The organism is Vibrio penaeicida (assembly GCF_002933855.1).
In the GTDB taxonomy this organism is placed as follows: Bacteria; Pseudomonadota; Gammaproteobacteria; order Enterobacterales; family Vibrionaceae; genus Vibrio; species Vibrio penaeicida_A.
Genome location: NZ_BFAQ01000028.1, coordinates 1 through 57,671 on the forward strand (window position 1 = coordinate 1; position 57,671 = coordinate 57,671).

General features: G+C 46.1%; 41 protein-coding genes (1 of these 41 running past the window's edge). 33 read left to right on the top strand and 8 right to left on the bottom strand.

All coding sequences use genetic code 11. The features are described 5' to 3' along the window. Positions 1–56: 56 nt before the first annotated feature. From VPNCDNU1_RS15960 to VPNCDNU1_RS15975, 4 genes are all read right to left on the bottom strand, one after another. Positions 57–515, bottom strand: a complete 459-nt coding sequence (locus VPNCDNU1_RS15960; protein ID WP_104401249.1) for a hypothetical protein — start codon at positions 513–515, stop codon at positions 57–59. A gap of 1 nt (position 516) precedes the next feature. Beyond that, entirely contained in the window at positions 517–2,874 is a 2,358-nt protein-coding gene (arcB, locus tag VPNCDNU1_RS15965; RefSeq protein WP_104401250.1) for an aerobic respiration two-component sensor histidine kinase ArcB, read from the bottom strand. A 108-nt stretch (positions 2,875–2,982) separates the two neighbouring features. Beyond that, positions 2,983–4,716 (bottom strand): sensor domain-containing diguanylate cyclase, encoded by a 1,734-nt coding sequence (locus VPNCDNU1_RS15970; protein ID WP_104401251.1) that lies wholly within the window; start codon positions 4,714–4,716, stop codon positions 2,983–2,985. 66 nt (positions 4,717–4,782) lie between these two features. Then, positions 4,783–5,730, bottom strand: coding sequence for a TIGR01212 family radical SAM protein (locus VPNCDNU1_RS15975; RefSeq protein WP_104401252.1), 948 nt, complete (start codon positions 5,728–5,730; stop codon positions 4,783–4,785). Positions 5,731–6,311: 581 nt separating this feature from the next. Between VPNCDNU1_RS15975 and gltB (VPNCDNU1_RS15980) the strand changes: the two genes are divergently transcribed. The 32 genes from gltB (VPNCDNU1_RS15980) to VPNCDNU1_RS16135 all read left to right on the top strand — a co-directional run bounded on the left by gltB (VPNCDNU1_RS15980) (position 6,312) and on the right by VPNCDNU1_RS16135 (position 48,511). After that, on the top strand, positions 6,312–10,853 hold the full coding sequence (gene gltB, locus VPNCDNU1_RS15980; protein WP_104401253.1) for a glutamate synthase large subunit: 4,542 nt from the start codon (positions 6,312–6,314) through the stop codon (positions 10,851–10,853). Continuing rightward, the gene (locus VPNCDNU1_RS15985) at positions 10,853–12,322 is read left to right on the top strand and encodes a glutamate synthase subunit beta (protein ID WP_104401254.1); all 1,470 of its coding nucleotides are present in this window, start codon (positions 10,853–10,855) and stop codon (positions 12,320–12,322) included. The genes gltB (VPNCDNU1_RS15980) and VPNCDNU1_RS15985 overlap by 1 nt, the downstream gene beginning before the upstream one ends. A 368-nt stretch (positions 12,323–12,690) precedes the next feature. Further along, the gene (gene gltB / locus VPNCDNU1_RS15990; protein ID WP_104401255.1) at positions 12,691–17,154 is read left to right on the top strand and encodes a glutamate synthase large subunit; all 4,464 of its coding nucleotides are present in this window, start codon (positions 12,691–12,693) and stop codon (positions 17,152–17,154) included. A gap of 13 nt (positions 17,155–17,167) precedes the next feature. Continuing rightward, on the top strand, positions 17,168–18,580 hold the full coding sequence (locus tag VPNCDNU1_RS15995) for an FAD-dependent oxidoreductase (RefSeq protein WP_104401256.1): 1,413 nt from the start codon (positions 17,168–17,170) through the stop codon (positions 18,578–18,580). 85 nt (positions 18,581–18,665) lie between these two features. Beyond that, the gene (locus tag VPNCDNU1_RS16000) at positions 18,666–19,100 is read left to right on the top strand and encodes a DUF1499 domain-containing protein (protein WP_104401257.1); all 435 of its coding nucleotides are present in this window, start codon (positions 18,666–18,668) and stop codon (positions 19,098–19,100) included. 132 nt (positions 19,101–19,232) lie between these two features. Next, positions 19,233–20,096, top strand: coding sequence for a PKD domain-containing protein (locus VPNCDNU1_RS16005; protein ID WP_104401258.1), 864 nt, complete (start codon positions 19,233–19,235; stop codon positions 20,094–20,096). A 209-nt stretch (positions 20,097–20,305) separates the two neighbouring features. Beyond that, a complete protein-coding gene (gene mtnN / locus VPNCDNU1_RS16010) occupies positions 20,306–21,001 on the top strand; it encodes a 5'-methylthioadenosine/S-adenosylhomocysteine nucleosidase (protein WP_104401259.1) in 696 nt (231 codons plus the stop codon). 8 nt (positions 21,002–21,009) lie between these two features. Further along, positions 21,010–21,963 (top strand): cobalamin biosynthesis family protein, encoded by a 954-nt coding sequence (locus tag VPNCDNU1_RS16015; protein ID WP_104401260.1) that lies wholly within the window; start codon positions 21,010–21,012, stop codon positions 21,961–21,963. Position 21,964: 1 nt separating this feature from the next. Beyond that, entirely contained in the window at positions 21,965–22,801 is an 837-nt protein-coding gene (gene btuF / locus VPNCDNU1_RS16020) for a vitamin B12 ABC transporter substrate-binding protein BtuF (protein WP_104401261.1), read from the top strand. 78 nt (positions 22,802–22,879) lie between these two features. Then, entirely contained in the window at positions 22,880–23,500 is a 621-nt protein-coding gene (locus VPNCDNU1_RS16025; protein ID WP_104401262.1) for a trimeric intracellular cation channel family protein, read from the top strand. A gap of 260 nt (positions 23,501–23,760) precedes the next feature. Beyond that, positions 23,761–24,738, top strand: coding sequence for a questin oxidase family protein (locus tag VPNCDNU1_RS16030; protein ID WP_104401263.1), 978 nt, complete (start codon positions 23,761–23,763; stop codon positions 24,736–24,738). Continuing rightward, positions 24,735–25,148 (top strand): VOC family protein, encoded by a 414-nt coding sequence (locus VPNCDNU1_RS16035; protein ID WP_104401264.1) that lies wholly within the window; start codon positions 24,735–24,737, stop codon positions 25,146–25,148. The genes VPNCDNU1_RS16030 and VPNCDNU1_RS16035 overlap by 4 nt, the downstream gene beginning before the upstream one ends. 23 nt (positions 25,149–25,171) lie before the next feature. Further along, positions 25,172–25,738: a flavodoxin family protein gene (locus VPNCDNU1_RS16040; RefSeq protein WP_104401265.1), complete on the top strand. Its 567-nt coding sequence runs from the start codon at positions 25,172–25,174 to the stop codon at positions 25,736–25,738. 638 nt (positions 25,739–26,376) lie between these two features. Continuing rightward, entirely contained in the window at positions 26,377–27,837 is a 1,461-nt protein-coding gene (gene tnaA, locus VPNCDNU1_RS16045; RefSeq protein WP_104401266.1) for a tryptophanase, read from the top strand. A gap of 108 nt (positions 27,838–27,945) precedes the next feature. Next, a complete protein-coding gene (locus tag VPNCDNU1_RS16050) occupies positions 27,946–29,160 on the top strand; it encodes an aromatic amino acid transporter (RefSeq protein ID WP_104401267.1) in 1,215 nt (404 codons plus the stop codon). A 12-nt stretch (positions 29,161–29,172) separates the two neighbouring features. Then, positions 29,173–29,556: a Rid family detoxifying hydrolase gene (locus tag VPNCDNU1_RS16055; protein WP_104401268.1), complete on the top strand. Its 384-nt coding sequence runs from the start codon at positions 29,173–29,175 to the stop codon at positions 29,554–29,556. A gap of 221 nt (positions 29,557–29,777) precedes the next feature. Next, entirely contained in the window at positions 29,778–31,892 is a 2,115-nt protein-coding gene (gene ovoA / locus VPNCDNU1_RS16060) for a 5-histidylcysteine sulfoxide synthase (RefSeq protein ID WP_104401269.1), read from the top strand. 259 nt (positions 31,893–32,151) lie between these two features. Beyond that, positions 32,152–33,348: an ABC transporter substrate-binding protein gene (locus tag VPNCDNU1_RS16065; RefSeq protein ID WP_167404814.1), complete on the top strand. Its 1,197-nt coding sequence runs from the start codon at positions 32,152–32,154 to the stop codon at positions 33,346–33,348. A gap of 1 nt (position 33,349) precedes the next feature. Next, on the top strand, positions 33,350–34,570 hold the full coding sequence (locus tag VPNCDNU1_RS16070) for a CaiB/BaiF CoA transferase family protein (RefSeq protein WP_104401271.1): 1,221 nt from the start codon (positions 33,350–33,352) through the stop codon (positions 34,568–34,570). 92 nt (positions 34,571–34,662) lie between these two features. Next, positions 34,663–35,697 carry a sugar ABC transporter substrate-binding protein gene (locus VPNCDNU1_RS16075; RefSeq protein WP_104401272.1) on the top strand — a complete coding sequence of 345 codons (1,035 nt, stop codon included), beginning with the start codon at positions 34,663–34,665 and terminating at the stop codon, positions 35,695–35,697. A gap of 71 nt (positions 35,698–35,768) precedes the next feature. Continuing rightward, positions 35,769–36,737 carry an ABC transporter permease gene (locus tag VPNCDNU1_RS16080; protein ID WP_104401273.1) on the top strand — a complete coding sequence of 323 codons (969 nt, stop codon included), beginning with the start codon at positions 35,769–35,771 and terminating at the stop codon, positions 36,735–36,737. After that, positions 36,730–38,220, top strand: coding sequence for a sugar ABC transporter ATP-binding protein (locus VPNCDNU1_RS16085; RefSeq protein ID WP_104401274.1), 1,491 nt, complete (start codon positions 36,730–36,732; stop codon positions 38,218–38,220). The genes VPNCDNU1_RS16080 and VPNCDNU1_RS16085 overlap by 8 nt, the downstream gene beginning before the upstream one ends. Continuing rightward, positions 38,204–39,178, top strand: coding sequence for an ABC transporter permease (locus VPNCDNU1_RS16090; RefSeq protein ID WP_104401275.1), 975 nt, complete (start codon positions 38,204–38,206; stop codon positions 39,176–39,178). The genes VPNCDNU1_RS16085 and VPNCDNU1_RS16090 overlap by 17 nt, the downstream gene beginning before the upstream one ends. 8 nt (positions 39,179–39,186) lie before the next feature. After that, a complete protein-coding gene (locus VPNCDNU1_RS16095) occupies positions 39,187–39,981 on the top strand; it encodes an SDR family NAD(P)-dependent oxidoreductase (RefSeq protein ID WP_104401276.1) in 795 nt (264 codons plus the stop codon). 27 nt (positions 39,982–40,008) lie between these two features. After that, a complete protein-coding gene (locus VPNCDNU1_RS16100; RefSeq protein WP_104401277.1) occupies positions 40,009–41,766 on the top strand; it encodes a CoA-transferase in 1,758 nt (585 codons plus the stop codon). A 29-nt stretch (positions 41,767–41,795) separates the two neighbouring features. Continuing rightward, entirely contained in the window at positions 41,796–42,557 is a 762-nt protein-coding gene (locus VPNCDNU1_RS16105) for an IclR family transcriptional regulator (RefSeq protein WP_104401278.1), read from the top strand. A gap of 60 nt (positions 42,558–42,617) precedes the next feature. Further along, positions 42,618–43,301, top strand: coding sequence for an RraA family protein (locus VPNCDNU1_RS16110; RefSeq protein WP_104401279.1), 684 nt, complete (start codon positions 42,618–42,620; stop codon positions 43,299–43,301). Between the two features lie 109 nt (positions 43,302–43,410). Further along, positions 43,411–44,862, top strand: coding sequence for a molybdate ABC transporter ATP-binding protein ModF (gene modF, locus VPNCDNU1_RS16115; protein WP_104401280.1), 1,452 nt, complete (start codon positions 43,411–43,413; stop codon positions 44,860–44,862). 110 nt (positions 44,863–44,972) lie between these two features. Then, positions 44,973–46,064, top strand: a complete 1,092-nt coding sequence (locus VPNCDNU1_RS16120; protein WP_104401281.1) for a PfkB family carbohydrate kinase — start codon at positions 44,973–44,975, stop codon at positions 46,062–46,064. Positions 46,065–46,074: 10 nt separating this feature from the next. Further along, complete coding sequence (locus VPNCDNU1_RS16125; protein ID WP_104401282.1) at positions 46,075–46,983, top strand: pseudouridine-5'-phosphate glycosidase; 909 nt, start codon at positions 46,075–46,077, stop codon at positions 46,981–46,983. A 144-nt stretch (positions 46,984–47,127) separates the two neighbouring features. Continuing rightward, positions 47,128–48,045 (top strand): hypothetical protein, encoded by a 918-nt coding sequence (locus VPNCDNU1_RS16130; protein WP_174715148.1) that lies wholly within the window; start codon positions 47,128–47,130, stop codon positions 48,043–48,045. Beyond that, positions 48,038–48,511, top strand: coding sequence for a hypothetical protein (locus VPNCDNU1_RS16135; protein WP_237324157.1), 474 nt, complete (start codon positions 48,038–48,040; stop codon positions 48,509–48,511). The genes VPNCDNU1_RS16130 and VPNCDNU1_RS16135 overlap by 8 nt, the downstream gene beginning before the upstream one ends. 66 nt (positions 48,512–48,577) lie before the next feature. Here the strand turns inward: VPNCDNU1_RS16135 and carB are convergent, their stop codons facing one another. The 4 genes from carB to secA form a co-directional block, all read right to left on the bottom strand. Further along, the gene (gene carB, locus VPNCDNU1_RS16140; RefSeq protein ID WP_101112411.1) at positions 48,578–51,808 is read right to left on the bottom strand and encodes a carbamoyl-phosphate synthase large subunit; all 3,231 of its coding nucleotides are present in this window, start codon (positions 51,806–51,808) and stop codon (positions 48,578–48,580) included. 17 nt (positions 51,809–51,825) lie between these two features. Then, on the bottom strand, positions 51,826–52,980 hold the full coding sequence (gene carA / locus VPNCDNU1_RS16145) for a glutamine-hydrolyzing carbamoyl-phosphate synthase small subunit (RefSeq protein WP_104401283.1): 1,155 nt from the start codon (positions 52,978–52,980) through the stop codon (positions 51,826–51,828). A gap of 481 nt (positions 52,981–53,461) precedes the next feature. Next, positions 53,462–54,271, bottom strand: a complete 810-nt coding sequence (gene dapB, locus VPNCDNU1_RS16150; protein ID WP_104401284.1) for a 4-hydroxy-tetrahydrodipicolinate reductase — start codon at positions 54,269–54,271, stop codon at positions 53,462–53,464. Positions 54,272–54,425: 154 nt separating this feature from the next. After that, on the bottom strand, positions 54,426–57,149 hold the full coding sequence (gene secA / locus VPNCDNU1_RS16155) for a preprotein translocase subunit SecA (protein WP_104401285.1): 2,724 nt from the start codon (positions 57,147–57,149) through the stop codon (positions 54,426–54,428). A gap of 366 nt (positions 57,150–57,515) precedes the next feature. Here secA and VPNCDNU1_RS16160 point away from each other — a divergent pair, with 366 nt between their 5' ends. After that, positions 57,516–57,671, top strand: the start of a protein-coding gene (locus VPNCDNU1_RS16160) for a DUF721 domain-containing protein (protein WP_104401398.1). It continues 309 nt past the right edge of the window; the window shows 156 of its 465 coding nt (coding positions 1–156); it begins with the start codon at positions 57,516–57,518; its stop codon lies off the right edge, out of view.

The window sequence follows — 57,671 nt, forward strand, 5'->3', positions numbered from 1 at the left end:
ACTTTATGGGGTCAGTTCAAATTCCATCGGCTTTTTTTGTATGCACGTTCTATCTCTTAGTAAACGCTGTCCACTTTCACTTTTTCTTGCGTTAGCCAGTACGTGTTTTCTGTATCAGCCAGTTGCAATCCGACATCCACATCATCAGCTTCACTCAATGGCATATCTGTGCTAAATGCAACTTCCCAACGATTGCCGCTATGGTTACGTACGTCAATGCTTTCCAAAGCGACCCATTGTATTAAGTCGCCCTGTTTTATGATCAGAGCACTAGCATCCAAATCCGCTGGTAAATCTTCACGTCCTTCTAAATAAAGAGAACCGTGAAGTAATAGCCCTTGTTCACCATCAATACCAGGCATTTTGTTTAACCAGAGGTTCACCGTCATTCGCACAGTTGCACCAGCGATGCTCTCTTGCGCTGTGCTTTTATCCCAAGGCACTTGATTAGCATCTCTATCTTGTTGTGCACACCCAGCCACAGCCAATACCGCCATTAAGGCAAGCTTTTTCATTTTATTTTCCTTTTTCGTTTTCTAACCACGCTTTAAGAATATTGATATCAGGTTGATAACCATTGCGAATCTCTTCTACCCAATCGTGTATATTTTCCCACCATGCTGCCAGCTCTGGTGATTGTGCTTTTTGTGCCACACCTTGAATGTGCTTTAAACCAATGGAGCCCGCCGCTCCTTTGATTTTATGTGCTTCAGATACAATGCCAGCCTGATCCTTCGCCGTCATATTGGAATCCAATACATCCATGTAGCTAGGCATCATATCTTCAAACAATTTAATGCTGTCAAATACTGGACCTGTCCCCACTATCCCAACGTAGGATTCTAGCATTTCCAGGTCTAAGATTTGATTCGTTATCTGTGTTTCAGCAGAGGCACTAACTTCTTGTTCTTCTTTACATTCGCTTTCAACATTACTGGAAGAAAAATCAGAAAGTGACAGCGCTTTTTTGATGCCTTTCACTGACAATGGTTTGCTGATCACTTCATCCATTCCATTTTGGAAATACTCATCTTTATCCTTCAACACGTTGGCCGTGAGAGCAACGAGTGGAGGAAGTCGTTCATAATGATCTCTGAAGTATGCCGCGACATCAAACCCAGTCATGTCCGGTAGTTGAATGTCCAACAAAACCAAATCGAAGTCGCTTGGCTTAAACATAGCGATCGCTTCTTCACCCGTCATCGCGACTTCTACGCTGTGTCCAAGGCTTTCAAGTAATGAACGAGCGACGGTAACATTCAGCTCGATATCTTCGACCATGAAGATTCGTAAATGGCGGTCGGGACTTGGCGCAACAACTGACTCTTGAGGGTCTATCTCGACTAACGGTGCTTTTAACGTAACGGTAAAGGTGCTTCCAAACCCTTCTTCACTTGATGCAACAATATCGCCTCCCATCATGTTAATTAGTTGATGAGATACCGCTAAGCCAATGCCTGTTCCAACAGCGTGTAAGTTGTCTTTGCCCGATTTCACTTGGTAATACATCGCAAATATTTTCTCTAGTTCCGCTTCAGGAATGCCTATACCTGTATCTTCGATTTCGATAACAATATCAGCCTGATCAGTGAATGTTTCTGCACTCACACTCATCACCACGCCGCCTTCTTTCGTGAATTTCATGGCGTTGCTGATTAAGTTCCACAGTACTTGGCGAAGGCGAGTGGCATCCACATCAATGCCCGATGGTAAATCCGTTAACCTTTCTAAATCGAAACGAAGCCCTTTCTGTTCTGCCATCAGGCTCGACAGGCTTTCAATTTCTAAAACGAATTCGGTAAAGTCCAAAGGTTTAGGGAACAGCTCCAATTTGCGACGATCAAATTTATCCATATCAATGATGTCATTGAATATGTTGCCTAAACTGACTGCAGATACATTGATGGTTTGCATGTATTGGCGCTGCTCTTGAGATAGCTTGGTATCCAGTAACATTCGACTTAAACCAACAATACCGTTCAATGGGGTACGCAGTTCATGGCTTATTGTCGAAATAAACGTGGTTTTGTCCTGACTCGCTTTTTCTAACGCATCTTGGTATTTTTTCCGCTCAGTGATATCACGACCAAATCCAACCAAGCCGAGGTGTTTGCCCTCTTTGCTGTAAAACGGCACCTTTCGCAATTCAAAATACGCTTTTTTGCCATCGGGGTATTCCAGCCACTGCTCGTAAGTGAGTGAGTTGTTGTGCGAAAAAACTTGCTCGTCGGTTTCCACAACTTGCTGTGCGACTTCCTTGCTGTATACGTCCCAAGGTGTCAAACCAACCAGATCGTGTTCGCGCTTACCTGTTAGATCTTCCATTGCACGGTTACAACCAGAGAACTCCCCTTTGGCGTTGCGGTAGTAAATCAAGTCGGGAGACGCATCAATAAAGGAGCGAAGTAACGCGGTTCTTTCAGCCAATTCCACTTGCGCTTTTTCTCTTTGGAAGACTTCATTTTCCATATCGGTGAGCAATTGCTCGCGTGCGACTTCGACTTTTTGTCTTTCTTCTATTTCTAGGTTGAGCTGCAAGATGTTTTCTTGAAGCTGTTGATTCAGCTCCTGATCGCGCGAACGCATATCTTTGAGTTTGGATACTAGCTTGGAAAGGCGCTGCCGAGACTCTTCCAATTGATCCACCACCACAGAAAGGAAATAGACCGCCCATGGTGTGATCACCAAGCCAAAAAAAACGGAGCGAACAATATCGATATTATCGACGGTGCCTTGAAGGGCAAGTGTAATTCCTACCTGAACAAATACCGCGAGAGCAACTAGGGCTAATGCCAAAAGAATAGAGAAACGCACAATCCCTAATTTGACCAATAAGTCGACATAGTATTGCGCCAAGTTTTTCATCGGCTTCATGAAAGCTCCGTATAAAATGAGAGTGGCAGCGTGACAGAAGCTTGTATTGTAACGACAGCCAAAAAAAGATTCTTATTGATGCTTCACATCCACGCTAAAACAATGAATTCAAACAAATTGAGACTGATTTCGCCCCTTCTGCTTGGCTTTGTATAACGCTTGGTCTGCCATAGCCACCAATTGACTAGGTACTTCTGATATCGCTGGAATGTATGACACGATGCCGATACTTAAAGTAATGCGATCCGCTACACTGGAGTGTTCATGAACAATATTCAATTCATGAACGTAGTGATGAATGTTTTCTGCAACTCGCTTCGCCCCTTCCGAAGTTGTGTCTGGCAGAATAAATGCAAATTCTTCTCCACCATATCGCGCAACACAGTCAGAAGATCGAGAGAGTACCTTTTCGAAAGTAGAAGCTAGGGCAATTAAAGCAGAGTCGCCCTTTTGATGACCATAGTTGTCGTTATAGTCTTTAAAATGGTCTACGTCGCACAACATGACGGTCAGAGGCTTGTGCTGACGAACGTGTAAACGCCATAGCAGCTCTAGTTGTTCATCGAAACGTCGGCGGTTCGCTACTTTTGTTAGACCGTCAATGAAGCTCAGTTTTTCCAGTTCGCGATTCGCCTTTTCTAGTTGCTCTTCCACTATAAATCGTTCTGATACATCTCGCGCCATGACCAGAACACCGTTTGTACCCGATGCTGGGTTCCGATAGGGCGCTTTAACTACGTCGTACCATGTAACATCACCATTACTGTGTTCGATGCGATCGATATAGCGTAGTGATGTACCTTCCTGCATTACTCTGTCGTCGCTGTCTTTGTAGCGCATGTAAGCTTTGCGAGAAACGACCTCTTCCACTCGCTTGCCAATCAAATCATTAGGTGTTGCGACCCCAAGAGCTTCAACATAAGGCTGATTACAGGCTTCATAAATTCGATTTTGGTTGAATAAACCAATCGGATCGGGGCTGGCTTCTAATATCGATTGCAATATCGTGTCACGCTGTGCGAGGGCAATTTCAGTGTCTTTACTGCGCTCCATTTCATCGCGCAATATTTGCTGGCTGTTATGCCAGTCGGTCACATCAAGACTAATACCGATACTGCCTATCACATCGCCGTTTTCATCGGTTAGCATTTTTATATGAGTCTCTAACAGGCAGGCATGCCCATCTGAAGACGTTGTCCAGCGCTGCTGACCGTGCTTTTGCTGGCTCAGCTGTTTCGCACTTTTAGTGCCTTCACTTGACCTTCCTTTCCAAAAAAGATCGAACGCTCTATTGTTCCCGATCAGCTCCCCATTTTTATCTGTATAAAAAACTGGCTGCGAGATGGAATCCAAGACCCGCTTTGAAATCAGCAAATCTTGCTGCTTTTCATCAAGCTCACTTTCGGTCGATTGATAAGGTGTTAAGTACAAAATCCAAGCTTTCTTCCCTAAATAAGCTGTTTTTCGTCCCGATAAGGTGGTGTTCACTTCATGATGTTGTGAAACAGAAAATCGATAGGATAGATTCTTGCGCTGGTCATCAAACGCGTCATTCAATAGATGGAGCAAATCGGTTGAGGAAACCGAATTAGGGAAAAGGTATTGCTCCCCTACTCGCCTAATGGCCAAAAGTTGAAGAGCTTCCGTATTCGCATCAAGTAGCTTGCCACTATGTGCGTCGATGGCAATCATGGCCGTTGGGGTACTTTGAATCAGCTCATTGAGTTGCCTTTGAAAATACAACTTCGCACCAATTGCCAGGCTGGATCCCACCAATATCGCGAAAATATCGATACCAAACCCGTGGGTGTTATCCCAAAGCCAGTGAATAAATTCTTCCATCGTGATCGTCGCTCTTGATTGCCCGTCCAGATTGTACACAAATAGGGGAATGAGCGCTTAAATGAATTATTCAACTAACCGTTTGGGATCAACAAATTCATAAGGTTGGTTAAGTAAACTTCCTTGTGCGCCTAGTTTATCCAGATTGTGCCCAATTTCAGTCATCGCCAGCCAGCGCTGTTCACACCACATCGGAGCCAGTAAAGTTGGCCTTCTCGCGGTTGCTGACACTCTATGGTAGACAACCTCAGGTGGTGTACGGCGAATCATCTCAGACGCAATATCCACGTACCATTCAAGTTCTGGCGCTGCAAGCCTTCCAGCCTGCCAACTTTTAGCCATGATACTTCCGTCTACAATATGCAGAGGGTGAAGCTTAATACCGTCTGTGCCCACATCGACAACTTTTTCAATGGTCTCTATGCAATCCGATTGACCTTCTCCTGGCAGCCCGACAATAAGATGAGTACACACTTTGATACCCAGCTGACGTGCTTTTTGAGTAATACGCGAGTAGCACTCAAAATCATGCCCTCGGTTTATCCGTTTCAGCGTGTTGTTGTTTGCCGTCTGCAATCCAAGTTCCAGCCAGATTTCATAGCCTTTACTCAAGTATTCGGTTAATAATTCCAGCACGGCATCTGGTACGCAGTCCGGTCGGGTTCCCACACACAAACCCACAATATCCGCTTGTTCCAGCGCCTCTTCATACATACTGCGTAACACTTGTACTTCAGCATACGTGCTGGTGTACGCTTGGAAATAGGCCAAGTACTTTTTAGCGCGGCTTATTTCACCCGCTCTGTCTGCGAGTTGCTCTTTGATGCTCTTAACTTGAGCTTGCTCATCTGCAAACGAAGCCACATTGCAAAAAGTGCAGCCTCCTCGACCAATCGTTCCATCTCGGTTTGGGCAATTAAAACCACCATGCAATGTCAGTTTATGAACTTTCTCACTATATCTCCGCTGTAGATCTTGCCCCAACGTATTGACCGACTCGTGCAATTGTTTCATGGCTATTAGTTAATACCTCTACAAAAGAATCTTCTTTAAGATCGAAAAACCTGTGTCATATGAACGAAAAAACATCAAACGAGAATCATTCTCATTTATGTAATTTAATTACATATCACCGAAAATTATCACCAAATTGTAGAAGCACGAAAAAGATGAATTACGAACAAAAATCAATAAAGATGCAGAAAATACAGGATTTTTTGCAGATGTTATCGTTTTGTTAACCGAAAACTGCATAAATCAGCTGAAAAAACACACATTCTGCGTTAAGTTTGGATGGAATTTACTATTACAAAAATGTAGGATAGTTACACAAATCACGTTTTTTTGAGCAATGTCGGCCAATAAAAGAGCGCGAATAAATCGGAAGATATCCATTCCCTCCAACACAAATGCCTACAAATCAGGCAAACCATAATGGATATCACCAAGGATTAGTTATCTTCGCTAATTATATTTCCGCGAAGAACAGAAAGGATTCAGGCCATCAACATAGATGGTTTCGATTTCATAATTAAAAGGAACTGGTGCGTTTACGCGAGTAACCCGTGCCCGTAATAAACTGGAAGGAAGTATCTATGGTAGATAGAGAGCAAAAGACACAAGGTCTGTACACTCCTGAATTGGAGCACGACGCTTGTGGTATCGGTTTTGTTGCTCACCTAAAAAACCGTAAATCTCATGATGTAGTGACGCAGGCGCTTGATATGCTTGCTCGCATGGAACACCGCGGCGGTCAGGGTTGTGATCCGTGTTCGGGTGACGGTGCTGGTATTTTACTGCAGAAGCCACACGAATTCCTGTTGGAAGAAACGGTTAAGCTTGGCATTAAATTGCCTTCGTTTGAAAAATACGGTGCGGGTGTTGTCCTCTTCCCTAAAGATGAGCACAAACGTGCACAATGCCGAGATATCCTTGAACGTAATGCAAAGCGCTTAGATCTTGAAGTTCTAGGTTACCGTATTCTCCCTGTCGATAACTCCATGATTGGTGCCGATCCTCTTAGCACTGAACCTCAGTTTGAGCACGTCTTTGTTACTGGCGGCCCAGGCACTACGCCAGAAGAACTAGAGCGTAAGCTTTATGTTCTAAGAAACTACACCGTTCGTGTCTGCCTAGAAAGTGTGTCGAACATTGGAGATGATTTTTACATCAACTCCATGTCGTACAAAACCATTGTCTACAAAGGACAGCTAACCACAGAACAGGTACCTCAGTACTTCTTGGATCTGCAAAACCCAACAATGGTTACTGCGCTGGCATTGGTACACTCTCGCTTCTCTACCAATACTTTCCCAAGATGGCGACTGGCTCAACCTTTCCGTTACATTGCACACAATGGTGAGATCAACACCGTTCGTGGCAACCTTAACTGGATGAAAGCGCGTGAAGCCATTTTGGAATCTGACCTGTTTACTCAGGCAGAAATCGACATGCTGCTGCCTATCTGTCAAGAAGGTAGCTCAGATTCATCTAACTTTGATATGGCGCTTGAGCTCCTAGTTCTTTCTGGTCGTAGCTTGCCTCATGCTCTTATGATGATGATCCCAGAAGCTTGGCAAGAAAACAAAAATATGGACCCAACGCGCCGCGCGTTTTACCAGTACCATGCCAATATCATGGAACCTTGGGATGGTCCGGCTTCCGTTTGTTTCACCGATGGTGTCCAAGTTGGTGCAACACTTGACCGTAACGGCTTACGTCCTTCGCGCTACACAGTAACCAAAGACGACTTCCTAGTCATGGCATCAGAATCTGGTGTGGTTGAAATCGAACCAGAGAACGTCGAATTCCGTGGTCGCTTACAACCTGGTCGTATCTTCGTTGCCGATCTAGAACAAGGTCGCATCATTTCTGATGAAGAAGTGAAAGATGGCATTGCCAATGCACAGCCTTATGAGCAGTGGGTGGAAGACAACCTTCTGAGCCTAAAAGGACTACCAGAAGCGGGGAACAAACACCACCAGCCAAGTTCAGAGCGCTTGATGCATCATCAACAAGCGTTTGGAGTGAGCTCAGAAGAAGTCAACGAAATCATCGTACCGATGGCAAAAGACGGTAAAGAACCGCTGAGTGCTATGGGTGCCGACTGGCCGCTGGCTGTGCTATCACATCAATCGCAGCACTTATCTAACTACTTTAAGCAGCTTTTTGCTCAGGTAACAAACCCACCAATCGATCCAATCCGTGAACGTATGGTGATGTCTTTGAATACCTACCTAGGTAAAGACCAAAACCTGCTAGCAGAAACCCCTGAGCACTGTCAGAAAGTAGAACTGGAATCCCCTGTTCTGTCGAATGCCGAGCTTGAAAAACTGCGTGCTATCGATAATGAGCACTTACAAGCTAAAACACTCGACATCGTATTCAGAGCAAGCGAAGAAGAAGGCAAGCTTGAGCGAGCATTGAAGCGCATTTGCCAATACGCAGAAGATGCCGTAATTGATGGCTACTCGATCATCCTACTGACTGACCGTGCTGTTAACTCTAACCACGCAGCTATCCCAGCAATGCTGGCCGTTGGTGCTGTTCACCACCACTTAATCCGTAAAGGGTTACGTGCGAAGTGTGACATCGTGGTAGAAACAGGTGATGCGCGTGAAACACACCACTTTGCAACCCTATGTGGCTACGGTGCAAATGCCGTAAACCCATACTTGGTAACAGAAACCATTGTTGACCTTCAGAAGAAGCGTAAGCTTGATCCTGAAACGCCTTCGGATGTTTTATTCGAAAACTACCGCAAAGGCGTCAATGGTGGCTTGCTCAAGATCTTCTCTAAGATGGGTATCTCTACATTGCAGTCATACCACGGCGCACAAATCTTCGAAGCGCTGGGGATTAGCAAATCTGTCGTAGAAAAATACTTCACAGGTACGGTTACACGTATCGAAGGTTTAACTATCGATGACATTGCCAAAGAAGTATTGGTTCGTCACCGCGTAGGTTACCCAACACGTGAGATCCCAGTGCAAGTACTGGACGTAGGTGGGGTTTATCAGTGGAAACAGCGTGGTGAAAAGCACCTGTTCAACCCTGAGACCATCTCTTTGCTTCAGCAATCGACACGAAACAAAGATTTTGACCAGTTCAAACAATACGCGAAAGCGGTCGATGACCAAGGCGATGACGCAGCAACACTGCGTAGCCAGCTAGACTTCATTAAAAACCCAGCAGGATCGATTCCTCTGGAAGAAGTAGAGTCTATCGAAAGTATCCTAAAACGCTTTGCGACAGGTGCGATGTCTTTCGGTTCTATCTCATACGAAGCGCACTCCACACTAGCCGTAGCGATGAACCGCATTGGTGCGAAATCGAACTCCGGTGAAGGTGGTGAAGATCCTGCGCGTTTCGAGCGTAAGAAAAATGGCGACTGGGAACGCTCTGCTATCAAGCAGGTGGCATCGGGTCGTTTCGGTGTAACGTCATACTACTTAACTAACGCTGACGAAATCCAAATCAAGATGGCGCAAGGTGCGAAGCCTGGTGAAGGTGGACAACTCCCTGGTGACAAAGTCGATGATTGGATTGGTGCTACTCGCCACTCTACTCCAGGAGTTGGTCTAATTTCACCACCACCACACCACGATATCTACTCTATCGAAGATTTGGCACAGCTCATTTACGATCTGAAAAACGCCAACCGAAAAGGTCGCGTGAACGTTAAGCTGGTTTCTGAAGCAGGTGTGGGGACGATTGCCTCTGGTGTTGCTAAAGCCAAAGCTGATGTCGTTCTCATTGCCGGATTCGATGGTGGTACAGGTGCTTCACCGATGTCTTCAATTCGTCACACAGGTCTACCGTGGGAATTGGGCTTGGCAGAAACGCACCAAACCCTTCTTAAGAATGGTTTGCGTAACCGCATCGTGGTTCAGTCTGATGGCCAGATGAAAACCCCTCGTGATTTAGCCATGGCGACACTTCTCGGCGCTGAAGAATGGGGCGTGGCGACAGCCGCTCTTGTTGTAGAAGGTTGTATCATGATGCGTAAGTGTCATAAGAACACTTGCCCAGTTGGTATCGCAACACAAAACAAAACGCTACGTGAGCGCTTTGATGGTCGCGTAGAAGACGTCGTGACTTTCTTCCAATACATGGCAGAAGGCTTACGTGAGATTATGGCTGAACTTGGTTTCCGCTCTATCGCTGAAATGGTAGGTCAGTCTCACAAATTGAAAGTACGTGAAAACATCGCTCACTGGAAATACAAAAACCTAGACCTTTCTCCTGTCTTGCACATTGAGCAAGCGCGCGAAGAAGACGGTGTTTACAACCAGAAAGAGCAAAACCACAACTTGGAAGAAGTACTGGATCGCCAGCTAATTAAACTGGCACAGCCAGCTTTAGAATTCGGTGAACCAGTCAGTGCAACACTGCCTATCATCAACACCGATCGCAGTGCAGGCACCATGCTTTCCAATGAAATATCCAAAGTCTACAAAGACCAAGGGTTACCTCAGCCAATGAACGTTAAGTTCAACGGTAGTGCCGGTCAGTCGTTTGGCGCATTCCTTGCGAAGGGTGTGAAATTCGAAGTGGAAGGTGATGCGAACGATTACTGGGGTAAAGGCTTATCTGGCGGTACGTTAGTCCTTTATCCAGATTCAAAATCCAGCATTGTCGCGGAAGACAACATCGTTGTAGGTAACGTATGTTTCTACGGTGCAACCTCCGGTGAATCCTACATTCGTGGTCTAGCAGGTGAACGTTTCTGTGTTCGTAACTCTGGTGCCAAGGTAGTCGTTGAAGGTGTAGGTGACCACGGTTGTGAATACATGACAGGTGGTACAGCCGTTATTCTTGGCTCTACAGGTCGTAACTTCGCGGCAGGCATGAGCGGCGGTGTCGCTTACGTTTGGGATACAGCAGGTGATTTCGAAACCAAGCTGAATGCTGAACTGGTCGATTTGGACCCAATTGAACAAGAAGACAAAGACCTGCTACTCAACATGCTGACCAAGCACGTTGAATTCACAGGAAGTGAAGTTGCTCAGTCTTTCCTTGATAACTTTGAAGCAAGCTTAACCACTATGGTGAAAGTTATGCCGCGCGATTACAAAGCGGTACTTCAAAAGCGTAAAGCGGAAGCAGAACAGAAAGAAGAAGTGGAGGCAGTATAATGGGTAAGCCTACTGGATTTTTAGAGCATGGTCGTGAGCTTCCAAGAAAGCTCGATCCAAGCGTTCGAATTGAAAACAACAAAGAGTTTGTGCTGAACGAAGAGTTCGGAACCAAAATCAATACTCAAGCTTCTCGCTGTATGGATTGTGGTGTGCCGTTTTGTCATAACGGCTGCCCTATTGGCAACATCATTCCTGAATTCAATGATGCGGTCTTTCGCGACAGCTGGGAAGAAGCGTGGAACATTCTAAGTTCCACCAACAATTTCCCAGAATTTACCGGCCGCGTATGCCCTGCTCCTTGTGAGAGCTCGTGTGTATTGGGTATTAACCAAGATCCAATCACCATCTGTAACATCGAGAAAACCATCGTTGAAACAGCGTATCGGGAAGGTTATGCCAAACCGAAAACACCGCGTTCACGTACGGGTAAAACTGTGGCAATCATCGGCAGTGGTCCTGCTGGTCTATCTGCTGCAGAACAGCTAAACAGTGCGGGTCACTTAGTCACGGTATTCGAACGTGATGAAAAAGTGGGTGGCTTACTGCGCTTTGGTATTCCTGACTTCAAACTCAGCATGTCTGTTATTGATCGTAAAATCGATTTAATGGAAAAAGCGGGCATCAAGTTTGTTGTAAACGCGCACATCGGTGTCGACATCAACGCAGTGCAACTTCGTCAAGACTTCGATGTGGTATTGCTAACGGGTGGTTCTACTGTGCCACGCGATTTGCCAGTACCGGGTCGTGAACTGAAAGGCGTGCACTTTGCGATGGAGTTCTTAGGTCAGAACAACCGCCGTGCAAACGACATGGATCTGAAAACCAAAGAAATTCACGCTAAAGGCAAAAACGTTGTCGTGATAGGTGGTGGTGATACAGGTTCTGACTGTGTGGGAACTTCTAACCGTCACAAAGCGGCGAGCATCACTCAGGTTGAAATCATGCCGATTCCACCAGAGAAGCGCCCTGTAAACATGCCATGGCCTCAATACCCGATGATCATGCGTACTTCGACATCTCATGAAGAAGGCTGTGACCGCCACTGGAATATCCTGACCAAAGAATTTGTCGGTGACGATGAAGGTCAAGTAACAGGTTTACGCATTGCCGATATCGTATGGCAGGACGCCAAACCTGGTGAGCGCCCATCATTTGATGAAGTTGCTGGTAGTGAACGCGTGATTCCATGTGATTTGGCTTTCTTGGCCATGGGTTTCTTGCACCCAGAACCAACCGGTATTCTTGCGCAATTGGATATCAAGCTTGATGAGCGTGGTAACGTTGCTACTCAAGATTTCCAAACGAACCAAAAAGGTGTATTTGCTGCAGGTGATATGCGTACTGGGCAGTCATTAGTGGTTCGTTGTATCAATGAAGGGCGCGAATCTGCTCGCGCTATTGATGAACATTTAATGGGCAACACCAATTTAGAAGCAAAAGCCGATTCGCTGATGCTTTCAGTATAAAAATAGGCAAAGCGATACGTTGCTTTGCCAACTCCTTCCTGAACTTTGCCAGCAACATTTGTTGCTGGCATTTTTTTGCCTTCAATTGTGAATAAAATGTTAAAAACATCATTCTAACTCATTGTTTACATGACAAATAAACGAGGCAAATCACCAAATTTCCTTAGTTATACCGACAAATATCCAATAACTTGACGTTTTCTATCATTAGCTATAGGTTGTGAAGCTGGTGATAACAAAATGACACCGCAATGTTAAGAAAATAGAGAGTTTGGCAACTATAATTATTACGCCACTCCACATAACTATAAAAATATAAGTTACACAATTCCCTTACCAGGAAGGTAGGAAGCAAAGGGAGAATTGCAATGGCTCTTTACGATCCTCGTCTTGAAAAAGACAACTGTGGATTCGGTTTGATCGCCCATATGGAAGGTCAGCCGAGTCACAAACTCGTCCGCACTGCTATTTCAGCACTCGACAGAATGACTCACCGTGGTGGTATTGCCGCCGACGGTAAAACGGGTGATGGCTGCGGATTACTACTTCAAAAGCCAGATACTTATCTGCGCATTATCGCCCAAGAACAAGGTTGGAACCTAGGCAAGCAGTATGCGGTTGGCATGGTTTTCTTTAGCCAAGACCCAGAAAAAGCAAAAGAAGCCAAACGTTTAATTAACGAAGAGTTAGCAAGAGAAACACTCACTGTCGTTGGTTGGCGTGATGTTCCCATCAACACCGATGTTTTAGGTCCGATCGCTAATGCGTCCGTTCCTAACATCGAGCAAGTGTTTATCTCAGCCCCAGCAGGTTGGCGAGAACGCGATATTGAACGTCGCTTGTATATTGCTCGTCGACGCATTGAAAAACAAATTCAAGACGATGACAATTTTTATATTTGTAGCCTATCGACTCAGGTCATCGTGTACAAAGGGCTGTGCATGCCTGCGGATCTACCACGATTCTATTTGGACTTGGCAGATCTGCGTATGGAATCGGCGATTTGCTTGTTCCACCAACGTTTCTCCACCAACACACAACCGCGCTGGCCACTGGCTCAACCATTCCGCTATTTAGCGCACAACGGTGAAATCAATACGATTGAAGGTAACCGTCAATGGGCTAGAGCACGTGCTTACAAGTTCTCGTCGCCACTGCTACCAGACTTACAAAGTGCCGCGCCATTTGTGAATGAAACGGGTTCTGATTCATCCAGCTTAGATAACATGTTGGACTTGTTCTTAGCGGGTGGTATGGATGTGTTCCGTGCCATGCGTATGCTGGTTCCACCTGCGTGGCAAAATCACCCAGACATGGACCCAGATCTACGTGCGTTTTATGACTTTAACTCAAAACATATGGAGCCTTGGGATGGGCCAGCAGGGATCGTTTTATCGGACGGTCGTTACGCTGCCTGTAACTTAGATAGAAATGGTTTGCGCCCAGCCCGATATGTCATCACAAAAGACAACCTGATTACGCTCGCTTCAGAAGTGGGTATATGGGATTACACGCCAGATGAAGTCTCTGAAAAAGGACGTGTTGGTCCCGGTGAACTTCTGGTTATCGACACTCGGAAAGGGAAACTTTGGCAATCGTCTGAGATCGACAGCGACCTAAAGAGCCGTCACCCTTATCGTGAATGGATGGAAAACAACGTTCATCGCTTAACTCCCTTTGCAGAGTTAAAAGACGATGAAGTGGGTCAACGTAATTTTGATAACGATGAACTCAAGACTTATCAAAAGCAATTTGCAATGAGCAATGAAGAAGTCGATCAAGTCCTTCGTGTACTGGGCGATATGGGGCAAGAAGCCGTCGGCTCAATGGGCGACGACACCCCAATGGCTGTTTTATCTTCCAAGGAGCGCTTGGTAACGGATTACTTCCGTCAAAAGTTTGCACAGGTCACCAACCCACCGATTGATCCACTTCGTGAAAAACACGTCATGTCATTGGCCACCAGCGTGGGTCAGGAAATGAATGTGTTCTGCGAAACCGACGGTCACGCACACCGAGTTGCCTTTGAGTCACCAGTTTTGCTGTATTCCGATATGTTGCAGTTGCTTGAACTGAATGACGAACACTACCGAAATACCATTCTAGACATTAACTTTGATCCTAAAGAAAAGTCGCTAGAGCAAGCCATCCATGACTTGTGCGAGCAAGCTGAAACCGTTGTCCGTCAAGGCACCGTCCTTGTTGTTTTATCCGATCGTGATATCCAGAAAGGGAAACTGCCGATTCCGGCTGCAATGGCAGTGGGTGCGGTACAAACTCATCTGATCAATGCCAATTTACGCTGTGATGCCAATATTATTGTGGAAACGGCGACGGCACGCGATCCTCATCAATTCGCAGTATTACTGGGCTTTGGTGCGACTGCGGTTTATCCATATCTAGCTTATGAAGCCTTAGGTAAAGCCATTGATGATCGTGCACTGGAACGCTCCTACGGAGAAGCGATGCTGAACTATCGCAATGGCATCAATAAAGGGCTATACAAGATCATGTCCAAAATGGGCATTTCGACCATCGCCTCCTATCGCTGCTCTCAGTTGTTTGAAGCCGTTGGATTACACCAAGATGTTGTCGATCTTTGTTTCAAAGGGGTGACGAGCCGAATCCAAGGTGCCTCATTCAGCGATTTCCAACAAGATGTGTTCAATCTGTCTCGTAAAGCATGGGCAAAACGCAAGCCCATCGACCACGGTGGATTGCTGAAATTTGTCCACGGTGGGGAATTTCACGCCTACAACCCAGATGTCGTCAGCACATTGCAAACGGCGGTCAATTCGGGTGAAACCAATGACTATAAGTCCTTTTCTAAGCAGGTTAATGAACGTCCTGCCGCCATGTTGCGTGACTTATTGAAACTAAAGAAAGCAGACAAAGCGCTGCCACTAGAAAAAATTGAGCCAAACACCGAACTCTTTAAGCGATTCGATTCAGCGGCCATGTCGATTGGTGCACTCAGCCCTGAAGCACACGAAGCATTAGCCATGGCAATGAATCGCTTAGGCGGCTACTCAAACTCCGGGGAAGGCGGTGAGGATCCGCGTCGCTTTGGTACGGAACGTAATTCACGTATCAAACAAGTGGCATCGGGTCGATTTGGCGTTACCCCGCACTATCTGACCAATGCGGACGTATTGCAAATCAAAGTGGCTCAAGGGGCAAAACCAGGGGAAGGTGGTCAGCTTCCGGGTCACAAAGTCACGGCTGAAATTGCCAAACTGCGTTACTCGGTGCAGGGTGTCACACTGATATCGCCACCACCTCACCACGATATTTACTCTATCGAAGATTTGGCACAGCTAATTTTCGATCTTAAACAGGTTAACCCTAATGCATTGGTTTCCGTCAAATTGGTTTCCGAGCCAGGTGTCGGCACCATTGCCACTGGTGTTGCCAAAGCGTATGCCGACCTCATTACCATATCCGGTTACGACGGTGGTACCGCTGCCAGCCCATTAACGTCGGTCAAATATGCTGGTTGTCCTTGGGAACTGGGGCTTGCAGAAACTCAGCAAGCATTAGTTGCCAATAGCTTACGCCATAAAATCCGCTTACAAGTGGATGGCGGGCTAAAAACGGGCTTAGACGTCGTGAAAGCCGCCATTTTAGGGGCAGAAAGCTTCGGCTTTGGTACCGCTCCAATGGTTGCGATGGGCTGTAAGTTCCTCCGAATCTGTCACCTAAATAACTGTGCAACGGGCGTTGCTACTCAGGATGAAACCCTGCGTAAGCAGTATTTCAAAGGGTTGCCAGATATGGTTGTCAACTACTTCACAGGGCTTGCCGAAGAAGTACGTGAAATCATGGCTGAGCTGGGCGTTGAAAAACTCACAGACTTAATAGGGCGCACCGACTTGCTTGAAGCCGTTCAAGGTATGACGGCAAAACAAAGCAAGCTCGACCTTTCGGGAATTTTGGAAAAGCCAATCTCACCGCAAGGGCACCCTGTCAGTTGGACTGAGCCGAATACGCCATTTGATAACGCTGCGTTAAATCAAAAAATCATCTCTGATGCCATGGCGGCGGTCGAAGCCAAGCAAAGTGCTAACTTTTACTACGATGTGATTAATACCGATCGCTCGGTAGGCGCACGTTTGTCTGGAGAAATCGCCAAGCGATATGGTAATCAGGGAATGGCAACCCAACCCATTAAGTTGTACTTAAATGGCACCGCTGGGCAGTCCTTCGGCGTATGGAATGCTGGAGGTGTTGAACTCTACCTGACTGGTGATGCGAATGACTATGTCGGTAAAGGCATGGCAGGCGGAAAAATCTCGATCAAGCCACATTTAGGTACTGCGTTCCGCTGTAATGAAGCAACGATAATAGGCAATACCTGCTTGTACGGTGCGACAGGCGGGAAGCTGTTTGCGGCAGGTAAAGCTGGCGAGCGTTTTGGCGTTCGAAACTCAGGCACCATTGCTGTCATTGAAGGCGCAGGCGACAACGCATGTGAGTACATGACGGGAGGTGTTGTTGCCATTCTTGGCGCAACAGGCGTGAACTTTGGAGCGGGTATGACAGGCGGATTTGCCTATGTACTGGATGCGAACGACGACTTTAAAGGGCGTGTGAACACAGAATCGGTTGAAGCTCTATCACTCTCAGATCTCTACATCCATCAAGAGCATTTGAGAGGGTTGATATCAGAACATTTGGACGAAACCAACTCGGCACATGCTGAGGAAATTCTGGCGAATTTCGACGAATGGATTCCTAAGTTCTACCTTGTGAAACCACAAGCCTCTGACTTGAGAACCTTGCTCGGTCACCAAAGTCGCAGCGCAGCTGAGTTGCGTGTTCAGGCACAGTAAGTAGGAGAGATTCATGAGCCAGAACGTATACCAATTTATCGATGTTCAACGTGTCGATCCGGCTAAAAAGCCGCTTAAGATACGTAAAATCGAGTTTGTAGAAATCTACGAACCCTTCACCAATCAGCAAGCCACCGCGCAGGCTGATCGCTGCTTAGACTGCGGAAACCCATACTGTGAGTGGAAATGCCCCGTTCACAACTACATTCCTCAATGGCTCAAGCTTGCCAATGAAGGAAGAATCATAGAAGCGGTTGAGCTGTCTCACCAAACCAATAGCCTACCCGAAGTGTGTGGGCGTGTGTGTCCACAAGATCGCCTGTGTGAAGGTTCTTGTACGCTTAATGACGATTTCGGTGCAGTCACCATAGGTAACGTCGAAAAGTACATCACCGATAAAGCCTTCGAAATGGGCTGGAAACCCGACATGTCTGCCGTGGAATGGACGGACAAAAAAGTCGCCATTATTGGTGCGGGTCCGGCAGGCCTTGCTGCCGCCGACATTTTGGTTCGAAATGGGGTAAAGCCAGTCGTATTTGATCGCTACCCAGAAATCGGGGGCCTACTGACGTTTGGCATTCCTTCTTTCAAATTGGAAAAAGGGGTAATGGAAAACCGTCGTCGTATCTTCAGTGATATGGGCGTCGAATTTAAAATGAACGTAGAAGTTGGCAAAGATGTACAACTTCAAGAACTCATTGATGATTACGATGCTGTCTTCTTAGGCGTGGGCACCTATAAAAATATGCGCGCAGGCTTAGAAAACGAAGAAGCGCCTGGCGTCTATGATGCGTTGCCATTCCTCATTTCTAACACGTATAAAGTGATGGAACTGGACACAACCGATCCTTACATCGATATGTCGGGCAAGCGCGTAGTGGTTCTCGGTGGCGGAGACACAGCGATGGACTGTGTTCGCACGTCCATTCGCCAAGGTGCGAGCAACGTTGTGTGTGCATACCGCCGCGATGAAGCCAACATGCCGGGCTCACGTCGTGAAGTGAAAAATGCCAAAGAAGAAGGTGTTAACTTCATGTTCAACCTTCAGCCTCTCGGTATTGAAGTGAACAAAGAAGGCAAAGTGGTGGGTGTGAAAGTGGTGAAAACCGCTCTAGGTGAACCCGATAGTGCTGGGCGTCGCCGACCAGAGCCCGTCGCGGGAAGCGAACACATTCTGGACGCCGATGCGGTGATCATGGCCTTTGGATTCCAACCACACAAAATGAGCTGGTTAGAACCGTTTGGTGTGGACTTGGATCAATGGGGTCGCATCAAGGCGCCGTTGGATCAAGAATTTCAATACCAAACATCCAATAAGAAGATCTTTGCTGGCGGTGACGCCGTAAGAGGATCGGATTTAGTGGTAACGGCGATTGATGAAGGCAGAAAAGCCGCGGAAGGAATCCTTGATTTCTTAGAAGTTTAACTCGCCAACATTACACTTAACACTTACTCTAAAAGCAAAGAATGCCGTTGTTCTTTGCTTTTTTCATTCTAAGGAGAGTTCACCAATGAAAACCACCAGTGTCGTTTTAGGCTCTTTAGTTTTCCTTTCAGCTTGCAGCCAAGAACCTGTTTCCATTCCAGATAGAACTTCTCATCCTTGCGGCGATAGCCCTAACTGCGTGTCTACCCTTGAACACCGTGAAGACTTTATTCTTCAGCCTTTCACTTTGGCATCAAGCGATATCACCATTGAGCAAATTGAATCTGTGGCGCTATCAATGCCAGGCTCGCTAACAGCAGTAAAAGATGGCTCTTACATTCGAATAGAATACACCAGTGATTTCTTTGGGTTCATCGACGATTTAGAAGTCAAAATTGAGGGTGACAAACTGATCGTACGCTCTGAATCCCGCACGGGCCACTCCGACTTTGGCGTAAACCGAGAACGCGCGGACGAACTTCGCAGTAACTTGTTAGATCAAGGTTTAATTACCCCGTAATCAACACCTCATTTGTACAATAATTGGTTTGTGTCCAACTTAGACACAAACCGTCTCATTTCAACCAACGATAATTCAATCCAATAGCGGTACATTCAATATCAACACATTGAATAATAAAGGGAATGAATTATGTTTAAATGGTTAAAGCTTTCCGCTCCAGTTTTGATGGTCGCGTTAGTCGGATGCAGTGTTGACACCGATGAGGCAAAAAAACTCACGAAGCCAACCGTCAACGCTGGTAATGATCAAGCGCACACGCTTCCTGTCAGTAGCATTGCGCTAAACGGTACGGCATCAACATCACCCAGTGTCTATGATATTGAAACCATCTCTTGGACTCAGCGGTCTGGGCCGCAACAGTTAAGTATTCTCAATGCCGACAAGTTGAAGGCGTCCATCATCAATCCAACATTGGCAGGTACCTATGAATTTCAGCTGTATGTCAGGGACAGTGGCGACCGCAGTAACACCGATACTGTTCGGCTCATACTTAACACCGCAAATGCTGGTGCTTCCGCTTCTGCTGGTATTAGACAACACTCTGACCAAACAACTCAAAAACGACAAACCCAGTTAATTCAAAAGGCGATGCAAATCCCCGTATCGGTTGTTTCGACTGAGCTAAATGGTTCAAACGGCGTAATACACTATGGCACGATGGACACAACTCCCTCTAGTGATATTCAAAAGCAAACAGAGAACGCTCTTCAACAGCTGAGTGATGCTGCCACCGTCACCTTTGATTTCTCTGGAGTTTCTAAAGAAAAGAACTCACAACTCCTGCTCGCAATGATTGAAACCTTGAGAGGTGCTAATGCTGCGCAAGTCGTTTCTTCCTACGACTCAAAAAACCCCGTTACCACCATTTATTTGCAAGACCTAAAACCACATCAAAATATTCAATTTGATAACAGCGAAATCGGCGCACAGTTAAACGAGCTAGCCGATACCTTACAGCTCACTATCCCATCAACTTCAATCAGAAAAAACTAGCGCAATAAGAACATTCAGCAAGTAGCCATAGCCGGTATGTTGTGGAAACCAAAAACCTCAAGATCGCTGATAAAGAAGCCATTGCCGACACAACGGTCTTGAGGTTATGCCAATGTTACTGCCAAAAAATATTGCCTAGACAGGGTTAGAGACTGCAAAACTTTCCTGCTACAATCCGCTGTAATTGAATACTAACTTAGAGACGTCCAATGAAAATCGGTATTATCGGCGCCATGCAGCAGGAAGTGGCTATCCTGAAAGAAGCAATGACTCACTGTAAAGAAGAAACACGCGCGGGTTGTGTTTTCTACACAGGTCAAATCAATGGCGTGGATGCTGTTTTGTTGCAGTCTGGTATTGGCAAAGTGGCGGCTTCTGTTGGTACCACACTATTACTCGAAATCTACCAGCCTGAAGTTGTGATTAATACCGGTTCTGCTGGTGGTTTTGATTCTTCTCTGAACTTGGGTGACGTTGTTATTTCAACCGAAGTTCGCCATCACGATGCGGATGTTACCGCTTTTGGTTATGAAATTGGGCAAATGGCCGGGCAACCAGCAGGTTTTTCTGCCGATGAAAAACTAATGGCAGTTGCTGAGCAAGCTCTAGAAAAAATGGAAGGCAAGCACGCGGTACGCGGGCTTATTTGCACGGGTGACGCCTTTGTATGCAGCGCAGAACGCCAGGCTTTTATTCGCACGAATTTCCCATCGGTGATTGCAGTAGAAATGGAAGCCGCAGCCATCGCTCAAACCTGTCACCAATTTAATGTTCCGTTTGTGGTTGTTCGCGCCATCTCTGACGTTGCGGATAAAGAGTCTCCAATGAGTTTTGACGAATTCCTTCCTTTGGCAGCACAAAGCTCCTCGGAAATGGTGCTCAAAATGGCTGACCTACTGAAGTAACATTATCAATGGAAGAGCTGTTTACTAAGCTGTATTCCAACGGCGCCCTATTGGTCTTATGGGGCGCTTTGCTGTTCCATTTTATCTTGCCCATCCCAAAAGCTGTCCACCCTGCGACGCTTTGGCATAAGTTTGCTGAAATTCTCGCTACCAAGGTGAACAACAATCAAAACCACGGGCAAAGCGTCATCTCCGGCGGCTTGGCTTGGGGAATGATGTGTATACCAGCATTAATCTTCTTTACCGCATTAAAGCCTCTGGTCTGGCAGCCACAATTGTTTGATTTAGCATTACTGCTCTTGGCAATCGATTGGCGCAGCAATGAATCTCTCGCGAAGCACCTTATTCAAGCTTTAGGGAAAGAAGACAAAAAGCGCGCCCGCCGTGAATTAGCGCCTCATGTTAATCGAGCAACCGATACGCTTTCTCCATTAGGGCTTGGTAAGGCTGGCGCAGAGACTCTGATTTTGGGATACGGTCGAAATGTTATATGCGTGATGTTCTGGTATGCCATCGGTGGCGGCATCGGTGCCATGATGTATCGTTTAACCATGGAGCTGGCACGGGCGTGGTCGCCTAGTCGAAGTGAATTTCTGCCATTTGGCTTACCCGCCATTCGAATACTCGCACTGTTAGAATTTATTCCGCTTAGACTATTCAGCTTGTTTATAGCCGTAGGAAAAAATATGTCTGCGGCATTATCTGGCATGCTTTCGCAAGGAAAAACATGGCCAACACCTGGGCCTGGTTGGCTAATGGCGGTGGTGGGTAACAAACTCGAGCTATCACTTGGCGGCCCTGCTATTTATGGCGATAAGAAAACCATGCGCCCAAAACTTGGGGGGCGAGTCGCGCCTTCCGCTTATCATTTATCCCAAATTCAACACCTTCTGGCGTGGCGCATCTGTATTTGGGTGTTGCTGCAAAGCGCAATCATGGCAGTCATCTATCAAGGTATTTAAATTGAAAACGCTCTTTGTTTTGTTAGTAGGTCTCCTTGTTAGCCAATCTGTTTTGGCTAATACCGTACCTCAACGCATTATTTCCCTTGCACCTCACGCAACAGAAATCGCCTTTGCGGCAGGATTGGGCGACAAGCTTGTTGCCGCAACCGACCACAGCGATTACCCAGAAGAAGCGAAAGCACTCGAACGCGTCGCCAACTATCAAGGCATCAAACTCGAACGCATTGTGGCGCTTCAACCCGACTTAATCATCGCGTGGCCAAGCGGTAACCCCGCCAAAGAGTTAGACAAACTAAGAAAACTTGGGTTTGAAATTTATGACTCCAAAACAGGCACATTCGAAGATATTATTCACAATCTAGAGCAGCTAAGCCAATACGCTGAAGATCCAAGTATTGGCATGAAAGCCGCCGCGGATTTTCGAGAAAACCTAGCGCAACTTAAACAACGCTATGCGACCGATGAGCCCGTAAAGTACTTTTATCAATTAAGCACAAAACCCATTATCACAGTGGCGCAAAATAGCTGGCCAAGTGAGGTGTTTAGTTTCTGTGGTGGTACCAATATTTTTGTCGACAGTGCGTCTCCCTACCCTCAAGTCGGTGAAGAGCAAGTCATCGTCCGACAGCCGGATGTCATCTTTACTTCTCGACATGCCGTACAAGATGAGTCCCTATGGCAAGGGTGGGCATCGCAAGTCCCTGCTGTACAACACAAACACATTTGGTCACTTAACTCTGATTGGATAAATCGACCGACACCGCGCACCGTTAAAGCCATAGAGCAGGTATGTGAGTTTTTTGAACAAGCAAGGCAATACGCAAAAGCTAACTAGGTACATGTAAAAGCTAATTAGGCACACGTAAAAAGCTAACCAGGCGCACGTAAAAAGATAACTGAGAATACGAGGAACATGGACGCATTACTTCTATACATAATTGATCTGTTTGGAACCGCGGTATTCGCGATTTCTGGGGTGTTGCTTGCCGGCAGATTAAAAATGGACCCATTCGGAGTAGTCGTACTGGGTAGTGTCACAGCTATTGGAGGCGGATCGATACGCGATATGCTTTTGGGGGCAACCCCCGTATTCTGGATCTCCGATACCGCTTATCTCTGGGTTATTTTCATTACCTGTGTGCTAACCATGTTGATTGTTAGACGCCCTAAACGCTTGCCGTGGTTCGTATTGCCTGTTTGTGATGCCATAGGGCTGGCTGTATTTGTCGGAATCGGTGTAGAAAAAGCATTAAGCTATCAAGACAGCGCCATTGTTGCCGTCATTATGGGTGTGCTCACGGGGTGTGGTGGCGGTATAATCCGCGATGTTCTAGCGAGAGAAATCCCAATGGTGCTAAGAAGCGAAGTGTACGCCACCGCCTGTTTAGTTGGCGGTATTGTTCATACTGGCGCTATCACTTTAGGTATTGAGCACTCACCTGCGTTATTTATTGGTATTTTCACCACATTGACCATTAGACTGGCGGCCATCAAATGGCACCTTTCTCTGCCAGTATTTGCCATCAACAAATAAACTAAACCACTCGATACCAACTGAACAATAGGTTGGAGAATCTCCCCAAACAATCCATTACCGGTTATAACCTCTCCGTTTTTTGTAAGCCCACATCTTTTGATGTGGGCTTTTTGTTGCGCGCTTTTTTTTGAGTGACTTCTCATTTAACTGACTAAAAAACGATTAAATAAAGTAATTTGTTTACTTAATTATCCTACGATCTATATTAGTAAACAAATAACTTTACTAAAACAACTATCAGAAAGTCAGAAGGCAATATGAACAACATACGATCTTCCACTCAACATTTAGTGACCGCGACACATCAATTTGATCCCAACTACCGAGGCGACTTAACAAATCATTTACCTATGGCTTTGGTTGCGCTGGATCTTAGTGGTGCGTCAGAAGCTCGAATTCAGCGTTTTTATGATCATTACGTCAAAATTCTGGATCCTAGGAAAACCTCGAAAACCGCGAAGCAGCCACAGATGTCGAACCGAGATCATTTCAATGATTGGCAAGCATTCTTCCTCAATGAAATCCATATCCACGGCTTAGACACGTGCTTGAAAACTCAGCTTCCGATACTCGTTGAAGGAATCGCAGCGGCAGCGTTTCATGGGCTGATTCGGCTATCCTATGCCATTGACTTAGGTTCTCCCGACGAAATTTCACATGCATTGGCATATCTTGCCAGTGAGTATCAGTATTTGGGCGATCTTCAGATCACAAGTTCATACTCACTGGACGAACAAATAGTGGAGGGGCACAACTTATTCAAACAACACGCATTTAAACCAGGGATCATCGTGGATAGAGTGCAAGAAGTGACCGAGTCAGAATGTTACGTATCCATATCAGCAATACCCGATTCACTTTCATTAGAAAAGGTACGTGACATCGTTTTGAAACAGTTTATTCGAACTAACGATTTCACGTATTTACACGGTGTGACTGGTCTACAAGCGTTCATCAATATCCTGCCTTATCTACAAGATAAAACCGTTGGACTACAGCGATTTTGGCAAGCTTACGTGGCTGCCTATTGTACAAGCAGCCCCCACGCTAAGAACACAGAGTATGTCATCTCCCGTCCGAGCAAAAATTGGCAGCAGCGATTACAACGTGCCAGCCAAAGCAATGACGACCACACCATAAAGCTGGTTTTCAGTTGCTATCGGATAGATCAATCCCACCCTACCCCATTATCAGTTCAAGCCGCTGAGATGCGTCTTGCTAAGGAGTCGTTATGAGTACTTATGTCGAGCACGCCAATATCACCGTGAAAAATGTGGATCGCGCCATAGAGTTTCTTCAAGCCGCTTTGCCTGATTTCAAGATTCGTCATTTCGGGCATAGCCATTATCGTTGGTGCCATATCGGTACAGAAGAAACCTATATCGCCTTACAGGAAGTCGTTGAAAAAGAAACCGTAGATCGCTCGCCCTATGTTGACGTAGGTATCAACCACATTGGGTTCGTAGTCGACGATATTGAGGAAGTAGAACGCAGGTTACTGAGTAATGGCTATGAACAGAACCCAATGGAAACAAAGCATCCATATCGCAAACGCCTCTATTTTTACGACAGCGATGGACTGGAATGGGAGTTCATTCAATACCTGACTCACGATTCGAAAAAACGAAATGACTACGACCATTAATAACCGATACACCAATAATAAGGATGACGTCAGTGACTAAAATATCTATTGTCTATTTTTCAAAGTGTGGCGCTACAAAAGCCTTGGCTGAATACATCGCCTGTGGCGTCCGTTCTGCGCCTAACGCATCACCTGCACTGTTAGAAATTGAGCCTAAGGATATTCATGAAGGACGTTATCAAAATGACACGCTCTTTGAAGAACTAAAAAACAGTGATGCCATTATTTTTGGGGCTCCCACCTACATGGGCGGTCCCGCCGCGCAATTTAAAGCCTTTATGGATACAAGCAGTGATGCCTACGTTGAACGGGAATGGCATAACAAGCTAGCTGCAGGCTTTACTTGCGGTGGAAGCCTGAATGGCGAACAAGAACAAACGCTGTTTTCATTCTTCGTATTGGCTTGCCAGCACGGCATGATTTGGGCTGGCTTGGACGAATCCGAACATGTCAGCGACCGCGGATTAAACCGATTGGGGTCCAATATAGGGCTGACAGCTTGCAACAAAGATATTGAAGAGTTGGTGCATTCAAACGACGCCAAAACCGCCATTTATTTAGGTGGACGTATAGCGAAGCTCGTAAAATAGAGCTTGATATATCCAAGTGGTTCAGAATTTAGAGCCACTTGGGTATAAGCCAATTAATACAGATAACATACTGGAATAAATATCATTTTATCTTAACAATTCAATCATATTTTCTCGTCAGAGTTTTGATTCATATAATCCCCATGAAATATGTGATGCTTTCTGCTAATTTATAATTATGATGATAAAACTCTCATACATTAATCACATTTGCTTTTTTTGTGAATACCAAACTTCATTAAGCTAATATATATTTATGTAAGTAGAGCAATACTTTTGCTTTTGGCAGAGGAACATACAATGAACATGTACCTTAATTGGCAATCCAAATTCCAGCTAACCCTGTTAGACTGGTACACCATTGATCATCAGATTTCATTTCACCTTTCTTCTGAATAAAAACTTTTCAAGCCAATCTCAGTGGCAAAAAAGCACATCGAAGACATGCAGTAAACATCGTAGGGAATGTCTCTAAAGAGTCGTTGTATTCTTTATTTTCCACTTGTTTATACCTGATTTCTTTATTGCTAATTCATCACTGATTTATTTATTAACAATCAATTCTAAACATTGAATTCATTAATAATTTGATGGGGTTTATCTCATCTAAAATAAATATACTCTTGAAAGGTCTTAATATGGAAAACTTTAAACACCTCCCTGAACCGTTTCGCATTCGAGTTGTAGAGCCGGTAAAACGCACCACCCGAGAATATCGTGAAATAGCCATAATGAACTCCGGTATGAACCCATTTTTGCTAGACAGTGAAGATGTTTTTATTGATTTACTGACAGACAGTGGAACCGGTTCAATCACTCAAAGCATGCAAGCCGCGATGTTAATGGGAGACGAAGCTTACAGCGGAAGCCGAAGCTACTATGCATTATCAAAAGCGGTAAGCGATATTTTTGGCTATGAATATACCATTCCGACCCACCAAGGACGTGGAGCAGAACAGATCTACATCCCTGTGCTCATCAAAAAAAGAGAGCAAGAAAAAGGATTGGACCGCAGCAAGATGGTTGCACTGTCTAATTACTTCTTTGATACAACACAGGGACACACTCAAATAAACTGCTGTGTCGCGAGAAACGTGTACACAGAAGATGCCTTCGATACTTCAGTAAATTCTGATTTCAAAGGTAACTTTGATTTAGACAAATTGGAAAGTGCCATATTAGAAGTTGGCGCTCAGAACGTCCCGTATATAGTCAGCACCATCACGTGTAATTCCTCTGGCGGGCAACCTGTTTCTATCGCGAACTTGAAAGCCGTGTACGAAATTGCTGGAAAATACGACATCCCAGTCATCATGGATTCCGCTCGATTTGCTGAAAATGCCTTTTTTATCCAGCAACGTGAGCCAGGGTATAAGGATTGGAGTATTGAGGAAATTACCCGCGAATCGTACAAATACGCAGACGGTCTCGCTATGTCTGCCAAAAAAGACGCCATGGTTCAAATGGGAGGGTTATTGTGCTTTAAAGACAGCCGATTCGACGATGTTTACAACCAATGCCGAACGCTATGTGTGGTTCAAGAAGGTTTCCCTACTTACGGCGGATTAGAAGGCGGAGCAATGGAGCGCTTGGCCGTTGGGCTTTATGAAGCTATGCGACAAGAATGGCTAGAATACCGCATTGGACAAGTTCAATACCTCGTGGATGGGTTAGAAAAACTGGGTATTGTCTGCCAGCAAGCAGGCGGTCACGCCGCATTTGTTGACGCAGGAAAGCTTCTTCCTCATATCCCTTCACATCAATTCCCCGCACACGCACTGGCTTGTGAACTCTACAAAGTTGCTGGTATTCGCGCCGTAGAAATTGGCTCACTACTGCTAGGGCGCGATCCTGCTACAGGCGAGCAAATGCCCTCACCTGCTGAGCTGCTCAGGCTCACGATTCCTCGTGCCACTTACACGCAAACCCACATGGATTTCATCATCGAGGCGTTTGAAAAAGTTCAACAAAATGCTCAAAACATTAAAGGATTGGAGTTCACCTATGAACCTGAAGTACTCAGGCACTTTACAGCGAAACTAAAAGAAGTAGAAAAAACAAAGAAGGACGCACAGGAAGTGCCAATGACCGAAGTCTAACTTATTCGGGCGCTTTTTAAGCGCCCTTTATTTTTGCAGCATATACCTGATATCTCGGTATCGGGGGAGTATCGCTGCGCCTAGAAAACTGCAATCAGGGATACGATTATGAAAAAATCTCCATCAATTTTAGGTGGCGCATGCATTATTGCAAGCGTCTGCGTCGGCGCTGGAATGCTTGGTCTTCCTAGTGCCGGAGCAGGCGGCTGGACGTCTTGGTCGCTCATTGCCATCACCATTACTATGATCATCATGACACTGTCTGGATGGATGCTACTTGAGGCGTTTAAGCATTACGATCTCAAAGTCTCCTTTAATACAGTGACCAAAGATATGCTTGGCAACAACGTCAATAGGTTAAACAATTTGGCGGTGTATTTTGTCGGTGGCATATTACTTTACGCTTACATCACTTCTTCGGGGCTTATTTTACAAGAAGTCCTTGGAGTGAGCAGCCAGTTGGCTTCCATCCTCTTTGTGCTCATCTTTTCTGGATTTGTTTGGCACTCCACCAGAGCAGTTGATCGAATCTCTGTGATTCTGATTTCGTTCATGGTGTTGAGTTTTGTGTTTGGCGTGTCTGGTTTGGTCGCCAAGGTAGACATGTCCATCCTCTTCGATAAAGCAAGCGATGAAAACAGCTACGCACCTTATGCCATGGCAATGCTACCCGTGGCACTCACTTCATTTGGCTACCATCATTCCGTGTCTAGCATGAGGAGTTATTACGGCGAAGAAAGGCGAGCGAAATACGCCATTTTAGGGGGCACTATTATCGCGTTGTCTCTCTATTTCCTTTGGATAATGAGCATCTATGGCAACCTGCCTAGAAGTGGATTTGGTCCTGTTTTGGAGCAAGGGGGTAACGTCGATTCACTTTTGAATGCCCTTGGCACGGTAATCGAGTCTGAGCGAGTCTCCAACGCGATTAACTCATTTTCTATGGCGGCTATCCTGTCATCATTTATCGGAGTCGGGCTTGGCGTTTTCGACTACCTTGCCGATCTGTTCAATTTTGAAGATAACAAGAAAGGTCGCACGAAAACTTGGGCAGCGACCTTTCTTCCCCCACTTGTTCTATCACTGCTTTTCCCGTTTGGTTTCCTTATCGCAATTGGTTATGCCGGTGCGGCGGCAACATTGTGGGCATGCATTATTCCCGGTTTATTGGTGATGAAGTCGCGCCGGCGAGAAGATGGGCAAGAAGGTTTTAAAGCCCCTGGTGGGTTACTCATGGTCGTACTGGTCATCTTCTTTGGCGTTACTACCGCTGTTTTCCACTTTCTCTCGATGTTTAATTTACTTCCCGCATTTACGGGCTAGCAAGGAATCCACATGAACAAAATAGAAACCAACAACGCCCCTGCGGCAATCGGACCCTATGTACAAGGTGTAGATTTAGGTGGCTTAGTCATTACATCAGGGCAATTACCTATTAACCCTACAACCAAAAGTATGCCCGAAAACGCAGCAGAGCAAACCCTGCAAAGTTTGAATAATGCGCTGGCGATACTCAAGCAAGCAGAGTTAGACGCCACAAACATTGTGAAAACCACTGTTTTCGTGAAAGATCTCAATGAGTTTTCCGTTATAAATGGCGCTTATGAGGCGTTCTTCGTTCAAAATAATGCACCATTTCCAGCCCGTTCATGCGTTGAAGTCGCGCGATTACCGATGGACGCCAAAGTAGAAATTGAAGTGATCGCGATCCGTTCTTAACCTCTACTTACCCTCATAGCTTTTGCCTTGAACCCCATTTAAGCCGCTGAAATAGCGGCTTATCTCACACACCAAAAGTGATTCAAATCACACTATCGCCTTAGAGCTTGTTTCCTTTTTGCCATTTCCTCGGTCTGTAATGTTTTTGCACTGCAGCTTCCTCTTTATGAACTAGTTTTAATAAAACTGTGTGGGATACGCTGAACTTTGGAGATGTCATCATGGAAAACGACCTGATCAGGGATCATCAAACCATTCTTCTTACAGGAGAAAATGAACAGGAAAAACGGGAAGAACTCCGCCATTATTTCGACCAAACATGGCGCTTATATGAGTCTTTGTTTGATGTGATCAACAACGATCAAGCTTATTACAAGAAAGCCGAACCCTTACGCCATCCGCTGATTTTTTATTTTGGTCACACCGCCACGTTTTTTATAAACAAACTGAAACTGGGCAAGATCATCGATCAACGCATCAATACAAACTTTGAATCCATGTTTGCTATTGGTGTGGATGAGATGTCTTGGGATGATCTTGATGAAAAACATTATGACTGGCCATCCGTTGAAGACGTAAGGCACTATCGAGATCAAGCGAAACTATTGATCGAAAAAACGATCCACTCTATGCCTTTGACCTTACCGATCACCCAAGACCAGCCCGCTTGGGCAATATTAATGGGCATTGAACATGAACGTATTCACCTAGAAACCTCATCCGTCATCATTCGTCAGCTTCCCCTTGACGATGTCAGCCCTCACCCTTTGTGGGAAAGCTGCGTAGATACTGGAAGCGCCCCAAAAAACAGCTTAATCAGCATTGCAGGTAATAGCGTGACATTAGGAAAACCCCCAGAAGATGCGACTTATGGTTGGGACAACGAATTTGGCACGCAAAGTTGCCAAGTAGCCGACTTCAAAGCATCGAAATTCCTTGTATCGAACCAAGAGTTTATGGAATTTGTTAAGGATGAAGGCTATCAACAACTGCGCTTTTGGAATGAAGAAGGGCAGAGCTGGCTTAACTACACACAAGCGACCATGCCCCGATTCTGGCGCAATAAAGAAGGGGCTTTTTGGCAGCGTAATCTAACGGAAGAAATCCCCCTACCGTTAGACTGGCCGGTCGAAGTGAACCAGTTAGAAGCAAAAGCCTTCTGCAACTGGAAAGCGGAACAATCTCAAGCAAACATTCGGCTTCTTACTGAACCAGAATGGCAATTACTGCGCGATAACATTGACCATGACTCCCCCACTTGGCATGAAGTGCCCGGAAACTTACAGCTTTCATTTTATGCTTCATCTTGCCCAATCAATCGCTTTGGGCATAACGGAATATTTGACGTTGTGGGCAATGTTTGGCAGCACACTGAAACGCCAATCGATGGATTCAGTGGGTTTGAAGTTCACCCACTTTACGATGATTTCTCTACCCCAACCTTTGATGGTAAGCACAACATGATCAAAGGAGGATCATGGATATCAACCGGAAATGAAGCCATTCGCTCATCACGCTACGCGTTTCGTCGCCATTTCTATCAACACGCAGGGTTTCGTTATGTCGAATCGGATCAAAATCCGCAAGACATGGTCTCCATGAACATTTATGAAACCGATGAACTCATTTCGCAATATCTTGAGTTCCATTATGGAAAAGAGTATTTCGACGTGCCCAATTTTTGCGTGAATGGAATCGATCAAGTGATTCAAACTATTCAGCTTAAAGAAAATGCCCGCGCTTTAGACATTGGGTGCTCTGTCGGACGCGCAACGTTTGAGCTCGCGAAGCACTTTGACTACGTGGACGGCATTGATTTCTCGGCACGATTCATTCAACAAGCTTATGCGTTAACTGAGCAAGGTGAAAAGCGCTACACCATCAAAACAGAGGGAGACTTGGTTGAATTCAAAAGCGTGACCCTTGAACAACTTGGGTACGCTAGCCTCGCAAGCAAAGTGAATTTCATGCAGGGAGACGCCTGTAACCTCAAACCTCAGTACACCAATTACGATCTAGTCTACGCGTCAAACCTGATAGACCGGTTGTCGGATCCTAAGGCTTTTCTTACCAGCATTAGCCAGCGGCTTAACCAAGGTGGCTATTTGGTGATTGCCTCGCCCTATACTTGGTTGGAAGAGTACACAGATAAGGAAAAGTGGCTGGGTGGCATAAAAGTAAATGGTGAAAACCACACCACATTGGATGGGTTAACCGAAGCACTGATTGGCGAGTTTGAACTGGTCGCCGTAAAAGAAGTACCGTTCGTTATCCGTGAAACCAAACGCAAGTTCCAACATACGTTGTCTGAAATGAGTGTTTGGCGCAAGCGCTAACTCAAAAGTTCAACACCCCCTGATACTCCCCAAATGAGGGCTCTACATAAGAGCCCTCCAATTCTTCAATACTTTGATTTCATTGGCATTAAGCGTGACTACAACTTCAAATTAAGATTCTATTCCCTAAAAAACACAATCAGCTGTTCAAAAAACAACCTACCATTCTCAATGATGACACTTTACTTTATTTATATATGAAAACAATATTTATATAGAAAAGTTAATTGTCATAACCAAATGGATGGTAACGACAGACATGTCATACGAAAAATCGACAAGGATAAAAGGGCTTGCTTGGGATCATGAACGCTGCTGCGGCCCACTTGATGCCAGTATCCCTTTGTTTAAAAAGGACAACCCATATTTTGAAATTCAGTGGGACAAGCAACCACTCAGTGCATTCGGTGAAGGTGATCTCAATCAGGTGTTGAAGCAGTACGATTTGCTTATCATCGATCACCCGTTTATCGGAGAAGCTAATGAGGGCAACTACTTTCACGATCTGAAAAGCCTGTTGCCAGATGAATTGATAGAGGCTCACTCGCTTGATGCTGTCGGTCCCTCGTTTGAGTCTTATTGCCACAATGAGCAATTGCTCGCTTTGCCCATTGATACTGCCTCTCAGGTGGCGGTCAGCCGCCCTGACATTATGAAATCTCATGGCTGGCGTCTGCCCAAAACTTATCAGGAACTGATAGAGCTGAGTAAAACAGCGAAGAGGAAAGGGCTTTACATCGGGTACCCTGCCGCCGAGATCGACATCATGTGCAGTTACCTCACCATAAGTGCAGCACTTGGTTCTCCTCTGAAAGAGGACGGAGCATTTACCGATTTCGCAACGTTTTCAAAAACCATTGTCATGCTCAAAGAGATGCTTTCATTTGCTCACCCTAATTCGCTCGAATGGAACCCTATCCAGTGCTATGACTACATGATCGGGCATGATGACATTCCCTATTCCCCTTTAGGTTTTGGCTATCTGAATTACTCTGCCAGTGCTTTTTCAACCAAGCTTAGCTTTCACAACATAGTGGCGTTCAATAATGAACTGCCTGCCCATTGTGGGCTGTTAGGCGGTGCGGGGATTGCCATAAGCAAACACAGCGACAAACCACATGAAGCCGCTAAATACCTCGCCTTTCTTTGCTCTCCTGAATATCAGAGTTCGGGATACATCTTTGCAGGTGGTCAGCCGGCCTTCGGAGCTGCTTGGCGCAACAAGCAAGCCGATGAGCAGTTCGGGCACTTCTTTTCTCAAACCCTTGAGGCAACAGAGCGAGCTTACCTGCGCCCGAGGTTTCCTGGGTTCATGGCCTTCTTCCGCAGTGCGATGCCAGTCATTGCCAGCCTTGTAATCAGCGACTCAGGCAATACATCTCAAGCTTGGAAAGACCTATCTGAACGATTCAAAACCTGCCAACCATCTCAAGCCAAGATAATTAAGGATTTTTAGCATGAACAAAGCACTAAACGGCGTCAAAGTTCTGGATTTCAGCCACCTTCTTCAAGGTCCGTTTGCTACCCAGATGCTTGGAGATATGGGGGCTGACATCATAAAAATTGAGCGACATGGAAAGGGGGACTTATTCCGTAGCCTCACATTTTTCAATAAGTGGGTAGGAGGAAGCGAAAGCCCTAACTTTTTGGCCTGGAACCGCAATAAGCGTTCTTTGGCGGTCAATTTAAAAAATCCAGACGTGCACCAGTGCATTATGGAAATGGCAAAAACTGCCGATGTCGTGGTTCAAAACTTTCGCCCAGGGGTATTGGATAAGCTGGGCTACGGTTATGAAGATTTTAAAGCGGTAAATGACCGCATTATCTATTGCTCTGGTTCAGGGTACGGGGAGAGCGGACCTTACCTGAGCCGACCTGGTCAGGACATGCTGGTTCAGGGTTTGACAGGGCTGGCATCCAACACCGGTCAAGCCAGCCAACCTCCGGTGCCGACGGGTGCAGGTATTGCCGACCAAATCGGTGCCATGAACATGGTTTATGCCATTTTGTCAGCACTGTACTACCGCGAGAAAACAGGAAAAGGGCAGAAACTAGAAATCAACTTACTGGCGGGGATGATGGCGCATCTGGGTCAGGAATACCTTACGGTGCTCAACTTAGATCAGGATTTTGAACGCCCAGATTCAGGGATTGGACACCCGGGAATGGATGCGCCTTTTGGTGTTTACCAGTGCAGCGATGGCTTTGTCAGCATAGCCATGAGCCCATTTTCAACACTGATTGATGTGTTAGGTGCTGACCACCTTTCAGCCTACGACAACCCTCAGGTTCTGTTTGATAAGCGAGATGAGATTTGGGAAGACATCAATAAAGAGACCCAAAAATTCACGCAAGCCGAGCTTATGCAACGTCTGTTGGAAGCCGACGTATGGTGTGGCGAGATAAAGGATTTTCGTCAGGCGAGTAAAGACCCTCAGGTCACACACCTCGGCATGATCACTGAATATCAACACCCTACTGCGGGCGATGTAAAAGTGGTCGCACCTGCGGTGACCATGAGTGAAACCCCTCCCAAGATTGACCGCCCGGCGCCTTTAATTGGGCAACACAGTATCGAAATCCTTCGTGAACATGGAATCGCGGAAGAGCTGATTGAAAAACTGACTCAGTCAGATGATGTAACGGTGCAAATGCAGCATGAAAGCCAAGGTAAGTAGGTTCTGGCTGTTATGCCGTATTGCTGTCGGATGTATTCCTCATCAAGAGGTAAACACCATCTAGGAGAAACACCATCTAGGAGAAGCAAAGTATGAAAGGATTCATAACCAAAGCAAGCCGTCTGGCGTTGCTATCTGTCTCGATGATGACAGCAGGAATCGCTGTCGCCGCTGAAGGACCTAAAACAGCCGGATACATAGTGAACTACGCTACTCACGAATGGTATCAGAACGTGATTAAAGGGATGGAGCAGCGTGGTAAAGAACTGGGCGTCAAACTGGAAGTGATCGACGCCAACTTGGACATCGCGAAGCAGGTCTCTGCTGCCGAAGATTTCATGGCAAGAAACGTGGACGTGCTGATCATTACGCCAGTCAACGAACAAGGGGTGGTCCCTATTCTTCGCCGGGCTAAAGCTAACGGTATTCCGGTCGTGCTTGAAGGCAGCCCAGCCAAAGGCATGCAGACCTTAGTCGCCATCTGTGATTACGACACGGGTTACAACGCAGGTGTTGAAACCGGCAAGCTTGCCAAAGACACCATTAAAGGACAGGTAAGAGTAATGAACGTTGGTCTGCCGCTTCTTTCCGCGACCGTGCTTCGCAGTCAGGGATTTATGGACGGCTTACAAACCATTCTTCCTGATGCTTTGATGGTTCATGATCTGGATGGAGGCGGTAACCCGGATCGCTCTCAGGAAGTTTCTTCTGCGGCATTGGCGGCAGACGCCAAAATCAATGTGATTTACGGCATCAATGATTCATCGGCGTTAGGCGGTTTGCAGGCATGGCGAGCGGCTGGTCTGTCTGAAGATCAACTGATCGTTGTGGGTACTGGCGGTGAAGGTCTGGCATTCCTCAACGAAATGTCCAAAGAAAACAGCCCGCTAAAACTGGAAGCGGCTATGTTCCCAGAAAAAGTAGGCTTTACCACAATGGACACCGCAGTAGCGCTCTACAAAGAAGAAAGCCTGCCTGAGCATGTTGTGAGCCCAACCACCACACTGACTCTGGCGAACTACAGCAATTATTACTCTTACGACGGCAAGTCTCGTCAGATCCAGTGGGACACCGTCAACAGTCTGGTCCCTGCGAAGAAATGTATGAAGTACGCGTCTGATCTTTAAAGACTCGTGATTCAAATAGCGGCAACAGGGGTTGTTGTCGCCTGTTCGCAAAAACTAGTAGGAGTAAGGCTATGGATAAGCCGTCTTCGCCTGCATTTTGGCAGAAGATCAGTAACTCAAAATCGTTGTTTCTGGTGATATTGCTGGCAGCACTAATTATTGGGCTGAGCATTTCATCGGATCGATTTCTCACGCCAGCGAATGCAGTCGCAGTACTGCATCAGTCATCGTTGGTGCTCATCGTTGCGGTGGGCATGACACTACTTTTGATTAGTGGTGAAGTGGACATCTCAGTTGGTGCTGCAATGGGATTTGCCTCTTGCGTGGTGATGGATGTTCTCAATGCTACGCATAGTCTGCTTGCAGGTATTGTGGCAGGGGTTTTGTTTGGTGTGGCTGTGGGCGTCTTCAATGGATTGGTCACAACCCGCTTAAAAGTAAACTCGCTGATTGGCACCATTGCGACCATGATGATTTTGCAAGGTGGCGTCTTTTTGTATACCCGTGAGGCTATCCAGAACCATCATCAACTGCCTGCATTTTCCAGCGTCGCCACGGGATATTGGCTGGGCATTCCCGTTCCGGTCATCATTGCCATCGTCGCTGTCATTATTGGTGGTGTGCTCTTATCCCGAACCCGTCAGGGTCGCCTTATTAGTGCCGTTGGGGCCAATCAGAATGCTGCTAAACTGTCGGGAATATCCCCCAGCAAAGTTAAGATAACTGCGTTTGTTATTTTGGGAGCATTGACAGGAATTGCCGCCGTCATTCTGGCGTCACTTCTTAATGCAGGTCAGCCAACCGCCGGAAAGGGCTTTGAGCTGATTGTGATTGCGGCGGTTCTGTTAGGTGGTACGAGCCTATTTGGCGGCAGTGGTTCCATTTTGGGGACGGTACTGGCGGTGATGATATTAAAAATCATCGATAACGGAATCATCATTCTTGGCTGGAATCAGGACTGGCAAATCATCATCCCGGGTGTGTTTCTTATTCTCGCGGTCTACCTCGACATAGTCAGGAGGAAGCCATCTTATGAATGAGCAGAATCCACTAATTCAAATCGATAACCTCACTAAGTCTTTTCCTGGCGTGAAAGCGCTGGACGGTGTGTCACTAGAGCTTTTTCCGGGCGAGGTTCTGGCGCTGATTGGTGAAAACGGTGCGGGAAAATCAACCCTCATCAAGATTCTGTGTGGCGTATTTCCTGCTGATGAAGGCAGCGTTTCTCTTAGTGGAAAAGTGATGCATTTCCAAACCCCTTCCGATGCGCTAAAAGCGGGGATAAAACCTGTTTTTCAAGAGATCGCCCTCATCCCCGAATTTACCGTGGCTGAGAATATCTTTATGGAGAATCATCCACTCACATCACTCGGAACCATTGGCTGGAAAAGCATTCGACAACAAGCCGCGGAACTGTTCGAGCAACTGGGGTTCGACTTAGATCCCGATGCTAAAGTCGCCGACTTGCCCATCAGCCAACAGCAGCTTGTCGAGATCACCAGAGCCATCAGTTCAGACGCCAAAGTCGTGGTGATGGACGAGCCAACATCTTCACTCAGCCCAGCCGAAATCAAAAACCTCTTTGTGGTCATCAACAAACTCAAAGCAATGGGCATTGCGGTGATTTATGTCAGCCACAAACTCGACGAGTTGTTTGAGATCGCCCAGCGTTGTGTAGTGCTTCGAGACGGCTGTCATGTATCTACCAAAGCTATGTCTGAACATACTCACGACACCCTAATCCGAGACATGGTGGGCAGAGAGATAAGCGACCTCTTCCCGAAAACCGAGCATCAAACCAAAGAAACCCGTTTGGAAGTCAAAGGCGTGAACGCAGGACAAAAACTGAAAAATATCGATTTTCATGCACGTTCTGGAGAAGTAGTCGGCTTTTTTGGCTTGGTTGGCGCGGGACGTACAGAACTTGCCAAAGTACTGGTTGGATACGATCCAATCAGCGAAGGTGAAATCCACATCAATGGGGAACCCCTCAAACCTCACGATACTTCAAAAGCGAAATCGTTAGGCATTGGCTTGATGAGTGAAGACCGTAAAGAAGAAGGGTTGATGCTGGAAGCCGATGTGCAGAGCAACATGAGCCTTGCCTCGCTGGAAAAACTCACCCAGTACGGGTTTGTCAGCGACAACCAAGAGAAGCTGTCCTGCGATAAGTTTGTCGATAGATTCAAAATCAAAATCACCTCCTTATCGCAACTTTCCGGCACTCTGTCCGGCGGAAATCAGCAGAAAGTGATGCTGTCTCGATGGCTTATGTACGGGTTATCGGTGCTGGTGGTGGACGAACCCACAAGGGGAATAGACGTGGGGGCAAAATCGGAGATATACGCACTGATCGATTCGCTGGCTCAACAGGGTATGTGCATCGTTGTCATGACCTCTGAGATGCCTGAATTATTAGGCTTGTGCGATCGGATCTACGTGATGTCTGAGGGAAGGATCACTGCCGAATATCCACGCAGTAAAGCAACACAGGAGAAGATACTTGATGCAGCCATCCAATAGTTCCAACTCACCCAACTCTGCCTGGGGCTGGCTGATCAAGCATAACGAGTTTGCGCTGGCGCTATCTCTTTTGATGATCATTCTGGTGTTTTCTCTGCTGTCTGAACATTTCTTTAGTGTCAGAAACCTCACCAATGTCTTGGGTCAGGCGTCGATCATTCTCACTCTGTCTCTTGGTGTCAGTCTGGTGTTTATCTCTGGGGAGGTCGATATCTCTGTCGGCTCACTGGTCGCCGCCGTCGCCATTCCTCTTATTGAAGTGATGAATGTCACCGAATCGATGACACTTGGGATCTTCGGTGCACTTGCCTGCGGTTTACTCATCGGCGTGATAAACGGGTATCTGGTCGTCTACCTCAGGATCAACTCCCTCATCGTCACACTGGGTACGCTGTTTATCATTCGAGGTGGAGTTTACCTCTACACCGGGAAAAAGGCCATTGCCGATGAAGTGTATTTAGAATCCTTCTTTCAGCTCGGAAACGGGCGCTTTATGGACGTACTCCCATACCCTGCCCTAATTGCCGGAACCTTGGTTATCCTGCTCGCTTTTGCTTTAAGGCATACCCGATTTGGGCGCAAAGTCTACGCCATTGGGGGCGATGCCAAAGTGGCTCGGCTCGCCGGGTACAACGTGCAAAAAGTGAAGTTCACCTGCTTCGTGCTCTGCGCCTTGATCTCTACCGTTGGCGGAATACTACTGGCATCTCGACTAGGGTCGGCGGTTCACCTGGCGGGTCTGGGGTACGAATTTCAGGCGGTCGCTGCCGCAGTGCTGGGTGGAATCAGCTTAGCGGGCGGAATTGGCAGTTTGGTTGGCGTGCTTCTTGGGGTACTGATTCTGGCGTTTGTCTCTAATGGCTTAGGCATGCTCGGAGCCCCAACGGAATGGCAATTAGTGGTAACCGGCATCGTGATCATCATTGCGGTCACGCTCGATTCAATGAAAAAACAATAGGTAACACTATGACCAGACTCAAAGGGAAAGTTGCGGTAGTCACTGGCGCTGCCGATGGTATCGGTCAGGTAATCTCGGAAACCATGGCAAAGGAAGGAGCGTCTGTCGTCCTCGCCGACATTCAGGAAGAAAAAGGGCAGCAAGCCACCCAAAGTATTGTCGAATCCGGAGGCAAAGCCCTGTTCATCAGAACCGACGTGGGCCAAGAAAAAGACATGCTGGCACTATTGGAACAGGTGGTTCAGCACTACGGTAAGTTGGATATTTTGGTCAACAACGCAGCCGTCGCCATTGGTGGTATGCCGATAAATGAAATGACCGAAGATCAATGGCAGAAGATCATAGCCGTCAATTTCAGCAGCGTGTTCCGAGGTTGCAAGTTCGCCATTCCGCATATGATAAAAAATGGCTCAGGTTCCATCATCAACATGGCTTCTGCTCAGGCGCATAACGGGCTGCAAGGCTGGAGTGCTTACGCTGGCATTAAGGGCGGGATCATCGCCATGAGCAAGCAGCTCGCTGTGGAGTTTGGTCCTAACAATATCCGGGTTAACACCATTTCTCCGGGTACCATCAGCACCCCCATGGTAGAGAAGGTGATCCGTGAAAGTGAAGATGGCGAATCCATCATGCGTTCCTTTGTGGACATGCACCCAATAGGTCGAATTGGCAAGCCAGAAGAAGTGGCAGAAACTGCCGTTTATCTTGCGTCCGACGCTTCTGGTTTCACCACAGGGACGGACATTCGGGTCGATGGCGGATTATGTATTACGGCTCGTTACAAACCGGATAGCTGGTACTAAAACCTGCCAAACAAGGGAATCACCGTTATGAGTTTAGTAAAAGCCAATCGACCGGAAATAACGTCATTAGAAGCGCTTGCCTTACGGGTTGAAAGCGGAAGCCGGCTATCTGTTGGAGGGCATCATTTTGCCCGATTGCCCATCGCCTTAATAAGAGAGATTTGTCAGCGACGAGTCACTGGCTTGCGTTATTTTAACTGGGCTGGAGGCTTGCCTCTTGAGATGTTGCTAGAAGCGGAAGCCGTCGGAAGCATTGATATCTGTTTTTCTAGCCTTGATGTGTTTGGCCTTGCGCCCAAGTTTCGCAAAGCGGTCGAAAAACAGGGAATACCGATGACCGACTGGCCAGCTTTAGCGTTGATTCAAAGCCTGAGAGCCGCCGAGCAAAACCTGCCCTTTCTCCCTATGCAAAGCCCAGTCGGCTCAGAACTTAATGAAACCTGCCCGGCACTCACTCCCTATTTCGATGAAGAAAGCCAGCAAACGCTGTCACTGGTCAAAGCTCAAACGACCGATATATTGCTGCTTCACGCCCCTCGTGCTGATGAATCAGGAAACGTAGAGCTCTATGGCGCTCATTCACTCGACAAACTGGTTGCAGGCGCTGCGAAACAGGTGTTGGTGACCGTAGAAGAAATCGTCCCGAATGGCACGTTACAAAAGGGATTGAGAAACACCATCATTCCCCGAAACAAGATCAGCGCGATAGCCGAAGTCCGAGGCGGCGCTTACCCTTGTTCTTGTCTGCCTTATTACACAACGGACTACCAGCGGCTTATGGAGATAACCCAAAGCTCGCAGCCTCTGGAATCCGAATTGCAGCAACGCGAAGTGCCCACACTGATCCAGCAAGCTGCACAACTTCCATTGAGTGATCTGTTGTCCTCATACACCGCCTTATCCACCGACGACAAAGTGTCACCAGCAGCAACCGCCGCCGATATTATGACCATCCGAGTTGCCAGAATGCTGAGTAATGAAAGCTACGCCAGCGCAGGGGCCGTATCCCCTCTGGCAAACGTGGCTTACCGGTTGGCAAAAGCCAGTCATGCACCAGACCTGATGTTCACCACCTTTAGTGGCGGCACCGTTGATATTCAGGCTGGCACCATGAGCTTAACCTTGCTGGAATCCATGGACACGCAAAGTGCAGCAGGGCATACCGGAGGCGAAGATACTTACTGGACTGCCTATCAGGGAGGTCTGGTCAGCCACGAAATTGTGGGAACTGCGCAGATTGATGCCAAAGGCATGACAAACACCTTGTCTATCTCTAAACCTAGTGGAGGCTTCGTGCGCTTACCCGGACAAGGAGGCATGGCTGATGTCGCAAACATGCACCAGCATTTTATGGTTTACTTACCCCGCCACACCCCTCAAGCACTCGTTGAACAAGTCGAACTATGCAGTGCAGGTCGGCGACTTGTATCAGAAGAAGAGCGCAGGAAGTACGGTTATCAACCGGGCAAAATCACCCTTATCACCAATCTGTGTTTATTTGAATACGATGAAGAAGAAGGGCAACTCATGGTCGTGGAAACCATGCCCGGCGTGAGTAGGCAGACCATCACAGAGCAAACCGGATTTAAAGTCCTGTTCTCTAACCAATGCCGAGAAATGGAATCAGTACGGGACGAGGAGTTGGCGATACTAAGAAACCGGATCGATCCACTGGGGATAAGACGACTGGAGTTTGTCAGTGCCAAAGAACGCCAGACATTACTTAGCAGTATAATTAATCAGGATCGTCAGTTGGTCACTGCGTTACTCAAACCATCGGCTTAGGTTCAGAAAACATTTCGTACAGGTGCACAATGGCAAACAGTGAAAGTAAGTATTCAGTTCCAGCAGTAGATAAGGCGCTCAGTGTGTTAGAGCTGTTATCTGAATCCCCGGATGGAGCAACCCAGACAGAAATTGCACGCATGCTTGGGCGCTCCATCACCAGTCTGTATCGAGTGATTCAGGTGCTTGAAGAAAAAGGTTACATCTATTCCACGGGTCCCAAGTCCACCTATCACCTGTCTTTGAAAATGTTTGAGGTGGCCAATCGCCATTATCCGGTGCAAACTCTGGTTGAAGCCGCCCATGTGGAAATTAAATCCGTGTGCAAAGCGACACTCCAAAGCTGCCACATTGCGCTTCTCAACGGTGAAGAGATCATTATCATTCACCAGCAAGATCCCCCTCTCGGAACGCATTACTCTGTCGCGACAGGCAGTCGCTATCCGGCTCTGGAAACCAGTTCTGGGGCGGTAATGATCGCTTATTCTGATCAGGAAGTTCAGCAGACGTTCTACGACTCTTTGCCTTCAGACAAAGAGAGAAAGGCGCTCAAAGACAGGCTGGATAACATCATCCAGTTAGGGCATGAGCGGATGGAATCGCAAGTGGTAGCGGGTATTCTGAATTTATCTGTCCCCCTGTTTGACTACCGAAATCGGGTGGTTGGTGTGGCGACTTTGCCTTTCCTTTCTCAAAAATACGCTCAGGAAACCAGCCCGGAAGAAGCACTCAAAATGCTTAAAAACGCCTGTAAAACCATTTCCTGTAACCTCGGTTACCAGCGTTCCTAGGTAGGCATCTCATTAAGTGACACCTAAATTTATATCAACGGACGATAATCGGAGGTAACAATGTCAAACGACAACGCCTTGTTTACCAGAATCAAGGAAGAGCTATTCAGCGCCGTGATTGGCGATGTCATGGATAAAATGGGGTATACGCAGCAGTTCTTTCCCCCTTATCTCACTACGTTGCGACGAGACATGGTATTTGCTGGCAGAGCCATGACGGTATTGGAAGCTGACGTATTTGAGGAAGTTTCTTCTGAAAGCGCCAACCCAATAATGGCAAAGCCTTTTGGGCTGATGTTTGAAGCATTGGATAGCCTGAAACCCAACGACGTATACGTCTGTACTGGTTCATCTCCGGACTACGCGCTTTGGGGAGGTCTCATGTCTACCCGAGCGATAAAACTCGGTGCCGCTGGCGCAATACTGGATGGTTACATCCGAGACAGTAATGAGATCCTCTCGCTCGATTTTCCTGTCGCGAGCCGCGGATGCTACGCTCAGGATCAAGGTCCGCGTGGCAAGGTCATTAATTACAACGTTCCTCTAAGAGTGGGGCAGGTACAGATTCAACCCGGAGACATCATTTTTGGTGACTGCGATGGTGTGCTTTGCATCCCTAAAGAAATCGAAGACGAAGTGATTTCCAAAGCACTGGAAAAAGTGCGCGGTGAAATCGAAGTGCGAAAAGCTCTTGAAAATGGAATGAGCACAGTAGAAGCGTTTGAACGATTTGGCATCATGTGAGGCAACCAGTAGCTCTACCCAAGTCTAATTTACTTTTCCCTGCTGCTTTTTTACTCTGTAAAGAAGCAGTCAGTTATTAGTCTCTATTGACGTTACGCAAGGAAGCCGTATGCCCATTATATTCACCGATGTTGTTACCCAGACCCGTTCTCACCCGCTTTCCATATCTAACTGGACAATCCAAGAGAATCAGAATTGGGGGATATTTTGCGCCAAAGGCGACATCGGGGAGCAGCTTTATCATGTGCTTTCACAATCCATTGAATTGAAAAGCGGGCAGTGTGAAGCAACCGATCTTCGCATCGCTTACGTGTCTCTCAGTCAGCAGCAAACTCTTCTGGAGCAAGAACTTGCCGACGATGACACCGACTTTATGGACAGGTTCGACAATGGCTCAACCGTTCGAGAGTTGCTTCTCACCGATGAAAACAATCAGGAAGACGTGGAAAAACTCATCCAGCAACTCGATCTAGAGCATCTGCTGGATCGCGGTTTTCGTCTGCTCTCAACAGGAGAAACCCGCAGGCTAATGCTAGCGAGAGCGGTGTTGGAAAAGCCAGACCTTCTGATTCTCGACGAACCCTATACAGGGTTAGACATTGCCCACCGCGCAGCTCTGGCTCCCTTTCTTGAAGCGTTGAGTACGCAAATGCAGTTATTCATTCTGGTCTCACGTGAAAACGAGCTGCCTGAATGGATAGAGCAAATCGCTCTGTTTGATAATGGCAAACTCACGCAAACATTGACTAAATCTGAATGGCAGCAGCACCCCATCATCAATCAGATCAATGCACAGACCCAGAAACAAAGTGAGCAGGTGCTTGAGCTGTATAACAAGTACCAGCATCAGACAGGGTTTTCTGATCCTCTGGTGGAGCTGACAGATGGCAAGGTTGAGTATACGGATCAGAAGATCTTCTCTGGTGTAAACTGGCAAATCAGGCACCACCAGCATTGGCAAGTTAGAGGGCCAAACGGTTGTGGAAAAAGTACGTTGCTGGGGCTTATCTTTGGTGACCATCCACAATGCTACAGCAACGACATCCGACTGTTTGATATGAAGCGCGGCAATGGCGAGACGGTTTGGGATATCAAAAAACACATCGGTATGGTGTCTTCTGCGCTTCACTTGCAATATCGGGTCAGTTGCAAGGCCATCGAGGTGGTTTTGTCTGGCTTTTATGACTCCATTGGTCTTTATGAAGCACCAAGTAAAACGCAAGTTCAAATGGCACAAGAGTGGCTCGCCATTTTCCATATGAGTGACATTGCCAATCACCCTTTCCGTGAACTCGAATACGGGCAACAACGTTTGTTGTTGATTGCCAGAGCGTTAATCAAGCGCCCCGCTCTTCTCATTCTCGATGAGCCTTATCAAGGTTTGGATTTTCTGGGAAGACGCTTAGTAATGAATTCGTTAGAACTGATTGCAAAACATAATCTTAGTCAGCTTCTTTTTGTCTCTCATTACGAAGAAGACGCCATAGAAAGCATTCAAAATTTCGTTGATTTTGTCCCCAGCGAAGATGGTGAAAGTTATGTTGTCCAAATTACTCAATAAGTGTTTTCGCTCACATAACGTACAACGGCCAAGACAAATGTATTGACGTTTTTTTGCTCACACAGCAACCTAACAAAAGTTAGCCAGTCAAACTTTTGTTAGGGTTTCTTATGACGGAACGTGAGCAGCAAATCTTTCAGTTGATTAAACAAGACCCAATGATCCCACAGCAAAACATTGCGGAGAAACTTGGGATCAGTCGAAGTGCCGTGGCTGGGCATATCATGAATATGACAAACAAAGGCATCATCCTAGGGAAGGGGTATATTTTGTCAGAATCTCAATACGCCGTAGTGATCGGCGGTGCAAACATGGATATCTTAGGTCAACCCAAACACACCATGCATCAAGGTGATTCCAATCCTGGCGTCGTTTCATGCTCGCCGGGTGGAGTTGGTCGAAACATAGCCGAAAACATCGCAAGGCTTGGCACGGAAGTGCGTTTAATCTCTGTTGTGGGTAACGACACTTATGGGCAATTAATATTAGACAAAACACGCCAAGCGGGCGTTGATGTCTCGTCGGTATTGAAGCTTTCCGATGGTACAACATCCACTTATCTTTCTTTGCTCAATGAAGATGGCGACATGCAGGTTGCCGTTTCAGACATGTCCATCCTAGAGCGTTTAACCATTGAATCGCTAGAGCCTCACCTTGAAACCATTAAGCGAGCGGAAGTAATCGTCATTGATACCAATTTGAGTGAGTCACTGCTCGAATACATCTTCAGCCAGTTTTCCGATAAGCCGATATTTGTCGATACGGTGTCCAGTACCAAAGCAGTAAAAATCAAACCCTATTTAAACCAGATCCATACACTCAAACCTAATATCAAAGAAGCGCAATCTTTGTCTGATCTGCCTTATCACAATCAAGAAGACCTCAGCGCGATTGCCGACTGGTTCCTCAATCAAGGGACTCAACAAATCTTTTTAAGCCTTGGGGCAGAAGGTGTGTTCTATAAAGATCAAAAGCATAGCCAGCTTTTCCCAATCGTGAGCGCTCATATTGAAAATGCCAATGGTGCAGGTGATGCCTTCTTGGCTGGGTTAGCCCACAGCTTCATCAATAAATGGTCGGTAGAGAAAAGCGGCGAGTACGCCATGGCAGCCGCCAGCGTTGCGCTTTCTGATGTCGCAACCATCAACCCAAACTTTTCAGACAGCGCTATTCAGCGTGTATTAAATGAGACCGAATGTTAAAGGACACGATATGTTAACTCAGTATTTGGATGTAGCGCTTGAAGTTGCCCAAGCGCTCAAAGCAGGTCAACCCGTTGTTGCGTTGGAATCGACCATCATTTCTCATGGCATGCCCTACCCTCAAAACGTCGAAACTGCACTACAGGTAGAACAAACAGTCCGTGATAATGGCGCGATTCCCGCCACCATTGCCATTCTAAAAGGAAGGCTAAAAGTTGGGATGTCTCAAGATGAAATTGAATATCTAGGCAAAGCAGGGCAAAACGTTATCAAAACCAGCCGCCGAGATATTCCGTTTATTGTCGCCAAAGAAGAAGATGGGGCAACGACCGTCGCTTCCACCATGATCCTTGCTGCAATGGCAGGAATCAAGGTATTCGCGACTGGGGGAATTGGTGGTGTGCACCGTGGTGCAGAAACCTCTTATGACGTGTCGGCCGATCTTCAAGAGCTTGCCAATACCAACGTAGCAGTTGTGTGTGCTGGGGCAAAATCCATTTTGGATATCGGTCTAACACTGGAATATTTAGAAACGCACGGTGTGCCAGTCATTGGATACCAAACAGAAACCCTCCCAGCATTTTACACGCGAGAAAGCGAGTTCCAAGTCGACTATCGCCTAGACTCCCCTGCGCAAATTGCTACTGCTTTAAAAGCAAAATGGGAATTAGGACTGGACGGTGGCGCTGTTATCGCAAACCCAATTCCAGAGCAATACGCGATGAACAAAGCGGAGATTGATCAGGTCATAGCGAGCGCTATCGAAGAGATGGATGCAAAAGGTATTAAAGGAAAAGACTCCACACCATTCCTTCTTGCCAAAGTCGCAGAAAAAACCGCAGGTAACAGCCTCGCTTCTAACATTCAGCTAGTGTTTAACAATGCGAAATTAGCGGCAGAGGTGGCTGTAAATCTATAAATTTTATAAGGTGTTCCATAATACTGGGACACCTTTTTTAACTTCTAATACTTAAACCTTGAGCTGCTTCTAAAGAATCACTATCCCATTTAAATAAAAAGAAATTTTGCGGTGTAATTGGCAATATGCAACAAGGAATATATTGTGCAATCACTCATTAAGTCCCCAACATTCAACCCTAAGGTTAGCGCGCTACGCAGCAAACTGGATTACACCATCAACCAACAAAAACTTTTTAAAGCTATTGACTCCAAACCTGAAACCAGTGGAGCTGGAGTCATCTATATAGACAGTGAATTTACTATTGTTCAGCTCAGGAAGTTTGAAGCAAACTGCCGTATCAATCCTATAAACATTATTTTAAAAGAACCGCCAAAACCATTAAACCCTGAGCAATACGCTACTCACCTAAAATCTTCAAATAGAGAATCTAAGATAGTAGGTGAAGCTTTTGGAGCAGGTTTAAGTTGTGCTTCAGCAGTTATTGGATGGGTTGTTGTAATAGGAAGTGCTGGTGCGATACCCATTTCAGGTGGAACGAGTGCCGCTGTAACGTACTTGGGATATTCAGCTGCATTGGCTTCCACAGCTCAATGTTTGAACGGAGTAGTTAGAGTAGGAGCAGAGAAGTACGCACCTAATGATCTTGACATATTAGACTCACAAGAATGGTATCAAAATACAAGTAAAGCACTTGATTACATATCGCTTGCCGGGGTGGGCGCGGCGGGTGCGGCAACATTGAAAACAATTTCCACCTTAAGGGCGACAACAGGAAAAAGCACTTCTGAAGTATTAAAGGGGCTTACTCGTCATGAACGTGCAAGGCTCACAAAAGAAATATCTCGGCAAAACATACCTAACTTTTCATCGAAGGCGTACAAGCAGTTAATCAAAGCAGGGCAAGTCAAACGAAGATACTCTTCCTCAGAAATATCTAACGCTGTAAAACTTCAATTAAAAGATGCAATCGGGGCATCTTTGAGCTTCACAGGAAGCGCTACATCTGGAAACGTAAAGTCTATTGCTATAGGTATTTACGAGGAACTTAAATTTGAGTAATGAAACTGAAAACAATTATGTAACTCTGACCGCAAAAAGTGTTTGTGTAGTACTAGCTGTGTTGTTGTTATTGATGATAGGTGGAGGCTTTAATACATTCTATTTTGATATATTGTTTGGTATATCAGACAAATATGGTTTTTTCTATCTTTGGGGGGTAATGATCTGGGTAACCACATTACTTATCGGTATTCCATTTGGAATGATGATTATTCACGGACTAAAGTTTCTCAACCCAATTAACGTACTTAATGCCACTGTACAACTAACGATAGCAACTGCGTACGGGGTTATTGAAACAGACATTTTCAACCCTATCTGGTTATTAGCTTTATGCACTCCTATAGCAAGCCTATATCTTTTACATACATCCTCCTACAAAAACTTTGTCGAGTTCTACTACGTATTACAGAGCAATCGTCGACAAGAACGAAGAAGATTAAAAGAGCTCACCAAGCACAGATAGTCATCACATCAGACAACAAAAAGCCCGCTCATTAAGCGGGCTTCCTTTTATCGTTAGAAATGGCGATTAAGCTAAGCTTTCTTTCACTTTAGCGTGCAATTCCTGAACTGACGTGACGCTTGTTTTCGCATCGGCTGTATGTGCCATACAAGTTGCAAATGCTGCGTTTAGCGTTGTTGTGTAGTTCACTTTCTCTGCAAGAGCACCGCGACGAAGAACTTTCGAATCTTCAATCGCTTGACGACCTGCAGCCGTGTTCACGATGTAGGTGTACTCGTTATTCTTGATACGGTCAAGAATATGAGGGCGACCTTCATGTACCTTGTTTACCAAGCGAGGGTTAATACCCGCTTCACCAAGGATAACTGCAGTGCCGTGAGTTGCGTCTAGCTGGTAACCAAGCTTAGAAAGCTTAGATGCTAGGTCAACAACACGTTCTTTGTCGCCTTCACGAACGGAAAGAAGTGCACGACCACCTTCTGGGTAGATGTTGCCACAACCCAATTCAGCTTTCGAGTATGCTTCTGCGAACGTTGCACCCACACCCATTACTTCACCAGTAGAGCGCATTTCAGGACCTAATAGTGGGTCTACACCAGGGAATTTGTTGAATGGAAGTACCACTTCTTTCACTGAGTAGTATGGTGGGATGATTTCTTTCGTGAAGCCTTGAGACTCAAGAGATTGACCCGCCATTACACGTGCTGCAATCTTAGCGATTGGCGCGCCAGTTGCTTTTGATACGAACGGCACAGTACGAGCTGCACGAGGGTTAACCTCGATTAGGTATACTTGGTTGTTCTTAACCGCAAACTGCGTGTTCATTAGACCGCGAACACCCAATTCGAACGCTAGCTTTTCTACTTGCTCACGCATAACGTCTTGGATTTCTTGGCTTAGCGTGTACGCAGGAAGCGAACATGCTGAATCACCTGAGTGAACACCCGCTTGTTCGATGTGCTCCATGATACCGCCGATAACAACGCGCTCACCGTCACAAATCGCATCTACGTCCACTTCAACAGCATCATCTAGGAAGCTATCCAGTAGTACTGGTGATTCGTTTGAAACGCTGACTGCTTCGTTGAAGTAGCGGCGCAAGTCTTGCTCGTCGTATACGATTTCCATCGCACGACCACCCAGTACATAAGAAGGACGCACAACCAATGGGAAGCCGATTTCGCGAGATTTCTCAACCGCTTGATCCATAGTAGTCACGGTCGCATTCTGTGGTTGTAGAAGACCAAGACGGTCTACAGCAACTTGGAAACGCTCACGGTCTTCAGCACGGTCGATAGCATCTGGGCTTGTACCGATAATTGGTACACCAGCAGCTTCAAGAGCACGAGCCAATTTCAGTGGTGTTTGACCACCATACTGAACAATCACACCTTTTGGTTTTTCAACACGAGCGATGGCTAGAACATCTTCCAAAGTAACGGGTTCAAAGTACAGACGATCTGACGTGTCGTAATCGGTAGAAACAGTTTCTGGGTTACAGTTCACCATGATGGTTTCGTAGCCGTCTTCACGTAATGCTAGCGACGCATGTACACAGCAGTAGTCGAACTCAATACCTTGACCGATACGGTTAGGACCACCGCCCAAAACCATGATTTTATCATTGTCTGTAGGCTGTGCTTCACACTCTTCATCGTAAGATGAGTACATGTAAGCCGTGTCTGATGAAAATTCAGCAGCACACGTATCAACACGCTTGTACACTGGGTGGATGTCATATTGGTCACGTAGGCGACGAATTTCGCTTTCAGACACACCTAGCAAGCTTGATAGACGCGCATCGGAGAAACCTTTACGCTTCATTTTGCTTAGGACTTCTTGAGTAAGACCAGCAAAACCGCCTACTTTCACTTCGTTCTCTAGTTTCACTAGTTCTTCAATTTGAACTAAGAACCAACGATCGATTTGAGTTAGGTTGAACACACCATCAACAGATAAACCAGCACGGAATGCATCGGCAATGTACCAAATTCGTTCTGCACCTGCTTCTTTAAGCTCGTGGCGAATTTTCGACAGTGCATCAGGCGCGTCCAGATCAACCATTTCATCGAAACCATTTGCACCTACTTCCAAGCCACGCAGTGCTTTTTGTAGAGATTCTTGCTGGTTACGACCAATTGCCATCACTTCACCTACTGACTTCATTTGAGTCGTCAGACGGTCATTTGCTCCTGCAAATTTTTCGAAGTTGAAACGAGGAATCTTAGTTACCACGTAGTCGATGGTTGGTTCGAATGACGCTGGAGTTGCACCACCCGTGATGTCGTTCATTAACTCATCAAGCGTGAAACCAACAGCAAGCTTCGCTGCGATTTTCGCGATTGGGAAACCTGTAGCTTTAGACGCAAGAGCAGAAGAACGAGATACACGTGGGTTCATCTCGATGATAACCATGCGGCCATCTTTCGGGTTGATACCAAACTGTACGTTTGAGCCACCCGTTTCAACACCAATTTCACGCAGTACCGCTAATGAAGCGTTACGCATAAGTTGGTATTCTTTGTCTGTCAGCGTTTGAGCTGGAGCTACGGTGATTGAGTCACCTGTGTGAATACCCATTGGGTCGAAGTTTTCGATTGCACATACGATGATACAGTTGTCAGCTTTATCGCGAACAACTTCCATTTCGTACTCTTTCCAACCGATCAGAGATTCATCGATAAGAAGCTCGTTGGTTGGAGACAAGTCCAAACCACGGCGACAAATATCTTCAAATTCTTCTTTGTTGTATGCGATACCACCGCCAGTGCCACCCATGGTAAAGGATGGGCGAATGATACAAGGGAAGCCAACCATATCTAAAACTTTGTAAGCTTCTTCCATGCTTTTGGCTGTATCAGCAGTTGGGCACTCAAGACCAATGGATTTCATCGCTTTATCGAAGCGTGAACGGTCTTCTGCTTTATCAATTGCATCTGCCGTTGCACCAATCATCTCGACGCCAAACTCTTCAAGAACACCGTGCTTCTCTAGATCTAGAGCACAGTTCAATGCAGTTTGACCACCCATAGTTGGTAGAACCGCATCAGGCTTCTCTTTAGCGATGATGTTACGAACAACTTCCCACTGAATTGGCTCGATGTAAGTCGCATCTGCCATTTCAGGGTCTGTCATGATGGTTGCAGGGTTCGAGTTAACCAAAATAACTCGGTAGCCTTCTTCGCGAAGTGCTTTACATGCTTGAGCACCAGAGTAGTCAAACTCACATGCCTGACCGATAACGATCGGACCAGCGCCCAGAATAAGAATACTTTGTATGTCAGTACGTTTTGGCATTTTCTCTCTACTCCAAATTACGCTGAGTGCTGTTTAATTAGTTCGATAAAGTGATCAAATAGTGGCGCTGCATCATGCGGACCAGGGCTTGCTTCTGGGTGCCCTTGGAAACTAAATGCAGGCTTATCTGTGCGATGAATACCTTGTAGAGAACCATCGAACAGTGATTTATGCGTCGCGCGAAGGTTTTCTGGCAATGTATCTTCATCCGCTGCAAAACCGTGGTTTTGAGAAGTGATCATAACAACATTGCGATCCAAATCTTTCACTGGGTGGTTTGCACCGTGGTGACCAAACTTCATTTTCACAGTTTGCGCACCAGACGCCAGTGCCAAGATTTGGTGTCCAAGACAGATACCAAAAATTGGAAGACCTTTATCAAGGAAAACTTTAGTTGCTTCAATTGCGTAAGTACATGGCTCTGGGTCACCAGGTCCATTAGAAAGGAATACGCCATCAGGGTTAAGAGCAAGCACTTCCTCTGCTGATGTTTCAGCAGGCACAACCGTTAAGCGGCAACCGCGGTCGACAAGCATACGCAAGATGTTACGCTTTGCACCGAAGTCGTAGGCAACAACGTGGAATGGCAACTCAGCATCGTCTTTCGCTTCCGGAAGACCACCCGTGAGCGTCCACGAACCTTGTTTCCATTGGTACGCTTCTTTTGTTGTAACTTCTTTCGCAAGATCCATACCTTTCAAACCAGGGAACTCTTTTGCTTTAGCAAGAGCCAAAGCTTCGTCAAGGCTACTCTCTTTCAGTGAAGAGCAGGCTACAACACAGCCATTTTGAGCGCCTTTTTCACGAAGAATTCGAGTTAGCTTGCGCGTATCAATATCAGCGATGCCAACAATGTTTTGTGATTTAAGGTAATCAGAAAGAGATTGCTCGTTACGGAAATTTGAAGCGATAAGAGGGAGATCGCGAATCACAAGGCCTTGTGCATGAATGGAAGAAGATTCTTCGTCTTCGGAATTGGTTCCGGTATTGCCAATGTGAGGATAAGTAAGAGTAACGATTTGTTGAGAATAGGAAGGATCAGTGAGGATTTCTTGGTACCCCGTCATCGAGGTGTTAAAGACGACTTCACCAACAGCTGAGCCATCTGCTCCAATGGATTGTCCATGGAACACAGTCCCATCTTCTAGGACTAACAGTGCTGACTTACTCAAGGCAACCTCCAGAATAAAAATGCATTAACAGTGTATTTAATTGCAAACTCAGCCCTAAATTCGTTATAAAAACGCGCTTTTGGGGAATTTAGACAAATTGGCGGTATTCTAGTGATCACTGTGATTTGTGTCAACATTCTCAGTAAAAGAAATTTATCATTTGTTTGCTAAAACACATTAATTGGTGCAAAAGCCATATAAATCTAACTTATCTTCCTGTAACAATACGCCAAATGAGCATTGTTCATGAAAATTACCTTTATTTAGTAATAAATATAAGAAAATTGGTCACAGAGAAAAAGCAAACGATAATACATTGCAAGTTAATGCTCTTTTTAAGTCATTAAGGTGAAAACCAAGCTTAAGATGCTTAAATTAGAAGATTAACACTGGTAAAACTGGTGTGAAATTTAAGTTTATTTTGCAGGATATAGGTGAAATGAAGATATGCGCCAGAAGGCTCCAGCGCATAAATATTTAATTAAAGCTCATTCAGACCAAGAACATCGGTCATAGTGTAAAAGCCAGCAGGTTTTGATGCCAACCAAACCGCTGCTTTTACTGCACCATTGGCAAATGTCATGCGGTCGGTCGCTTTGTGAGTAATTTCAACGCGCTCACCAATATCTGCAAACATTGCAGTATGTTCACCAACAATATCGCCAGCACGGATAGTAGCAAAACCGATTTCATCTTTAGTGCGCTCACCAGTAATACCCTCGCGAGCATAAACTGCAACGTCACTTAGCTGATTTCCCATCGCTCCAGCAATTGCCTCTCCCATACCTATAGCAGTACCTGAAGGTGCATCGACTTTATGGCGATGATGCGCTTCAACAATTTCAACATCACAGTAATCACCCATAACTTTTGCTGCTTTTTCTAGCAGTTTAAAGACGAGGTTTACGCCAACGCTGTAATTTGGCGCCATAACGATAGAGATGTTTTTTGCCGCTTCATCGATCTGTGCACGTTCTTCATCAGAGAAACCCGTCGTACCGATTACGATTTGCTTCCCATGTTGCTTACAAAGTTCGATGTTAGCTAAAGTGCTCACTGGGGCTGTAAAATCAATGATGACATCAAATTCTTCAACCGCTTTGGCAAAGTCATCGACTAAAGCGACTTCGAAACGACCTTCGCCGCACAATTCGCCTGCGTCGACGCCGATAAGAGAAGATTCTGGTCTTTCAGAGGCTGCGCCAAGTTGCGCATCAGAATTCAGGTGGGTGGCTTTCACCAAGTTGCGGCCCATACGGCCAGCTGCTCCTGCAATCGCAATTTTTACCATTGCGTAAGTTCTCCATTTGTTACGATGTGATCAATGTAACGTAAAGGCTCGAAAGTTACCACAGTTAAACAAGGTTTATTCTTGGTACAAGACAGTAAAGTAGGTAGATACAAAAAGAGCCGCGACTGCGGCTCTTTTGGGAGAGAGGGAAGAATTAAATCTTACCGTGGCACTGTTTAAACTTCTTACCACTACCACATGGGCAAGGTTCGTTGCGCCCGACTTTACGCTCTTCGCGTTGGGTAGGTTGCGGACTGGATTCTTCTTGCTCACCATCAGAAAGTGGGTTTTCAGCTTGCTGATGCTGGAACTGTTGACGTCGTGCTGCTTCTTCCGCCTGTGCACGGCGCTGAGCTTCCATACGCTCCACTTCTTCTTCCTGTTGAACGCGAACTTTGCTGAGCACAGTAATCACATCAATTTTGAGTGAGTCCAGCAAACCTTCGAACAATTCAAACGACTCACGTTTGTATTCTTGTTTTGGGTTCTTCTGCGCATAGCCACGTAAGTGAATACCTTGGCGAAGATGATCCATCGCAGCAAGGTGCTCTTTCCAAAGTGTATCAAGAGTCTGAAGCATCACGGACTTTTCAAAGTTACGTAGGATATTCTCTCCCACCACTTTTTCTTTCTCTTTGTACGTTTCAACAGCAGTTTCAAGAATCTTCTCGCGAAGCGCCTCTTCGTATAACTTGTCGTCTTCATCAAGCCAAGTTTGGAGCGGCATGGTTAAATCAAAATCTGCTTTTAGGCGATCTTCAAGACCTTTCACATCCCACATGTCTTCTAAAGACTGAGGCGGAATGTATTCACTTATTACGCTGTCGAATACATCCGTACGATTTTGTTCAATCATGTCACTGATGTCGTCAGCACTCATGAGTTCGTCACGCAACTCGTAAACGACTTTACGTTGATCATTCGCAACGTCATCGAATTCAAGAAGCTGCTTACGAATATCGAAGTTACGACCTTCGACTTTACGCTGCGCTTTCTCGATAGAGCGCGACAACATTTTACTTTCAATCGCTTCACCTTCTTCCATACCACTTTGGATAAGGCTCGCCATGCGGTCAGAAGTAAAGATACGCAGCAGTGAATCTTCCATCGATAGGTAGAAGCGTGATGAACCAGCATCACCTTGACGACCAGAACGACCACGCAGCTGGTTATCAATACGGCGAGATTCATGACGCTCAGTACCGATGATATGCAAACCACCAGCTTCTAATACCTTGTCGTGTACTTCTTTCCAATCGGCTTTAATTTGGTCTATCTGCTCTTGAGAAGGATTGTCCAGTTGCTCCAGCTTCGCTTGCCAGCTACCACCTAATACGATATCGGTACCACGACCCGCCATGTTGGTCGCAATGGTCACCGCACCGGGAGTACCAGCTTGAGCAACAATTTCCGCTTCTTTTTCGTGGAATTTAGCATTCAATACGTTGTGCTTAACCTTGGCACTCTTCAGCGCGTTTGAAAGCAGCTCTGATTTTTCAATAGAAACTGTACCAACCAAAGAGGGTTGACCTTTTGCAGCACGCTCTTTGATGTCCTCAATAATGGCATTAAACTTCTCAGTTTCTGTGCGATACACCACATCTGGCATATCATCACGGATCATTGGTTTATTGGTTGGAATAACAACCGTTTCCAAACCATAAATTGACTGGAATTCAAACGCTTCGGTATCCGCAGTACCTGTCATGCCCGACAGTTTTTCGTATAGGCGGAAGAAATTCTGGAATGTGATAGACGCAAGCGTCTGGTTTTCATTCTGAATTTTAACGCCTTCTTTGGCTTCTACCGCTTGATGCAGACCTTCAGACCAACGACGACCAGGCATTGTACGACCTGTATGCTCATCGACAATCACAACTTCATCATCTTCATTGACGATGTAGTCCACATTACGCTCAAATAACACGTGAGCGCGCAGCGCTGCATTTACATGGTGAAGTAGGCTTATATTGGTTGGTGAATAAAGCGTATCGCCTTCTTCCATCAAACCATTCTTAATCATCAACTCTTCAACAAATTCCTGACCATTTTCGGTCAGGTGAACCTGCTTGGATTTTTCGTCCAGGGTGTAGTGCCCATCACCGCGGTATTCTTCTGTATCTTCCTTCTCTTGACGAACAAGGTTAGGAATCAGAGTGTTGATCTGAGTATAAAGATCCGAACTATCTTCAGCTGGACCAGAGATGATTAGCGGTGTACGAGCTTCATCAATAAGAATGGAATCCACTTCATCGACAACGGCAAAGAAACGCTCTCGCTGAACACGGTCTTCATCTCTGAAAGCCATGTTGTCGCGTAAATAGTCGAAACCAAACTCGTTGTTCGTTCCGTAAAGAATATCCGCTTGATAGGCTTCTTTTTTCGCTAAAGGGGGCATATTCGGTACGTTAACGCCAACCGTCATGCCAAGGAATTCGAAAAGTGGGCGGTTTGTTTCTGCATCACGAGATGCTAAGTAATCGTTCACCGTTACAATGTGCACGCCCTTACTAGGAAGCGCGTTAAGGTAAGCTGGAAGAGTTGCGGTTAAGGTTTTACCTTCACCCGTACGCATTTCAGCAATTTGACCATTGTTAAGGACCATACCGCCAATGAGCTGTACATCGAAGTGACGCATACCAAAAACACGCTTAGATGCTTCTCGTACGGTTGCAAATGCTTCCGGAAGTAAACTATCTAGAGAATCACCTTTTTCTAGGCGCTCGCGAAACTCTACCGTTTTCGCTTTCAATTCTTCATCAGATAATGTTTCAAATTCTGGTTCGTAATTATTAATTTCTTTGACTATTTTTCGCAGACGACGCAGAGTTCGATCGTTGCGGCTGCCAATTACTTTTGTCAGTAGCTTAGTTATCATTTTCAGTGAATCTCTCTGTTTAGATCGTGCTCGATCTATCCTTGTAACTTTCAGTCTCTACCAGTTCCAAACTAAGAATACTGAGATACATCATGTTTGTAAGAATATTGAGGCGGCACCTTTCATTTTCAAGCGCCAATCTTAATTTTCAAATTTGCCTCGTATATTAAGTGATTATCAAATTGACAACCATGGCTATTAGCAATTGTTTGAGACAGGTTTAGAAATTTTCGATGTTCGGACAATAAACCCTCAGAAATTTTCGACGCAGAGGCAGAAACTTACCCAAAGGCTTGGTATTCAAAGGTCACTGCTCTACACTCACGAATTAAGGAAGTCTCGGAATACAGTAGTGAGGAGATGGCGATGCGCGATCACAGACCGACACTGACAAATAATCTGCTTGAATCTCAACAGCTCAGTAAAATTCAAGAACATGCTAAGCAGATCAATGAACTAAATAAGCTATTAAAATCTCTATTACCCGCAAGCTTACTGGAGCATTGCCGAGCGGCTAACATA

What these genes read in the sequence shown, in the direction of transcription:
- VPNCDNU1_RS16005 (WP_104401258.1), top strand. Translation starts at nt 19,233, where the DNA reads ATGTTTAAATGGTTAAAGCTTTCCGCTCCAGTTTTGATGGTCGCGTTA.
- VPNCDNU1_RS16070 (WP_104401271.1), top strand. Translation starts at nt 33,350, where the DNA reads ATGAACAAAGCACTAAACGGCGTCAAAGTTCTGGATTTCAGCCACCTT.
- arcB (WP_104401250.1), bottom strand. Translation starts at nt 2,874, where the DNA reads ATGAAGCCGATGAAAAACTTGGCGCAATACTATGTCGACTTATTGGTC.
- VPNCDNU1_RS16100 (WP_104401277.1), top strand. Translation starts at nt 40,009, where the DNA reads ATGAGTTTAGTAAAAGCCAATCGACCGGAAATAACGTCATTAGAAGCG.
- VPNCDNU1_RS16040 (WP_104401265.1), top strand. Translation starts at nt 25,172, where the DNA reads ATGACGTCAGTGACTAAAATATCTATTGTCTATTTTTCAAAGTGTGGC.
- gltB (WP_104401253.1), top strand. Translation starts at nt 6,312, where the DNA reads ATGGTAGATAGAGAGCAAAAGACACAAGGTCTGTACACTCCTGAATTG.
- VPNCDNU1_RS15985 (WP_104401254.1), top strand. Translation starts at nt 10,853, where the DNA reads ATGGGTAAGCCTACTGGATTTTTAGAGCATGGTCGTGAGCTTCCAAGA.
- VPNCDNU1_RS16105 (WP_104401278.1), top strand. Translation starts at nt 41,796, where the DNA reads ATGGCAAACAGTGAAAGTAAGTATTCAGTTCCAGCAGTAGATAAGGCG.
- VPNCDNU1_RS16025 (WP_104401262.1), top strand. Translation starts at nt 22,880, where the DNA reads ATGGACGCATTACTTCTATACATAATTGATCTGTTTGGAACCGCGGTA.
- VPNCDNU1_RS15970 (WP_104401251.1), bottom strand. Translation starts at nt 4,716, where the DNA reads ATGGAAGAATTTATTCACTGGCTTTGGGATAACACCCACGGGTTTGGT.
- VPNCDNU1_RS16080 (WP_104401273.1), top strand. Translation starts at nt 35,769, where the DNA reads ATGGATAAGCCGTCTTCGCCTGCATTTTGGCAGAAGATCAGTAACTCA.
- VPNCDNU1_RS16015 (WP_104401260.1), top strand. Translation starts at nt 21,010, where the DNA reads ATGGAAGAGCTGTTTACTAAGCTGTATTCCAACGGCGCCCTATTGGTC.
- VPNCDNU1_RS16090 (WP_104401275.1), top strand. Translation starts at nt 38,204, where the DNA reads ATGCAGCCATCCAATAGTTCCAACTCACCCAACTCTGCCTGGGGCTGG.
- VPNCDNU1_RS16030 (WP_104401263.1), top strand. Translation starts at nt 23,761, where the DNA reads ATGAACAACATACGATCTTCCACTCAACATTTAGTGACCGCGACACAT.
- VPNCDNU1_RS16055 (WP_104401268.1), top strand. Translation starts at nt 29,173, where the DNA reads ATGAACAAAATAGAAACCAACAACGCCCCTGCGGCAATCGGACCCTAT.
- carB (WP_101112411.1), bottom strand. Translation starts at nt 51,808, where the DNA reads ATGCCAAAACGTACTGACATACAAAGTATTCTTATTCTGGGCGCTGGT.
- VPNCDNU1_RS15995 (WP_104401256.1), top strand. Translation starts at nt 17,168, where the DNA reads ATGAGCCAGAACGTATACCAATTTATCGATGTTCAACGTGTCGATCCG.
- VPNCDNU1_RS16035 (WP_104401264.1), top strand. Translation starts at nt 24,735, where the DNA reads ATGAGTACTTATGTCGAGCACGCCAATATCACCGTGAAAAATGTGGAT.
- tnaA (WP_104401266.1), top strand. Translation starts at nt 26,377, where the DNA reads ATGGAAAACTTTAAACACCTCCCTGAACCGTTTCGCATTCGAGTTGTA.
- VPNCDNU1_RS16110 (WP_104401279.1), top strand. Translation starts at nt 42,618, where the DNA reads ATGTCAAACGACAACGCCTTGTTTACCAGAATCAAGGAAGAGCTATTC.
- VPNCDNU1_RS16120 (WP_104401281.1), top strand. Translation starts at nt 44,973, where the DNA reads ATGACGGAACGTGAGCAGCAAATCTTTCAGTTGATTAAACAAGACCCA.
- gltB (WP_104401255.1), top strand. Translation starts at nt 12,691, where the DNA reads ATGGCTCTTTACGATCCTCGTCTTGAAAAAGACAACTGTGGATTCGGT.
- VPNCDNU1_RS15975 (WP_104401252.1), bottom strand. Translation starts at nt 5,730, where the DNA reads ATGAAACAATTGCACGAGTCGGTCAATACGTTGGGGCAAGATCTACAG.
- VPNCDNU1_RS16050 (WP_104401267.1), top strand. Translation starts at nt 27,946, where the DNA reads ATGAAAAAATCTCCATCAATTTTAGGTGGCGCATGCATTATTGCAAGC.
- dapB (WP_104401284.1), bottom strand. Translation starts at nt 54,271, where the DNA reads ATGGTAAAAATTGCGATTGCAGGAGCAGCTGGCCGTATGGGCCGCAAC.
- VPNCDNU1_RS16125 (WP_104401282.1), top strand. Translation starts at nt 46,075, where the DNA reads ATGTTAACTCAGTATTTGGATGTAGCGCTTGAAGTTGCCCAAGCGCTC.
- mtnN (WP_104401259.1), top strand. Translation starts at nt 20,306, where the DNA reads ATGAAAATCGGTATTATCGGCGCCATGCAGCAGGAAGTGGCTATCCTG.
- modF (WP_104401280.1), top strand. Translation starts at nt 43,411, where the DNA reads ATGCCCATTATATTCACCGATGTTGTTACCCAGACCCGTTCTCACCCG.
- VPNCDNU1_RS16085 (WP_104401274.1), top strand. Translation starts at nt 36,730, where the DNA reads ATGAATGAGCAGAATCCACTAATTCAAATCGATAACCTCACTAAGTCT.
- VPNCDNU1_RS15960 (WP_104401249.1), bottom strand. Translation starts at nt 515, where the DNA reads ATGAAAAAGCTTGCCTTAATGGCGGTATTGGCTGTGGCTGGGTGTGCA.
- VPNCDNU1_RS16065 (WP_167404814.1), top strand. Translation starts at nt 32,152, where the DNA reads ATGTCATACGAAAAATCGACAAGGATAAAAGGGCTTGCTTGGGATCAT.
- ovoA (WP_104401269.1), top strand. Translation starts at nt 29,778, where the DNA reads ATGGAAAACGACCTGATCAGGGATCATCAAACCATTCTTCTTACAGGA.
- secA (WP_104401285.1), bottom strand. Translation starts at nt 57,149, where the DNA reads ATGATAACTAAGCTACTGACAAAAGTAATTGGCAGCCGCAACGATCGA.
- VPNCDNU1_RS16000 (WP_104401257.1), top strand. Translation starts at nt 18,666, where the DNA reads ATGAAAACCACCAGTGTCGTTTTAGGCTCTTTAGTTTTCCTTTCAGCT.
- VPNCDNU1_RS16075 (WP_104401272.1), top strand. Translation starts at nt 34,663, where the DNA reads ATGAAAGGATTCATAACCAAAGCAAGCCGTCTGGCGTTGCTATCTGTC.
- VPNCDNU1_RS16095 (WP_104401276.1), top strand. Translation starts at nt 39,187, where the DNA reads ATGACCAGACTCAAAGGGAAAGTTGCGGTAGTCACTGGCGCTGCCGAT.